We start from the raw sequence: 55,360 nt of genomic DNA on the forward strand, positions 1-55,360 counted from the left end.
TGTCCTTCGCGAAGGTCGAACCCGGTGCGCAGGCCGCTCTCAAGGAGACGAGACGGTCGCGGTTCGGGTGGCTGCCTTCACGCCGTACGCGCTAACTACAGAGCTGCAGGAGCGTTGAAAGCTGTGCCCAGCATCGTCCTGGCCGGTGGCGGTACCGCCGGCCACACCTCCCCCCTGATCGCCACCGCCGACGCGCTGCGCCGGATCGACCCGACCATCGAGATCCTCGCCCTCGGCACCGAGCGCGGGATCGAGACCCGGGTGGTGCCCGAGGCCGGTTACCGCCTGGAGCTGATCCCGCCGGTCCCGCTGCCGCGCAAGCCCACACCCGCCCTGCTCGCCGTCCCGGGGAAGATGCTGGCCTCGGTCGCGGCCGCCCGGAAGGCCCTCGACGAGGCCAAGGCCGACGTCCTGGTCGGTTTCGGCGGCTATGTCTCCACCCCGGCGTACGTCGCGGCCTGGCGCCGCAAGACGCCGATCGTGGTGCACGAGGGCAACGCCGTACCGGGGATCGCGAACAAGTTCGCCGCCAAGTACTGCACGCAGCACGTCATCACGTCGTTCCCCGGCTCCGAGCTGCCCCACGCCCAGTACGTCGGCCTGCCGATCCGCCGGGCGATCTCGACCCTCGACCGGGCCGCGGTTCGCGCCGAGGCGCAGGCGTTCTTCGGGTTGAACCCCGACCTGCCGACCCTGCTCGTGACCGGTGGTTCGCAGGGTGCGCAGCAGCTCAACAACGCATTCGCCGGGGCCGCTGCGGACCTTCAGACGGCCGGCGTGCAGGTTCTGCATGTGATCGGCCCGAAGAACTCGCTGGAGGTCGCGCAGACCGGCCCAGCGCCGTACCGGGTGCTTTCGTACGTCGACCGGATGGACCTGGCGTATGCCGCGGCCGACCTGGTCGTCTGCCGCTCGGGGGCCAACACGGTGACCGAGGTCTCCGGTGTCGGCCTGCCGGCCATCTACGTTCCGTTGCCGCACGGTAACGGTGAGCAGCGTCAGAACGCCAAGCCTGTCGTGGATGCGGGCGGTGGTCTGCTCGTCGACAACGCCGAGGTGACGTCCGACTGGGTGCGCGCGACAGTGCCGCAACTTCTGCACGACTCCGCGCGTCTGACAGCCATGTCCACAGCAGCGACGGGCGTTATCCGGACGGATGCCGATGACCGATTGGCGCAGATCATCCTCGATGTGGTGAGGTCTGCTTCGTGATCGTCACCGCTCCTGACACGCTGCTACCGGCTGAGAAGCTGGGCAGAGTGCATTTCGTGGGAATCGGCGGCGCCGGGATGTCCGGGATTGCCCGGATCATGGCGTCGCGAGGGATTGAGGTGTCCGGCTCGGATGCCAAGGACGGCAAGGTTCTGGCCGCCCTGCGTGCACTCGGCGCCACCTGCTGGGTCGGCCACGCCGCCGAGAACGTGGCGAACGTCGACACGGTCGTGGTCTCGACCGCGATTCGCGAGACCAACCCGGAGGTCGTCGCCGCTCGGGCTGCCGGGATCCCGATCCTGCCGCGGGCCGCTGCACTGGCGTCGGTGATGGTCGGCCGCCGGACGATCGCGGTCGCCGGCACGCACGGCAAGACGACCACTACGTCGATGCTGACCGTGGCATTGCAGCACTGCGCCGTCGATCCGTCGTACGCGATCGGTGGCAACCTGAACGAGTCGGGGTCGAACGCTCACGACGGGACCGGCGATCTGTTCGTCGCCGAGGCCGATGAGTCGGACAAGTCGTTCCTGACGTATGCGCCCGAGGTGTCGATCGTCACGTCGGTCGAGCCGGATCACCTGGACAACTACGGCGACGAAGCGACGTACCGGAAGGCCTTCGAGGACTTCACGGCTCGCGTGCTGCCCGGCGGATTCATGGTGATCTGCCACGACGATGCCGGCGCGCGCAAGCTCGCCGAGTACGCCCGCGAGAAGGGCATCGACGTCCGGACGTACGGCGAGTCTGCCGACGTCGATCTGCAGGTCACCGAGCTCACCGCGACCGGGGCGACGCAGTCGTTCGTGCCGGTGTACCGCGGGCGCAAGCTGCCGATGGTGCAGCTGCAGCAGGCGGGTAAGCACAACGCGCTCAACGCCTCGGCAGCGCTGACCGTCGGGCTCGGGCTCGGGTTCTCCGCGGCCGACCTGGCCGAAGGGCTCGCGTCCTTCACCGGGACGGGACGGCGGTTCGAGTTCAAGGGACTCGAGGACGGAGTGCGCGTCTTCGACTCCTACGCGCACCACCCGACCGAGCTGACCGCAGACCTGATCGCGGCCCGGCAGGTGGCGGGGGAGGGGCGCGTGATCGCGTGCTTCCAGCCGCATCTGTTCAGCCGGACGCGGATCTTCGCGGCCGAGTTCTCCGAGGCGCTGGCACTGGCCGACGAGGTCGTTGTGATGGACGTGTTCGCGGCCCGCGAGGACCCCGAGCCCGGCATCACCGGGGCGCTGCTGGCCAACCACGTGCCGCTGAAGCCGGAGCAAGTGCGGTTCGAGCCGTCGTGGTCCGCCGTACCGCAGCTGGTCGCGGACCTCGCCGTACCGGGTGACCTGGTGGTCACGCTGGGCGCGGGTGACGTGACGTTGATCGGCCCGGAAGTCGTTGGTTTGCTGGCCGAACGGGCTGCTCTCCGCGAGTCTGCGCCGGTCGCTCCCGCTCCTGTGATGAAGTAATCGGGTGGGGTTTGGTGAATGAGCCAGAGCGCTGATCTGGCTCGGGCTCAACAACGGTTCGCGCGCCGGCAACGGCTGGTGCGCTGGCGCAGCTGGCTGCCGTGGGCGATCGGCGGCAGCGTGGTTCTGCTCGGCGCATTGGTCGTCTGGTTGTTCTACTTCTCCTCCGCGTTCGCCGTCGACGGCGTCCGGGTGAGCGGCGCCGACACGGTGCCGGTGGCAACGATCGAGCAGACGGCCGCCGCACCGGTGGGCACACCGCTGGCGAAGGTCGACCTCGGCGCCATCGCGGACCGGGTGCGGTCGATCCCGGCGGTGGCGGACGCGCAGGTGACGCGAGCCTGGCCGAACAAGGTCGTGATCGTGATCACCGAACGCGTGCCGGTGGTGGTCGTCACGGACGGCACGCGGTACGAGTTGGTGGATGCGACCGGTACGTCGTTCAAGACCCTGACCGCCCGGCCTTCCGGGTTGCCGGAGGCCAAGGTGACCGGACCGCGGCGTGAACAAACGATTCGTTCGGTGGTGACGGTTTCGGCGGCTTTGCCGGACAGTCTGCGAGCTCAGGTGGGATCGATCTCGGCAGCGTCGCCGGACTCGATCACCTTGAATCTCGCGGGTGGTGTGAAGGTCGTTTGGGGCAGCTCCGATGACAGTGCGCGCAAGGCCGAAGTACTCAGTGTGCTGATGAAACGCAAAGCAGTCGTGTACGACGTGTCCGCCCCCGATCTCCCTGTCACCAAAGGGGAAAAGAGTGTTGTTCAGAGTGGGCGGTGAGCCGTCTCACCACGGCGAGGCGCGTGGACTTTGCTGTCAAGGGTCCCGTACCGTGCGGCGTAATCTAAAGTTGACATAAGTCTAAGTATTCAGTTGAGGTTCAGTCTTTTCGCTGGACAACGGGAACAGAACGAGGCGAGAGGCGCGGACTGTGGCGGCACCGCAGAACTACCTGGCACTCATCAAGGTCGTCGGTATCGGCGGAGGCGGCGTGAACGCCGTCAACCGGATGATCGAGCACGGTCTGAAGGGCGTTGAGTTCATCGCCATCAACACCGACGCGCAAGCGCTGTTGATGAGCGACGCGGACGTCAAGCTCGACATCGGCCGGGAGGAGACCCGCGGCCTCGGCGCCGGGGCGAACCCGGCGATCGGGCAGAAGGCCGCGGAGGACCACGCCGAGGAGATCGAGGAGGCGCTCAAGGGCGCCGACATGGTCTTCGTCACTGCCGGTGAGGGTGGTGGAACCGGCACCGGCGGCGCGCCCGTCGTGTCCCGGATCGCGCGCTCACTCGGTGCGCTGACGATCGGTGTGGTGACCCGGCCGTTCTCGTTCGAGGGCAAGCGCCGGGCGACCCAGGCCGAGGACGGGATCTCCGCCCTCCGCGAAGAGGTCGACACCCTGATCGTCATCCCGAACGACCGGCTGCTGACCATCTCCGACCGGGCCGTCTCCGTGCTGGACGCCTTCAAGCAGGCCGACCAGGTGCTGCTGCAAGGTGTCTCCGGTATCACCGACCTGATCACCACGCCCGGCCTGATCAACGTCGACTTCGCCGACGTCAAGGCCGTCATGTCGAACGCCGGCTCCGCGCTGATGGGCATCGGCTCGTCCCGCGGTGAGGACCGCGCGGTCGCGGCGGCCGAGGCGGCCATCTCGTCTCCGTTGCTTGAGGCAAGCATCGAGGGTGCGCACGGCGTGCTGCTGTCGATCGCGGGCGGCTCCGACCTGGGCCTGTTCGAGATCAACGAGGCGGCGCAACTGGTCTCGGAGTCGGCGCACACCGACGCCAACATCATCTTCGGTGCGGTCATCGACGACGCCCTCGGCGACGAGGTCCGGGTGACCGTGATCGCGGCCGGGTTCGACGGCGGGATGCCGAAGCGTCGCGAGCAGGCGACCAGCCAGGCCCGCCCGCCGGCCAGCCGTCCCGCGACTCCGCCGCCTGCTCAGACTCCGCCTGCGCCGCCGGTCCAGACTCCGCCTGCACAGCCGCAGCAGTCGTCGTACTCGGAGCAGATGTCCGCTCCGGCCACGCCGCCGCCTGCTGCTCAGCAGCCGCCGGTCCAGCAGTCCGCTCCGCAGTCGGCTCCGGCTCCGGTGAACCAGCCGGTTGCGTCGCCGTTCCCGACGTCGCCGACCGACGACACCGTCCCGGTCCCGACGCAGAACGACGGCCGCCCGGGCCAGGGCACCACGCACTCGGCGCGCCCGCAGACCGGTGACCCGGTCCGCACCGTGCAGCCGACCCAGGCGCCCACCCAGAGCAGCGGCTGGCCCACCAACGGCCCCAGTAACGGCTCCGGTCCCAGCACCTCTGGCAACGGCTCCGGACCGGCCACTCCGCCGGCCCAGTCCACGCCGCCGCGCCCGGTCCGCAAGCCCGAGCCGGCCGAGGACGACCTGGACATCCCCGACTTCCTCAAGTAGTCGTTCGCCAAACCCCGCAGGTGTGACGGACGTGGCTCGCGGTGAGCGACGTACGGCGGGGGTTGGCTGGGTAGCCTTTCGGTGTGTTCAGCTATGACGCGGTGCATGGGTCTGCCCGGTTCGCTGTGACCGACCGGTTCGGCGGGGTGAGTGAGGCGCCGTACGGCGAGCTGAACCTCGGCGGCGCGGGTGAGCTGGGGGAGGACCCCGCACGGATCGGCGAGAACTTCCGCCGGGTCGGTGCGGCCTTCGGCGTCGCTCCCGAGCACGTCATCCGCGTCAGCCAGGTGCACGGTCGCGACGTCCACGTGATCCACCCCGGCGATCCGATCCCACTCTCGCCGGCACCGCGGGTCGACGCACTCGTCACCACACGCACCGACATCGTGCTCTGCGTGCGCGCGGCGGACTGCCTGCCGGTCCTCCTGGTCGACAGCGAGAACGGGATCATCGGCGCCGCCCACTCCGGACGACCGGGCATGTACGTCGGTGTTGCGCCCGCGACCGTGGAAGCGATGCGCGCCCTCGGCGCCGACCGGATCACGGCCGTGCTCGGCCCCAATGCGTGCGGCAAGTGCTACGAAGTGCCGGCCGATATGCGGGCCGAGGTCGCCGAGCGAGTGCCCGCGTCGTACTCCGAGACCAGTTGGGGTACACCGGCCCTCGACGTCGCGGCCGGCGTGAAAGCACAGCTGACCGAGCTCGGCGTCGAGGTGCTCGAGGACGCGCGCGGCTGCACGATGGAATCGGACAGCCTCTACTCGTACCGCCGCGAAGGCAAGCAGAGCGGCCGCCTCGCCGGCCTGGTGAAACTCGTATGAGCCGCGAGCAAGAACTCCGGGACAATCTGCGACTGGCCCAGGAGCGGATCGAGAAGGCCTGTGGAGCGGCCGGGAGAGACCCGGACGAGGTCACCCTTGTCGCGATCACCAAAACCTTCCCAGTCAGCGACGTAGCGGCGCTGGGAGCCCTCGGGGTCGTGGACGTCGGCGAGAACCGTGAGCAGGAGCTCAAGGTGAAGGCACCGGAGTGCCCGGACCTCACCTGGCACTTCGTCGGCCAGTTGCAGTCGAAGAAGGCGCGCTCGGTGGTTCGGCACGCGTCGGTCGTGCATTCTGTCGACCGCGCCTCCCTGGTTACCGCGCTGTCGAAGGCGGCGGTGGCCGAGGAGAAGTCGCTGCGATGTCTCCTGCAGGTGAGCCTCGCGTCGTACGGGTCGGACAGTGCCGCGACCGGTGCGGAACGCGGTGGAGTCGCGCCGACCGACGTACTGGAGTTGGCTGCTGAGGTTGCGGCTGCGGATGGTCTGGAGTTGGGCGGAGTGATGGCGGTGGCGCCACTCGGATCGGATCCCGATCAAGCGTTCGCAGGCCTGCAAGAAGTCGCCGCCCGGCTACGCTCCGAACACGCCGGGGCCACCTGGATCTCGGCGGGGATGACCGGCGACCTCGAGGCCGCGATCCGGCGTGGTGCGACACATGTCCGCCTCGGGCGCGCCTTACTCGGTACGCGTCCTTCACTCGGTTAGTGTCGACATCGAGATGTTGTCGCCGAGACCGGATCGAGGGGCTGGAGGGCCATGAGCGGCGCACTGCGCAAGATGGGTGTGTACCTCGGCTTGGTCGAGGACGGGGAGCGCTACAACGCGCGGTACGACGACGAGTACGACGACTACGACGAGTACGAGGACGAAGCCGTCGACGGGGATTCCCAGGAGACCGAGCCGGTGCCCGCCGGCCGGGAGAGCCGCGAACGGCCGGAGTCGGCGCCGGGCGGCACGGTCAGCAAGTTCCCAGAACGACGTGGTGTCGCACCGTCCCCGGAGGTTACCGAGTTGGCCCGCATCACCACCGTGCACCCGCGCAGCTACAACGAGGCGCGCGTGATCGGTGAGCACTTCCGTGACGGCACGCCCGTCATCATGAACCTGACCGAGATGGACCACGCCGACGCCAAGCGGCTGGTCGACTTCGCCGCCGGCCTGATCTTCTGCTGCCGCGGTTCCATCGAGCGGATCACCACCAAGGTGTTCCTGGTCTGTCCGCCGAACGTGACGGTCGCCGCGGAGGAGAAGGAGAAGATCGCCGCGGACGGGTTCTACAACCAGAGCTGACCGCGGTTGCTTCCGCCGTCTTCTACACTCGTGGACAACATGGTTGCTCTAGTGATCGTCCTCCAAGTGATCAGCTTCGTACTGCTCGCCTTCTTCCTCGTGCTGGTGGCGCGTTTCGTACTGGGGCTGATCGTGATGTTCGCGCCGCAGTGGCACCCGAAGGGGCCGTTGCTGCTCCTCTTCGAGGCCATCTACTCCGCCACCGACCCGTTCCTGCGTCCGCTGCGGCGGATCCTGCCCCCGATCGGGGCCGGCGGGATCCGGATCGACCTGTCCATGCTGATGCTGTTCGTCATCGTCTCCGTGGCGATGTCGATCAACTCCACGGCACTGAATTCGCTGTGAGTCACCGGACACCGATTTCGGCGACTGGGAGCGCTGGGACGGGGTAGGTAGAGTCTCGAAGAAACCGAAGTCGTGGACCGTTGTCGCCCGCCCGGATTCCGTCACAACACAACGAAGCGATAACGTGATCTACTGAGTCGCCGAGGTGTAGGCCACGGGGACTCCGCCAAGACACAGACAAACGAGGTGAAAGATGCCGCTGACGCCGGATGACGTCCGCTCGAAGCAGTTCACGCCCGTCCGACTACGGGAGGGCTACGACGTCACAGAGGTCGACTCCTTCCTCGACGAGGTGGAGGCCGAGCTCGAGCGCCTCCTCGCCGAGAACGAGGAGCTGCGGGCCAAGCTCGCCGCTGCTCAGCGCGCGGGCGCAGGTCAGGAGCGGCCGGTCGACCAGACCGCCGCGCTGCCGCCCGTCGTGCAGCAGCCGAAGCCCCCGGTGGTGGTCGAGAAGCCGATCATCGAGGAGAAGCCGCCTGTCGTCGCGCCGGTGGTAGCGGCTGCGGGGGCTGCTGCGGCCGCCGGGACCGTCGGTGACGCGTCCAGCTCCGCGGTGCGGCTGCTGGAGATGGCCACCAAGCACTCCGACGACCTGGTCCAGGAGGCGAAGGACACCGCCGACAAGATCATCGGCGAGGCCCGCGCCAAGGCCGAGCGCCTGGAGAACGAGGCGCGCGGCAAGGCCGACCGGATGACCGGCGAGGCCCGTGCCCGCGCCGAGAAGCTGGACGGCGAGATCGCCGAGCGCCGCGCCCAGATGCTGGGCACCCTGGAGAAGCAGAAGGGTCAGCTCGAGCGCACGATCGACGACCTGCACGCCTACGAGCGCGAGTACCGCAGCCGGCTGAAGACGTACTTCACCGAGCAGCTCAAGGCACTGGGCAACGGCGACGACACGCTGAGCCCGCGGAACGGATTCCGCCCCGAGGCCCGTGCCCAGGCGCACGGCCACGGAGTCTGAGTAGTCAACGTCTGAACCTGTGAAGGGGCGGTGCTTTCCGGCAGCACCGCCTCTTCGGCGTGTCCGGGAACTTCTGACTGACAGTCGTTTGATTGTGACTGAGAGTCAGGGCCACGCAGGCGGTCGCTTGCGACCGGTGAGGGTCTCCACATCGAAGAGCCTCAGCCGGTACGGCGTCAGCCGCAGCAGCGAGGGTGATTCCCCAGCCGGTCCTTCGGGGAACACACTCCAGAAGTCGTAACCGAGCGGCGCCGGAGCAGCGGCGTACAGCTCCCAGACCCGTTGCCGGGTCACCACATCGTCGATCCACCCGGCCTGGCAGTCCGCGATCGCCACCTCGTGGCCAGGCTCCCAGTAGCTACAGCTCAAGTAGTTGCTGTACGCAAGATGCCGCACCTTCACCGGTGTCGCCCGGGTGACGATCCAGCCGGTCAGCTCCCCGTCCTCGCCGATCTCCCAGATCGGGTGCAGGATCCGGCTCCGCGGCCGCTTGTCCGGCCCCACTGTGGCCACTGTGCACCAGACGATCGCGTGCGCTCTCTCGATGAACTCCTTTTGCACAACCATGGTTGTAGATTACCTGGTACACAACCAAGGTTGTATATTCACGGTCATGGAGTTCGATCCGAGCACTGCCGACCTGTCCCTGGCCTCGCTGTTCACCGGCTGGGCCCTCGCCGACGAACTCCAGCGCCGGCTGTCCGCCGACGGTTTCACCGACTCGCGCTTCGCCGACGGCGTCGTGTTCCAGCATCTGGTCGCCGGCCCCGTGACGATCACCACCCTGGCCGAGCTCCTGGGCGTAACCCAGCAAGCCGCCTCGAAGACAGTCGCCGACCTCGAGTCCCGCGGCTACCTCACCCGCGAACCCGCCCCCACCGACGCCCGCGCCAAACAGGTCACCTTCACCCCACGCGGCAAGGCGGTCATCGCAGCAGCCCGCAACCACCGAGCCGCCCTCGACGCCGACCTCCGCAAGGCCCTAGGCAACAACCGAGTCGAAGAAGCCCGCCAGTTATTGGTGGACGCCTTGACACACCTCGGCGCGAGCCCGGCACTGCGGGCTCGCGCCGTACGACCGCCTCGTTAGGCCTTGGTTAGCCAGTAGGTGAGGTTGAGGTCGGGCTCGGTGCCGGTGGCAAGGGGTGCTGGGTCGGCGGGGGTGGAGTGGGTGAGCTCGATGGCTAGGACTTCCTTGGCGAGGTCTTCGCCGTGCTTGCCGAGGGCATCGGCCAGCTCCGCGTCGGTGGTGGTCAGCCAGACCTTGATGCGGTCGGAGACCTCGAGGCCGGCCGTCTTGCGGGCCTCCTGCAACGTCCGGACCACCTCGCGGGCGAGGCCGGCCTGCTTGAGTTCGGGGGTGATTTCGAGGTCGAGGGCAACGGTCTCGCCCTGCTCGTTCACCACCGACCAGCCTTCCTTCGGGCGCTCGGACAGCAGTACGTCGGCCTCGGTCACCTCGACATCCGCGCCGTCGACCACGACAACCGCCGTACCGGAGGCCTTGAGTGAAGCCGCCAGCTGAGCCGCGTCCGCCGCGGCGATCGCGGCCGCGACCACCGGGGTCTGCTTGGCGAACCGCTTGCCGAGCTCGCGGAAGTTGCCCTTCGCGGAGAATTCGACCAGGTCCGCACCCGCCGACGACAGCGGCTCGACCGAGCCGACGTTCAGCTCGTCCGCGATCTCCTGCAGCAGTTCCGGTGACAGGTCCGCGATCGCGGCCGACCCGACCAGCGCCCGGGACAGCGGCTGCCGCGTCCGGACCTTGGCCTCGGCCCGTGCCGACCGGCCGAGTTCGACGACTCGCTTGGCCATCGACACGTGCTGCGCCAGTACGTCGTCGATCAGCTCAGCGTCGTACGTCGGGAACTGCGACAAGTGCACGGACTCCGCCAGCGACGGCGTGACCGGCCGGAACACGTCCTGCCAGACCCGCTCGGTCACGAACGGCGTCAGTGGTGCCATCACCCGCGTCAGCACGTCCAGCGTCTCGTGCAGCGTCGCCAGCGCGCCGGAGTCACCGGCCCAGAACCGCCGCCGGGACCGCCGGACGTACCAGTTCGAGAGCGTGTCGACGAACGAGTTGATCAGCAGCCCGAGCTTCTGCGTGTCGTACGCAGCGTAGGCCTCGTCGGTGTCGCGGACCAGCCGGTGCGTCTCGCTCACCAGCCAGCGGTCCAGCACCGAGCGCTCCGCGACCGGGGGCACGTCGGACGGCGACCAGTCGGCCAGCCGTGCGTACAGCGAGTGGAACGCGGCCGTGTTCCAGTAGGTGAGCAGCACCTTCCGGACGATCTCGTTCAGCACGTTCGGCCCGATACCGCGCGCCTTCCACGGCGACCCGGAGGCGGCCATGAACCAACGCACCGCGTCCGCGCTGTGGTCGTCCATCAGCGGGATCGGTTCCAGGATGTTGCCGAGGTGCTTGGACATCTTCCGGCCGTCCTCGGCCATGATGTGCCCGAGGCAGACGACGTTGCGGTACGACGACTCGTCGAACACCAGCGTGCCGATCGCCATCAGCGTGTAGAACCAGCCGCGGGTCTGGTCGATCGCCTCGGAGATGAAGTCGGCCGGGTAGGCCTTCTCGAACTTCTCCTTCGACCCGTCCGCCCACGGGTAGCCCCACTGCGCGAACGGCATCGCGCCCGAGTCGTACCAGGCGTCGATCACCTCGGCGACCCGGCGCGACTCGCCGCCACAGGTCGGGCAGGCGAACGTGATGTCGTCGACGTACGGCCGGTGCGGATCGGTGGCACTCAGGTCCTTGCCGGCCAGCTCGCCGAGCTCGGCCAGCGAGCCGACGCACACCTGGTGGTCCTCCTCGCACCGCCAGATCGGCAGCGGCGTCCCCCAGTAGCGGGAACGGGAGACCGCCCAGTCGATGTTGTTGCGCAACCAGTCGCCGTACCGGCCCCACTGGACCGACTCCGGGTACCAGTTGGTCTTCTCGTTCTCGCGGAGCAGTGCGTCCTTCACCTGCGTGGTGCGGATATACCAGGAGGGGAGGGCGTAGTACATGACCGGCGTGTGGCAGCGCCAGCAGTGCGGGTACGGGTGCTCGTAGGGCACGTGCTTGAACAGCGCACCGCGGGCATCCAGGTCCTTGACCAGGTCCGCGTCGGCCTTCTTGAAGAACTGGCCACCCACCAGCGGGATGTCCGCAGAGAACGTGCCGTCGGCCTCGACCGGCTTCACCACCGGCAGACCGTACGCACGGCAGACGATGAGGTCGTCCGCACCGAACGCGGGGGACTGGTGCACCAGACCGGTGCCGTCCTCGGTGGTCACATACTCAGCCAGTACGACGTAGTGCGCCGGCTCGGGGAATTCCACCAGCTCGAACGGCCGCTGGTAGGTCCAGCGCTCCATGTCGCGGCCGACGTACTGGCCGGTCACCGTCCAGCCCTCGCCGAGGCGGTCGAGCAGCGGCTCGGCCACCACGAGTGACTCGGTTCCGTCGGTAGCGACGACGTACTGGACGTCGGGGTGCACGGCGACGGCGGTGTTGGACACCAGGGTCCAGGGAGTGGTCGTCCAGACGAGCAGCGACGCCGTACCGGCCAGGGGGCCCGAGGTGAGCGGGAAGCGGACGTAGACCGACGGGTCGACGACCGTCTCGTAGCCCTGGGCGAGCTCGTGGTCGGACAGGCCGGTGCCACAGCGGGGGCAGTACGGCGTGATGCGGTAGTCCTCGACCAGGAGGCCCTTGTCGTGGATCTGCTTGAGCGACCACCAGACCGACTGGACGTACTCCGGGTCCATCGTCCGGTACGGGTGTTCCATGTCCACCCAGTAGCCCATCCGGGTGGTCAGCTCCGCGAACGCGTCGACGTGCCGGAGCACGGACTCGCGGCACTTGGCGTTGAACTCGGCGATCCCGTAGGCCTCGATGTCGTTCTTGCCGTTGAAGCCGAGCTCCTTCTCGACCGCGACCTCGACCGGCAGGCCGTGGCAGTCCCAGCCGGCCTTGCGCTCGACCGAGAAACCCTTCATGGTCCGGTAGCGCGGGAAGACGTCCTTGAAGACGCGGGCCTCGATGTGGTGCGTGCCGGGCATCCCGTTCGCGGTCGGGGGACCCTCGAAGAACGTCCACGGCGTGCCGCCGGCGGACTGCTCGAGACTCTTGGCGAAGGTGTCGTGCTCGTCCCAGTGGGTCAGCACGTCGCGCTCCAGCGCGGGGAAGTCAACCTGTGCCGGGACCTGCCGCCAGCCGGTTCCGGGGTTCTCTGCCGCCATTGTTCCGTTCCTTCGTCGCCGTTGACTGCTCGACGAGGGACGGAATGCCCGGGGCCTTCCGGCCGGGCACCGCGCGGTACCACCCTCCTTGGCGACCCCCTCGATGGTTCAAGGGGTAGTCACCCACTTCCTTCGCGCGCCGCTGCCGGTTCTAATAGGTCGCCACGGACTGTTCTTCCGGCGGCTCCGGGGTGATGGCCCCATCACTGCCTTGCTGCTCGCGGTCCTCAGTGTACGGCGTCGTACCAGGCAACTACGAATCGTTAATGAGTGGCTGTTGAGGGGTACAGCCGTGAGAATGCTTCGTGATGTTCATGGAAATGTCACCGAGGGTGACGGCTGAGATCCGGCTGTGACGCGCGGAACATCGAGTGAACTTGAAGAAGCGACTACCGTATGTCCACGGTCTGCGCGTCGGACTGGCCAGGCTCGGCGAGCTGGCCTAGTGTCTGGCGACCAGTCCGCTTCAGTCTCCGACAAGAGGGGGTAGCTGCCCATGGCTACGGCTCCCAGGAAGTCCGCCCCCACACGCAAGACCGCGGCCAAGAAGAGTGCCTCGGGAACCAGCGAGTCAACGACGACGACCCGTAAGGCACCGGCGAAGAAGAGGGTGGCCATGAAGACGAACGAGAACCGGACACCGGCGACAGCGCCGGCCAAGACCCCGGTGCACAAGGCCGACACCCTCCCGGTGAAGGACGGCGAGACTCCGTGGACGGCGGCCGAGCTGGCCGAGCTCCGCGCCGAGCTGGAAGCCGACGTGGTGCACCTGCGCGACGAGATCAAGAGCGCCGAGCAGGAGATCGTCGGCCTGCTCCGCGACGGCGGCGACGGCGCCGGCAACGACCAGGCCGACGTCGGCTCCACGACCCTCGAGCGCGACCACGAGATGTCCCTGGCCAACAACGCCCGCGACATGCTCGACCAGGACGAGCGCGCCCTGTCCCGGATCGAGGACGGCACCTACGGCGTCTGTGAGTCCTGCGGCAAGGCCATCGGCAAGGGTCGGCTGCAAGCATTCCCGCGTGCGACACTGTGCGTCTCATGCAAAGAACGCGAAGAACGTCGCTGAACGACGAAGCCACCCCAGAACCGGCCGACCCCAAGTCGGCCGGTTCCGCGTCGTCCCCGGCCACCTCCACCTCGGGTGACGCGCCCGCCACCTCCTCCTCAGTGGGGGAGGAAGGCTCTGATTCCACTCCCGCTCTTTCCGGGGCCGAGGTCGCCGGAGGCGACGAGGCCGTCCGGTCGCGGAAGTGGATTGTGTTGTTCGCGGTTGCGGGGATTTTGGTGCTCGGGCTTGACCAGCTCACCAAAGCTTTGGCGTTGGCGCATTTGACGCCGGGGGAGCCGGTGGACGTGATCGGCAGCCTGCTGCGGTTCAACCTGATCCGGAACTCGGGTGCCGCGTTCAGCCTGGGTGCCGGGTACACGCCGGTGATCAGCGCGATCCAGATCGTGATCGCGATCGGCGTGGTCTACCTGTCCCGCCGGCTCGGTTCGGTCGGGTGGGCGGTTGCGTTCGGGCTGCTGTTCGGTGGCGCGGTCGGCAACATCACGGACCGGATCTTCCGCGCGCCTTCGCCGTTCCACGGACATGTGGTCGACTTCCTGCAGACGCCGCACTGGGCGATCTTCAACGTCGCGGACATGGCCGTCACCTCGGCGGCGATCCTGCTGGTGATCCAGACCTTGCGCGGCATCCGCCTCGACGGCACCAAGGAGCAGCGCAAGTGAGCTCCCGCACCCTGATGGTCCCGGACGGCCTGGCCGGTGAGCGGCTCGATGCCGCGCTGTCCCGCCTGTTCGGTGTTTCCCGCACCAAGGCCGCCGAGATGATCGAGGCCGGCCTGGTCCAGATGGACGGTTCGACCGCGCTCAAGTCCTCCCGCGTGACCGCCGGCGTGATGCTCGATGTCGAGCTCCCACCGCCGCCGGCCGAGGTGACCGTCGTACCGGAGACCGTCGACAACCTGCGGATCGTGTACGACGACGACGAGATCATCGTGGTCGACAAACCGGTCGGTGTCGCCGCGCACCCGTCCCCGGGCTGGACCGGTCCGACCGTGATCGGTCACCTGGCCGGCGCGGGTTTCAGCATCTCCACCAGCGGTGCCGCCGAGCGCAAGGGCATCGTGCACCGGCTCGACGTCGGCACCTCCGGCCTGATGGTCGTCGCCAAGACGGAGTACGCGTACACCGTCCTGAAGCGCGCCTTCAAGGAGCGGACGGTCAAGAAGATCTACCACGCGCTGGTCCAGGGTCACCCCGACCCGTTCACCGGCACCGTGGACGCCCCGATCGACCGGCATCCGCACCACGACTACAAGTTCGGTGTCATCGCGGGCGGCAAGCCCAGCGTCACGCACTACGAGACGCTCGAAGCCTTCCGGTACGCGACCCTCCTCGAGATCACCCTCGAGACCGGTCGCACGCACCAGATCCGCGTCCACATGTCCGCGATCGGTCACCCGTGCTGCGGCGACCTCACGTACGGCGCCGACCCGGTGCTGGCCGAGAAGTTGCAGCTCAGCCGGCAGTGGCTGCACGCCATGCGGCTCGGCTTCGACCACCCGGGCACCGGGCAGTACGTCGAGTTCACCTCGCAGTACCCCGAGGACCTGGACCAGGCCCTCGACAAACTCGCCGACTCACACTGACATCAACTCGTAGAACCCGACCGGGTCCTTCGAGCCATACAGCTTGTACCAGGAGTCGAGCACCGCGGGTTCGTACACCTCGAGCTTCGCCAGGATCTCCCTGGCGAACTCGACCGGCGCCTGCGCCTTCCCGGTGATCAGCGGACCATCCGTCACCGCGAGCTCATCGCGGTAGTACGCCGAGCCGCCGTACCCGAGGCTCTGCAGGAACTCGAGCGCGTTGCTGGTGTGCGCGCGGTCGTCGAGCAACCCCGCCATCGCCAGCCCACCAGTCGCCCCACAGATCGCAGCCACCGGTACGTCGGCCGCCAGGAACTCGCGGGCTTTCGCAATGAATGGCTCGTACGCCGGAGTCGGGAACAGGTCATTGCCCGGCAGGATCAGCATCGCGCTCTCGGCCGGTGTCAGCTCGTCGAGCGTCACGTCCGGCAGGACCCGCATGCCGCCGCTGGTCCGGATCGGATCGAGACTCGCGCCGACCGTGCGGACGACGTACCGGCCGGGCTTCCGCTGCCAGCTCGGCCCGTTGATGTGGGAGGTGGCGTAGCCGACTTCCCAGTCGGAGTAGGTGTCGTAGACGGCGACGTGGACGGTGGTGGCGCTGTTCTCGGTCATGACAACATCATGTCGTGTTGACAACATCATGTCAATAGTTCGATCTCACCGGTGATCCCACGGCAGATCGGTCAGGCGCCCGAGGATCCAGCCGTCGTTCAGCAACTCCGCGACCGGCGGGTATTCGTGCGGGCCGCGGCGCGGACGCAGCCTGAGCTTCGACGGTCGATGGTGATCCAGATGTCCGCAACCAGCATGATGACGAGAATCCCGAGCGCGAACTGTCTCAGCTTCATGAAGGCGTAGTAGACGAGGTTGGACCACCAGCACGGCCGGCAGCGGGGAACCGTGACCTCGACAACCTGCCCGGTCGTGACGGTCGCCACGATGAGCGGTAGCTCCTTCTCGTCGCGCTTGAGCGGCACGTAATGAACAACCGCGGGCACTGCCGGTCGGCGCCCGCAGTACCAACAGGTCAACTCGCTCATCCCGCAATTCTTCGGCCGCATTGACTGCCGCGGGTCTTCCTGGCCGGAAGCTGACGGGTCAGAGCGTCCAGCCTGCTGCTACTGACTGGTGTGCGCGGGTGTCGCCGGCTTGGGTGAAGAGGGCGGTCAGCATTGGTACGGCGTAGGCGAGGGCCTCGCGGGGAAGCGGACCGGTGACCGTGAGGGATGCCAGGCCGTGGCCGATGACCCAGGTCTGGGTGGCGAGGTCCAGGGGTTCGGTGTCGGCGGCGAAGCGGCCGTCGGCCTTTCCGCGGGCGACCGCTTCGACGAGGCGTTCCAGTGATGCGTCCGCCGCGGCGAGGTCTTCCAGGTCGGCTGAGGTGTCGAACATGACCCGGTAGAGATCGGGGTTGGCCTCCGCGTTCGCCACGTACGCCGATCCCAGGGCAGCGAGGTCTCGGACCGGGTCGGTCGTGGGGGTGAGCTCGGCGAGGGCGGCCGCGAGCCGGGTGAAGCCCTCCTGCCGCACGGCCTTCCAGAGGCCGTCGATGCCGTCGAAGTAGGTGTAGACGGCCATCGTCGACACTCCGGTGCCGTCGACCAGAGATCGCAGGGTGACGGGCTGCCGGGTGCGGAGCATCTGGGCTGCGCGCTCGATCAGCAGGGCCCGGACGGCTGGATCTTTACTCCTGACCATGGCGCGTACTATACATAACGCTGTTATGTTTTGAGTCCCGACCTGAGGAGCCCGTCATGGCCGTCACGCTGATCAACCCCGAATGCCTGCCCAAGCCCGACGTCTACCGGCAGTTGTCCATCGCGACCGGTTCGAGGCTGGTGTTCCTGGCGGGGCAGGTGGCCCGCGACAGTGAGGGTCGGCAGGTCGGTGCCGGCGACTTCGCCGCGCAGGTCGAGCAGGCGTACCTGAACATCGGCAACGCGCTGAAGGAGATCGGCGGCTCGTTCGACGACGTGGCGAAGCTGACCGTGTACGTCGTCGATTGGAGCCCGGAGAAGTTCCCGCTGCTGGGCGAGGGTGTTGCGCGCGCGGCGGCGATTCTCGGCGTCGATCCGGTCAAACCCATCACCCTGATCAGCGTCGCCGGCCTCGGTGAGCCGGACCTGATGGTCGAGGTCGAGGCGACCGCCGTACTCGACTGACTGGTGCGGAACTGGTGTCGTCCACGACCGGATACCGGGCAGGCGATTCCGCGGCCGGTGCGCCATTCGGAAACTGTCTGAGGGGCGAACTAGGCTGCTCCTCGTCCCGTTCACTCACGCCCTGGGAGGTCCGCGCCGATATGGGGTCCAGCGACAGTTTTGTGCATCTCCACGTGCACACCGAGTACTCGATGCTGGATGGCGCGGCAAGGATCGACGAGTTGTTCAAAACGGCCCAGGAGATGGGCCAGCCGGCGATCGCGACCACCGACCACGGTTTCGTCTTCGGGGCGTACGAGTTCTGGAAGACCGCGAAGAAGTACGACGTCAAGCCGATCATCGGCGTCGAGGCGTACCTGACGCCGCACACGCACCGGACCGAGCGCAAGCGGGTCAAGTGGGGTGACGCGAACTCGGGCCGCGACGACGTCTCGGGTTCGGGTGCGTACACGCACATGACGCTGCTGGCGAAGAACACGTCCGGCATGCACAACCTGTTCAAGATGAGCTCGCTGGCGAGTCTCGAGGGCTACTACTTCAAGCCCCGGATGGACCGCGAGCTGCTGAACACGTACGGCCAGGGCCTGATCGCGACCACCGGCTGCCCGTCGGGCGAGGTGCAGACGCGGCTCCGCCTGGGGCAGTACGACGAGGCCATCAAGGCGGCCTCGGAGTTCCGCGACATCTTCGGCAAGGAGAACTTCTACTGCGAGCTGATGGACCACGGTCTCGGCATCGAGCGGAACATCCAGGGCGACCTGCTGCGGCTGGCCAAGGAGCTCGGGCTGCCGCTGGTGGCCACCAACGACCTGCACTACACCAAGGCCGAGGACGCCACCTCGCACGCGGCGCTGCTGTGTGTGCAGTCCGGCTCGACGCTGTCGGACCCGAACCGGTTCAAGTTCGACGCGAACGAGTTCTACGTGAAGACCGCGGCCGAGATGCGCGAGGTCTGGAAGGACTTCCCCGAGGCGTGTGACAACACGCTGCTGATCGCCGAGCAGTGCGACGTCAGCTTCACCGAGGGGGAGGGCCGGTTCATGCCGCGCTTTCCCTGCCCGGAGGGGCACAACGAGGAGTCCTGGTTCGTCGCCGAGGTCGAGACCGGTCTGCACAAGCGCTACCCGGCCGGGGTCCCGGACCACGTCCGCAAGCAGGCGGAGTACGAGATCGAGGTCATCACCTCGAAGGGGTACGCGGGCTACTTCCTGGTCGTCGCCGACTTCATCAACTGGGCCAAGGAGAACGGCATCCGGGTCGGCCCGGGCCGTGGCTCCGGCGCCGGTTCGATGTGCGCGTACGTGATGCGGATCACCGACCTCGACCCACTGGTGCACGGTCTGATCTTCGAGCGGTTCCTGAACCCGGAGCGGATGTCGATGCCCGACTTCGACATCGACTTCGACGACCGCCGCCGCCCCGAGGTGATCCGCTACGTCACCGAGAAGTACGGCGACGACCGGGTCGCGATGATCGTCACCTACGGAACGATCAAGGCCAAGCAGGCGATCAAGGACGCCGGCCGGGTGCTCGACTACCCGTTCGCGATGGGCGACCGGATCACCAAGGCGATGCCGCCCGCGGTGATGGGCAAGGACATCCCGCTGTCCGGCATCTTCGACACCGGGCACAAGCGCTACTCCGAGGCCGGCGAGTTCCGCCAGCTGTACGAGCAGGACCAGGACGTCCGCAAGATCGTCGACACCGCCCGCGGCCTGGAGAACCTGAAGCGCCAGTGGGGTGTGCACGCGGCCGGTGTGATCATGTCCAGCGAGCCCCTGATCGACCTGATCCCGATCATGCGCCGCGACCAGGACGGCCAGGTCATCACCCAGTTCGACTACCCGAGCTGCGAGACGCTCGGCCTGGTCAAGATGGACTTCCTGGGCCTGCGCAACCTGACGATCATGGACGACGCGGTCAAGAACGTCGAGGCCAGCCGCGGCATCACGCTGGACCTGGACGCGCTCGGCCGCACCCCCGACGACAAACCGACCTTCGATCTGCTCGGCCGCGGCGACACCCTCGGTGTCTTCCAGTTCGACGGTGGCCCGATGCGGGCGCTGCTGCGGCTGATGAAGCCGGACCACTTCGAGGACATCTCCGCCGTCGGCGCGCTCTACCGGCCTGGCCCGATGGGCGCGAACAGCCACACCAACTACGCCCTGCGCAAGAACAAGCAGCAGGAGATCAGCTACCCGCACGACGAGCTCGCGGTCGCCCTCGAGCCGATCCTCGGTGTCACCTACGGCCTGATCGTCTATCAGGAGCAGGTGATGGAGATCGCCCAGCGCCTGGCCGGCTACTCGCTGGGCAAGGCGGACCTGCTCCGCCGGGCGATGGGCAAGAAGAAGCGCGAGGTGCTGGACGCGGAGTACGTCGGCTTCGCCGAGGGCATGAAGTCGAACGGCTTCTCCGAGCAGTCGGTCAAGGCACTGTGGGACGTCCTGCTCCCGTTCTCCGACTACGCGTTCAACAAGGCGCACTCCGCGGCGTACGGGCTGGTCTCGTACTGGACGGCGTACCTGAAGGCGAACTACCCGGCCGAGTACATGGCCGCCGTCCTGACGTCCGTGAAGGACGACAAGGACAAGATGGCCATCTACCTGAACGAGTGCCGCCGGATGGGCATCAAGGTGCTCCCGCCGGACGTGAACGAGTCCGACTCGAACTTCACGCCGGTCGGGACCGACGTCCGCTTCGGCCTGTCCGGGATCCGGAACGTCGGCGTCAACGTGGTGGCCGAGATCGTCGCGGCCCGCGAGGAGAAGGGCCGGTTCACCGACTTCGTCGACTTCATCGACAAGGTCTCGCTGCCGGTCTGCAACAAGCGGGTCATCGAGTCGCTGGCCAAGGCCGGTTCGTTCGACTCGATGAACCACGCCCGGCGCGCGGTCGTCGCGGTCCACGAGCAGGCGGTGGACGAAGCCATCGACCTCAAGCGGAACGAGGCGCACGGCCAGTTCGACCTGTTCTCGATGGGCGACGAGGAGCCCGCCGGTGCCGACGGCGAGGTGAACAGCCGGCTGTCGGTGCGGGTGCCCGAGATCGAGGAGTGGGACAAGGCCACCAAGCTCGCGCACGAGCGCGACATGCTCGGTCTGTACGTCTCCGACCACCCGCTGTTCGGCGTCGAGCACGTGCTCACCAACGGCACCGACTGCACGATCGGGCAGCTTCTCGGTGACGAGGACCGCCCCGACGGCACCCGGGTCACCATCGGCGGCCTGGTCACCGCGGTCCAGCGCAAGGTGAACAAGCGCGGCGACATCTACGCGATCGTCACCATCGAGGACCTCGAAGGTTCGATCGAGGTGATGATGTTCTCCTCGGCGTACCAGTTGCACGCGCACCTGCTCAGCAACGACGCGATCATCCTGATGAAGGGCCGGATCCGCCGTCGCGAGGACCGCGTCGAGCTGAGCGGCGACGAGGTCGTCGTCCCCGACCTCACCGAAGGCCCCAGTGGCCCGGTCGTCATCACGATGCCGGTCACCCGCTGCACCAAGCCCGTGGTCGACCAGCTCCGCGACGTCCTCCAGTCCCACCCCGGTATGACGGAGGTCCAGCTCCGCCTGGAAGCCCGCCAGAAGACCACCGTCATGCGGATCGGCGACCGCTTCCGCGTCACCCCCACGTCGTCCCTGATGGCAGACCTGAAGGCACTGCTCGGCCCCTCCTGCCTGGCTGGGTAGGGATCGAGGGGAGGGGATGGGAAATGGAGGAAAGGGGCTGGACATGCAAAGGCCCCGGGGGGTTTCCCTGGCCTAAGCCGGTACACCGTGATTCCCGGGGCTCTCGTGCAGAGCCAGCATATCAGCGCGGCTCGGTGTCCGAAAAGGTACAGATGTGATGAACAGCGAGTATCGATTGCAGCCTCAGACCCCGCGCAGGCTGCCCTGGACGCTCGAAAGTCTCCTGTCCGAGGCTCGACTCGGGCCATACCTGCTCGCCACCGACGGAAGCCTCACCGGCGCTCATCACCTCTATCACTGGAACGCTCAAGTCAGCGCTGCGTTCCAGGAGGTCCTGCATTACGTCGAGGTCGGGCTTCGGAATGCGATGGACGGACAGTTGGCGTCCTGGGCCACCGCGTTGGGAGCCGAACTGCCGTGGTACCGCGACCTTCGGGTACCGCTGACCCCACCAACTCGCCGCAAGGTAGAAGTGGCGCGGAGTAATGCGGCCCGAGGTGGACAGTCTGAGCTTCACGGCAAGGTGGTTGCCGAGCTCATGCTGGGCTTCTGGTGGTCGCTCCTCTCGGACGAGTACAACCGTCGCCTGTGGCAGCCGTGCCTTCAGCACGCATTCGACGGCCCAGTACGCCGAGCCCGCTTGCATTCCGAGCTGAATGAGCTTCGACGTCTGCGAAACCGGATCGCGCATCACGAGCCGATCCACGGCTGGGATCTGGCGGCAGAACATGCTCGCGTCCTCGACGTTGCCGGCCGTATTTCCCCACGACTCAGCGAGCGCATCGAGACGGTCAGCCGAGTGCCTGCCGTGCTCCTTGAGCGCCCGTGAGACGTCTGGTCCGCGGCTCGCTGGATGGGTGCTGGAGTGGGACGACCAGGCATACGGCACACTGTCGAGGTGAGTGACTCGTTGCCCCCGCGGCCTGTGTACGGACAGCCGGGGCCTTATATTGCGCCGCCGTCGATGAATCCGTTCGCGGCGCCGCCGGCGCCGGAGCCGGAGATGCCGTGGGCCAAGGCGATTCTGGTCACGGTGGTGGTGTTCCTGGTGGCCGGGGTGGTCGGCGGGTGGGCTTGGCAGCAGTTCTCGCCGCTCGCGCAGTACACGGTGGACGAGCAGGGTGGGGCGCTGGGGGAGGAGCAGATGACCCGGGTGTTCGGGCCGGACGGCACGTTCACCGCGATCGGGTTCGTGGCTGCCTTTCTGCTCGGCGGCGCGCTGTTCTGGTGGCTGCGGAACTACGGCCCGTGGTCGGTGGCGATCGTCGTACTGGGTGCTTGCCTGGGCTCCGGGGTGTCGTGGGGTGTGGGGATGCTGCTGGGGCACGACTCGTTGAACGATCGGCTGCAGGCGGCGAAGCCGGGTGACCTGGTTGCGGCACCTCTTGAGCTACACACGTGGACGCCTGCGGTGGCCTGGTTGGTGGGGGCGGCGCTTGCCGCTGCGGTGATTTCGGCCACGACTTGGCGCTCCGAACCAGATGCAACCGGTTCGAAACCTGTTGCGTCAGAAGGCCACCCGCCGGTGCACTAGGGTGTCCTGGTCCGGTGGGTGAGGCCACCGGTCCGTACGAGGGGGAAGTTGATGTCTGACCAGAACACTCCGCCCGGCCCGCAGTTCCCGGGTCAGGGTGGTGCGCAGTACCCGCCCCAGTATCAGGCACCCAATGCTCCCTATGAGCAGGTGCAGATGGGCGGCGGATGGCAGCCGGAGGCGCCGAAGCCCAAGCGGGGCAAGCTGATCCCGATCGTCGCGGCCCTGGCCATGGTGCTGGTCGTCGCCGGCGGCGGAATCTTTGCCTACGGCAAGCTCAACGGCGGCAAGCAGCCGGACACCGTGCTGCCCGGTACGGCGATCGGCTACCTGCGGGTGGATCTGAACCCGTCGGCCGGCCAGAAGCTCGCCGCGTTGCGGTTCCTGATGAAGTTCCCGTCCGCCAAGGACAAGCTGAAGCTGACCGGCGACAAGGACGACCTGCGGCAGAAGATCTTCGAGGCGATCAAGGCCGATGACGACGACCTGAAGGACGTCGACTACGCCAAGGACGTCGAGCCGTGGCTCGGCGACCGGATCGGTCTCGCGGCGCTGCCGCCCGCCGATGCCAAGAAGAAGGAGCCGAGTCTCGTCTTCGCGGTGCAGGTGAAGGACGAGAAGGCTGCCGCCAAGGCGATGGAGAAGGGCCCCAAGGAGGCCGACGATCCCGTCTACGCGTTCACCGACGGCTACATGGTGGTCGCCGAGACCAAGCCCGAGCTCGACTCGGCGATCGCGACCGCGAAGACCAGCCCGCTGGCGGACAACACGCAGTACAAGGCGGATCTGGAGAAGCTCGGCGAGCCGGGTTTCGCGACCCTGTGGGCGGACTTCGCCGGTCTGACCAAGGTGGTCGGCGAGATGGGACCGGCCAAGGTCAACCCGATCGGCAACGGCAGCATGGCTGCGGCACTGCGGTTCGACGCGCAGTACGTCGAGCTGAAGGGCTTCGTCCGCGCCGACCAGGAGATCGTGGCGAAGGCGTCCGACGCGAGCGAGCTCGTCACCAAGTTGCCGGACACGACCGCCGCGGCGATCAGCGTGTCGGGTGTCGACTCGTCGATCGACACGGTGTGGAAGAACCTCGAGAAGACCGGTGAGATCGGCGAGATCGTCCAGGGCTTCGCGGAGCAGACCGGCCTGAAGCTGCCGGACGACCTGAAGGCCCTGCTCGGCAAGAACCTGTCGCTCGTCGTCGACAAGGACGCCTCGGCCGGCCCGAAGATCGCCGCCCGCCTGGAGACCGACCCGGCCAAGGCCGAGCCGGTGATCGCGAAGCTGACCACGCTCCTGCGGCAGCAGTCGCCGGTGCAGGTCCCGATCGAGACCGCCAAGGACGGTGACACTCTGGTCGTCTCGACCGACAAGGAGTATGCCGCCAAGATTCTCGAGAACGGCAACCTCGGCAACTCGGAGAGCTTCAAACTGGCCCTCCCGGACGTGTCGGGCGCCACGGGTATCGCCTACGTCGACTTCGACGGACTGAACGGCGCCCTCGAGGCGATGGGCGAGAAGTCCAACGCCGACGTCCAGGCACTCCGTTCGGCCGGCATGGTCGCCCGCAACACCGGCAACTTCGAGGGCGAGTTCACCCTCCGAGTCGTCGCGAAGTAGCAGCTCCACCGAAGAAGACCCGGACGGCAGCACCACAACCGTCCGGGTCTTCTCGATGAATCGAGTGCCCGGTGCCCTCGAACACCACCTGCCCGGTGCCCGGCCGCCGTCGTACCATCTCGTCCGCCTGCGCCGCGGACAACAGGAAGCTGTTGGTTGCCCGTAGCAACAACACCGGACAGCCCACTGCCTGCCAAACGCCCCACCAGACACCGCGGTTGCGTTTGCAGTCGTTCGGTGAGGGCGGCGAAGGTTTGTCCACGACCGAAGGCGCCATGCAGGGCTAGGACTGGCTGCCCGTGGCCGCAGGTGTCCTCGTAGTGGAATCGGCCGTTGGGGAGGACGACGGTAGGCATTGCTTCCTTCCGAGGAGTGCGGGCGCGACGATCACGATCGCGGACAGGATCATGCTGACCCGGAAGCCGAGTGGAGCCAGTACGACGGGGGCCGCGGCGCTGCCGAGTTGGCGGATCGCGTTGAGGAGGCCGGCGCCGAAGCCGCTGTGGGTTGGCGGTAGGCCGCTGAGCATCAGCGAGGTGGTGGTCGGCGCGATCAGGCCGCCGCCGATGCCGAGCGGGAGGAGCCAGAGGGCGAACGCCCAGACCGGGCCACCGAGGAGTAGGCCGGCCAGTCCGATGGCCATCAGGAACTGACCGAGTAGGAAGGTCCGCCGGATCCCGAATCGGGCGGCCAGGCGGCCGGTCAGCAGGTTCGCGGGGATGATGAGTAGCGTCATCGGGATGAATACCAGGCCGCTCAGCCACGCGGACTGACCGCGGTCCTGCTGCAGGAACAGCGTCACAACGAAGATCGTCCCGTACGTCGCGAAGTTCAGCGCGAACCCGGTTGCCGAGCTCAGCACGACCGCCGGCGCGGTGACCAGCTCCCGGTACGACGTCCGCCGTACCGGCCGTGGTCGCGGCGCAGCCGGGACGCCGAGGGCGACGGCCAGGGCGAGCAGGGTGGGCGGGATGTTCATCCAGAACGTGCCCTGCCAGCCGATCGCCGAGGTGATCGCTCCACCGAGCGGCGAGCCGATGACCAGGGCGATTGCGCCGGCCGCGCTCCAGCGGCCGATTGCCTTCCCGCGCTCCGACGGTTCGGGATGGGTCGCGTTGAGCATCGACAGACCCGACGGCAGGATGACGGCGGCCGCGATACCTTGGACTGCGCGTGCCGCGAGCAGGATCGTGAGGTCGGTGGCGAGGGCACAGACCGCAGAGGTCGCGGCGAACAAGGTCAGCCCGGCCACGAATGCTCGCCGGGCACCGATCCGATCAGCCCACGCCCCGGCCGGCAGCAGCGCGAGGGCGAAGACGAGCGAGTAGCCGGTGAGTACCCAGGCCAGTCCCGCGTGCGCGTTGAGGTCGCGTCCGATCACCGGCAACGCCGTGGTGACCGTCGAGGCGTTGAGCGTGATCAGGAAGAAGGACAAGGCAGCTGCGGTCGTCGCGGAACGTCGAAGAGGCACAACTACTACCGTGGACCCGCGGATCAGGTTGCCCAAGGTTGCTGGGGGGACCTGACAGGGACACCCAGGTTGGAGGACGAGGTGCGATCGGCGAGGCGGCGGGAGCTGGGCGAGTTCTTGCGGGAGCGCCGTGGGCGCCTGACGCCTCCGGCCGCCGACGAGCCACGCCGGACGCCCGGTCTGCGGCGCGCGGAGCTGGCTGACCTGGCTGGCGTGAGCGTTGGGTACTACACGCGGCTCGAGCAGGGCCGCGCTCCGCACCCATCGGACAGCGTGCTCGACGCGCTGATCCGCGCGCTCGGGTTGACCGCTGACGAGTCCGATCACCTCAAGGCCCTGGCCGCCGATGCGGACACACCGGCAATCGAGCAGCAGACCGTCTCGGAGTCGGCGCTCCGCACGATGAACTTCCTCGTCGTCCCGACCGCGGCGGTGGTACTCGGCCGGATCGGCGAAGTGCTGGCCTGGAACGACGCGGCCGCCTTCCTGTTCCCCGGGCGCTTCTCGGCGGGGCCGCGACCGCACAATGCGCGCTACGCCTTCGGTACCGCAGCCCGCGAGCTCTACCTGGACTGGGACGAGGTCGCGGACGACGTCGTCGCCCACCTCCGCGCCGCCGCCGGACATCTCGTCGACGACCCGGAGTACGCCGTACTGGTCGAGGAACTGCTCGCGATACCGGAGTTCGCCGAGCGGTGGCCGCGGCGGGATGTGAAGCGGCACGTGTCCGGGGTACGGCGGCTCAACCACCCGGTGCTCGGGATTCTCACGGTTCGGCACGAGGTGCTCGCCGTACTGGACACGCCGGATCAGTACCTCGTCCTGTACGGGCTCGAAAATCCCTTGCCCGCCGATGTCGAAATCTCGGGAGCGGTCTCTACCTCCTGAGTGAAAGCACTTTTCACCCTGAGGAGAGACCATGACCCACTTCACGAGCGTCCACACCGTCGGCGTCCCGGTCACCGACCAGGACCGAGCCCTGGAGTTCTACACCAAGACCCTCGGCTTCACCCTGGTCGCCGACACCCCGCTGCCCCAACTAGGCGGCCGCTGGATCGTCGTCGCCGCCCCCAGCGGCGCCAACCTCGCCCTCACCCCGGCCACCGAGACCGGCCTCGACACCGGCATCCGCCTCGGCACCCCCGACGCCGCCGCCACCCACCAACACCTCACCGACCACAAGGTCACCGTCGGCGACCTCCTCTCCTGGCCCGGCATCCCGCCCATGTTCACCTTCCAGGACCCCGACAACAACACCCTCTACACCGTCCAGGACTAAGCAATCCCCCCAGCCGCCCAGCCCGTCGCGCCCCTCCCCAAACCGCTTCGGCGAGGATCCGCGCCCAGGCGCACCCGGCTCGCCGTACGAGGTGGGTATCCGTCGAACGGCAATGGCCACCCCGCCGAATCACCTTGGGCACCCGTCAACCACGTTCCGTCCGCGCGGGCGACTGATCGGTGCTCAAGGTGCGTGCACCGAGTCACCTTGGGCGCCTGTCGACCGCGTTGTGTCCGCGTGGGTGGTTGGTTGGTGCTCAAGGTGGGTGCGGCGAGTCGCCTTGGGCGCCGGTTGACCGGGTTGGGTGGGGGCGGGTGGTCGAGTCGTGCTCAAGGGGGGCGGAGGTTTGGGCGCGGGGCGGGGGACTGGTTCGTGCTTGAGGTGGTTCGGGTCAGACGAGGACGTTGCCGCCGCCGACGGTGACGATGGAGCCGGTGGCGTAGGGCTGGTTCATCAGGAAGACGTAGGCCTGGGCGATGTCTTCGGGTTCGCCGATGCGGCCGACCGGGAGGGAGTCGGCGGCGGCGTCGTAGTCGAAACCGTCGGGCCACAAGGGGGTTCGGACGACGCCGGGTTTGACGGCGTTGACCCGGATCGGCGCGAGTTCGACGGCGAGGGCGCGGACGAGGGAGTCGGCGGCGCCACAGATGCTGGCCGCGACGGACCAGCCGGGTAGGGGACGGTCGGCCGCGGTGCCGCTGGTGAGGACGACGGAACCGCCGGGGCGGATCTTCGGTACGGCGGCGTGGATCGCGCCGAGGGCGCCGAAGTACCGGAGTTCGAAGGCCTGCCGTGCGCGGACCAGGTCGAGCGACCGGACCTCGAGCAGGCTGAGCGCTTCACCGGCCGTGTAAACGAGGTGGTCGAACGGATCGAGCCCGGCGAAGAACGCTTCGACAGCCGCCGGGTCGGTCAGGTCGACGGCTGAGCCGACGGCCGATGCGGGGAGCTCGGCCAAGGCCCGCTGGACCGAGGTTGGGTTGCTGGAGGCAACAATCACGGTCGCGCCCTGGTCGGCGGCGAGCCGGGCGGTGGCCAGCCCGATTCCCGACGTACCGCCGAGGAGGACGACGCGCTGGTCGTGCAGGGTCATGAGGATTCGCCTTTCCTGGTGTGGATTCCCTGCCACGATGCGCCCGCGAGGTCGTCGCGGTCCAAGACCTGTTTCGTGCTCTGTAATACCCTGAAGGTATTATGGATGTCGATCTCCGCAAGCTCCGGTACTTCGTCGCGGTCGCCGACGAGCTGCATTTCGGGCGCGCGGCGGAGCGCCTGCACATCGCGCAGCCGGTGCTGTCCCGGCAGATCCGCGCCCTCGAACACGAGCTCGGCGCCCAGCTCTTCGCCCGCACCAAGCGTTCCACCGAGCTGACCGCGGCAGGCCGGCAACTGCTCGACGACGCCCGTCCACTGCTCAGCTCGGCCGAGGCGCTCCAGCGGCGGGTCGCCCAAGCCGCGCGCGGTCCGCGGACCTTCACGATCGGCTTCATGCCGGGGATCACCGTGACTCCGGCCGTGCGGGCGTTCGAGGCGCTCCGCCCGGACCTCGAGGTCGAGGTACTCCGGACGACGACGTTCGACCAGGTGCAGGTCCTGTACGACGGCCGCGCCGACGTGAGCGTGGTGCGCCTGCCGGTCGAGCAGCGGGGGTTGAGTATCCGGCCGCTGTTCGAGGAACCGCGCCTCGCCATGCTGCCCGCCGACCACCGACTGGCGGGCAAGCCGTCGCTCGACATCGGCGATCTCGCCGACGAGCACCTCATGCAGCACCCCGACCAGGTCCCGGAGTGGCGCGACATCGCCGTCGAGCTGCGCTCAAGCCGGTCGCGCCGCTTCTCCGAAATGACCAGTGTGGAGGAGAAGCTGGAACACGTTGCGAGCGGTCGTGGCGTCTCGATCCTGCCGCTGTCGGTGGCGAGGTTCTATCAGCGCGCGGACGTGAGCGCCGTACCGGTGAACGACATCGCCCTCAACAAGGTCTGCCTGGCCTGGCTCGCCTCCCGCCGCTCCCGGTCGATCCAGGAGTTCGCTGCCCTGGCGGGCACTGTCGACTGGACCATGACCCGTTGAATGGGATCATCGGACGATGAGGCTCTGGGGGACGATCGCAGTTCTGCTGGTGGCGGTGACCGCTTGCGCGGGGGACGGAGAGCCGGGGGCGGGGGAAACGACCGGGGACTGGGAGTTTCCGGAGGCCGCGACGGCTACCCTCGCGCCGGACAAGGCGGCGAAACTGCAGGCTGCTCTCGACAAGATCGTGGCCGACCAGGCCCTCGAGTCGGGTGCGCGCGGCGTGACGGCCGCAGTGGTCGGCCATCAGTGGAGGTGGTCGGGCGCGGCCGGAAAGGACGCCGTCGGTACGCCGCTCCGCCCGACGACCGCGATGGGCGTCGCGAGTATCACGAAGACGTTCGTGGCCGCCGAGATCATGCTGCTGGTCAAGGCCGGCAAGGTCGACCTCGATGCGCCGCTCTCGGCGTACGTGAAACACAAGCTGACCGCGAACGGCGCGACGGTTCGACAACACCTGTCGATGACATCCGGCGTACCGAATTATCTGCCCGACGACTACAGCCGGATGGACCAGGTGATCAAGGCGGGGCCGGCCAAGCACTGGACACCGCAGCAGGCGCTCGCCTACGACTCCGCGCCCGTCGGCGCCCCCGGCACCTTCAACTACAGCAACCCCAGCTTCCAGTTGCTCGGCCTGCTGATCGAGAAGGTCACCGGGAAACCGCTCGCGACTGTCCTGCGCCGCGACCTCGCCACCCCCGCCGGCCTGAAGCACGCGGCCTTCCAGGACGGCGAGAAGCCGAAACCGCCGGTGGCCGAGGACACCAATCCGGTCTGCGGTCCGCCGGACGGCTACCTCCCGTGCCGGGCCGTCGCCAGCCTGTCCGCCGCGAACGCCGGGCTAGCCGCCGACGCTCCGACCGTCGCTCTCTGGGGATACCAGCTGTACTACGGCCACGTCATACCGCAGGAGTTGGTCGACCAGATGACGCCCAACATGGGCCAGTACGGTCTCGGCACGATGCTCTTCGAGCACCAGTTCCCACCGCTTCTCCCGTCCTACGGTCATCGCGGTCAAATGCCCGACCACACCAGCCTGCTGGTCGTCGGCAGCAATGTCTCCGTCGCCATACTGCTTGCCGACGGCAACAAGAATGTCGACGCCACGATGACGCAGTTCCTCACCGCCGTGAAGCCGCTACTCACCTGACCACGCGATACCGCACGTGGGTCGCGGCCGGCGTGTCGATCACCCGCACCACCTCCAGTTCGACCCGCTCAGGCAGTACATCGAACAGCCGCCGACCCGCCCCGAGCAACACCGGCACCTGATCGATCTGCAACTCATCGAGTACGCCGGCCTCCAACGCGGCCCGCGCCGCCTCGGCCCCGTGCACCAACACATCCCGATCGCCGGCCGCAGCCTTCGCCGCCGCCATGCCTTCCGCGACATCACTCACGAAGTGCACCTGCGGGAACAGCGGATCCGGCTCACGACGCGTGAGCACGAACAGCGGTACGCCGTGATGCGTGCCGCCGTAGTAATCCACCTGCTCCGCCGTACGACGTCCAACGAACACCGCGCCCGTGTCGTGCATCTCGTCCCAAACCGCGCCCGCCGGTCCATCCGGCCGACCGAACGACCCATCCGCCCGCTGGTACCAGTCGTGCAACCGCATGAACCCGTCACCACCAGGGTTCCCCGGCACATCGTTCGGACCCGCAATGAACCCGTCAACCGACACAGACATCAACAACACCGATGAAGACATGTGCGTGCTCCCTTCCGAGCGTTCGTCTACGCGTCGAACGGCGGCACGCAGATTCGACATCAGCCGCCGGCAAGCGCCTCCAGGACGCCCTCGCCGTACTTGGCGAGTTTGTTTTCGCCGATGCCGCTGATGGTGCCGAGGGCGGCCAGGGTGGTGGGCAGGTCGACGGCGATCTGGCGGAGGGTGGCGTCGTGGAAGATGACGTAAGCGGGGACGCCTTGTTCCTTGGCGACGGCGGCTCGCCAGGTGCGGAGGCGCTCGAAGACCGGGGCGGCCTCGGCGGGGAGGTCGACGGCGGCCTTCTTGCCGCTGCTGGAGCGGGACTTGGGCTTGGTGCGCTCGGGTTCGCGGCGCATCATCACGTCGCGGCGGCGGCCGAGGACCTCGGCGCTGTCCTCGGTGAGGACGAGAGTGCCGTAGTCGCCTTCGACGGTGAGCAGGCGGAGGGCGAGGAGCTGGCGGATGACGCCGCGCCACTGGGTGTCATTGAGCTCGGTGCCGATGCCGAAGACGGACAGTTGTTCGTGGCGGAACTGTTTGACCTTCTCGGTCTCCTTGCCGAGCAGGATGTCGATCAGCTGGCCGGCGCCGAACTTCTGGCCGCGCTCGTGTTGCAGGCGGTAGACGGTCGAGAGCAGCTTCTGCGCGGGGATCGTGCCGTCCCACGCCTCCGGGGGTGTGTTGCAGGTGTCGCAGTTGCCGCAGGCGTCGCCGTGCTGACCGAAGTAGGCGAGCAGCTGGGAACGCCGACACTGCACGGTTTCGCACAGCGCGAGCATCGCGTCGAGATGTGCGCTGAGGCGGCGGCGGTGCGCGAGGTCGCCCTCGGAGGTGTCGATCATCTTGCGCTGCTGGACGACGTCCTGCAGACCGTAGGCCAGCCAAGCGGTCGACGGCAGACCGTCACGCCCCGCGCGGCCGGTCTCCTGGTAGTAGCCTTCGACCGACTTCGGCAGATCGAGGTGGGCCACGAACCGGACGTCCGGCTTGTCGATTCCCATCCCGAAGGCGATGGTCGCGACCACGACCAGACCGTCCTCGCGCAGGAACCGCGCCTGATTGCGCGAACGGACCCGGCTGTCGAGACCGGCGTGGTACGGAACGGCCTCGATCCCGTTCTGGGTCAGGAAGGCGGCGGTCTTCTCGACGCTGTTGCGGGACAGGCAGTAGACGATGCCCGCGTCGCCGGGGTGCTCGGTGCGGAGCAGGTCGAGCAGTTGCCGCTGCGGGTTGTCCTTCGGCACGATCCGGTAGTGGATGTTCGGCCGGTCGAAGCTCGCGACGAAGTGCTTCGCGTCGTCCAGCTTCAGCCGGGTGGCGATCTCCTGATGGGTCGCCTCGGTCGCGGTGGCGGTCAGCGCGATCCGCGGTACGTCGGGCCAGCGCTCGTGCAGCTCCGACAGCATCAGGTAGTCGGGCCGGAAGTCGTGGCCCCACTGCGAGACACAGTGTGCCTCGTCGATCGCGAACAGCGCGATCTTGCCCTGGTCGAGCAAGCGCACGGTCGCCTCGACCCGCAACCGCTCCGGTGCGAGGTAGAGCAGATCCAGCTCACCGGCCAGGAACGCCTGCTCGACCTCACGCCGCTGCTCGAAGTCCTGCGTCGAGTTCAGGAAGCCGGCCCGGACGCCGAGCGCGGTCAACGCATCGACCTGGTCCTGCATCAGCGCGATCAGCGGTGAGATCACCACCCCGACACCCGAGCGGACCAGCGAAGGAATCTGGTAGCACAGCGACTTGCCGCCACCGGTCGGCATCAGCACCAGCGCGTCCCCGCCGCCGATCACGGTGTCGATGATGTCGCCTTGCTCGCCACGAAAAGCGTCGTACCCGAAGACACGGCGCAGGACGTCCAAGGCTTCACTGGGCAGCGCAGCTGTTTCCGTCACCCCGCGATTCTAGGCAGCTCGCCGAGCCCGAATCGCCGGAAATCCCTTACTCGCCCGCATAAGTTCCGATACTCCACAGATTCCCCTCCGGATCGCGGACAGTGAAGCCCCGGGATCCATAGTCACTGTCCTGCAATCCCCGTACGACGACCGCTCCGGCCCCGATCGCTCGTCCGATCAACGCGTCCGGATCGTGGTGCACGAGGTACACGGACTGAGCCTGGTCTGCGAGCAGGGTGAATTCGTTCGGCTCGGACTGTGCGTCTGTCGAACTCACCATCACACCGCCACCGGCCGGCCAGGTCAGCTCGGCATGCGCGACCGAACCGTCGGCCGTGCCCGGGTACGACGCGACCAGTTCGAAGCCGAGGCCGTTGGTCAGGAACTGCAGCGCAGCCTGACCGTTCAGGTACACCAGTGTCGGCCAGACGCCGACTGTCTTCGTCAATGAGGTCATACCCCTGACTGTGCGACCTCCAGGCTCGAGGGGTCTTGAACGTTTGGGAGCTCCTCCGCGATCCACTGCCGCGGCGAGCAGCCCGCGATCGCCTGCCACTCCCGGGTCAGATGCGCCTGATCGGCGTACCCGACCTCAGCGGCCAGGTCGGCCAACCTCGCAGTGGGCTGCTGCCGCAACCGCGCGACCGCCTGCTCGAAGCGCAGCACCCGCCCCGCCACCTTCGGCGCAAGCCCGAACTCAGTCGTGAACCGCTCAGTCAGATGCCGCCGGCTCCACCCGACCTCGGCCGCCAGCTCCTGCACCCCGACCGTGCCGCCCGTCTCCCGCAACCGCCGCCACGCCCAACCCACCTCAGCCCGTACGGCGAGGGCCGGGGGAGCGGCCCATCGCCGCAGCAACGCGTTCTCCAGCAGGTCGAACCGCGACGCCCAGCTCACGCCCTCGCGCATCTGCTCCACCAAACGGTGTGCCGACGGTCCGAGGAACTCGTCGAGCTCGACCACCCGCCAGGCCAGCTCACCCGGTGGCAACCCGAACAGTGCGCGCGACCCCGCCGGAGTGAGCGCCACCTGGACACCCGCTCGACTGGGCGACCCGCCGACGTGGACTGCGCGTGAGTGCAGCCCGCCGACACCCGCGTCGTACTTGCCGGTCGGCTCGCCCGGCCAGGTGATGCCGAGCGGCTCATCCATGGTGATGACGAGCGTCAGGTACTGCGAGGGCAGGCCGCGATGCAGGTCCGGCGGATCACCGTCGTAGGCGTAGCCACTCAGGTCACCGACAAATGGGCGCAGGGCAGAGTGCACTTCACGATGAACGTGTGTGAACCCGACCATGCCCCCAGGCTAGAGCGGCCTACCGACAAGAACCATTCGACCGAAGTCCGTCTGCGCGATCCGGATCAGTTCGAACCCGACCGCCACCGCCTCCTCGGTCAGTTCCTCGGCGGTGCGGCCGAACGGCACACCCCAGCCTTGCGCGACCAACTTGCGGAGCGCGTACGACGGACGCCCGGCCTCGTCGGGGACCGGCTCCATCTCCTGCACGAACAGGATGCCGCCGGGGCGCAGCGCCCGCAGGATCATCTCGAGCGTTGCCTGCCGAGTCTCCGCCGGAAAGAACGGCTGTGCCCAGAAGGCCGAGCCGAATGCATCCTTCTCGTCGAAGTCCCGCGCGTCCATCACCTTGAGGTCGACCCGGTCGCCCACGCCCAGTGCGTCGATGCGGCGCTGCGTCTCGGCTGCGACTGTCGGGATGAGCTCGAGCGCCGTACCGCGCAGGTCCGGGAACAGTCCGGCCAGTGTCGTGGTCGCACCGGCGACACCACAGCCGACATCGAGGAAGCGGTCGGTGTGGATGAGCTCGGCCAGCTCTGGGATCTGCGGGAGGAAGAGCTTGTCGTACAGCGCACGGGTGACCGGGCTGGCCTTTCCGCCGGTGGCGCGCGCCGTAACGAGGGCGTCCGACGCGGATAGCGGCAGCGGCCCGGGATCCTCGGCCGCGGTCCGCACCATCCGAGTCAGCAGCTCGGACTGGTCCAGCGCGTCGTCCAGACCGATGTACGCGTCGTCAGCCACGAGTGCCGCGAACGACTCGGTCAGCTGGACCGTCTCGTCGTACGTGACCACGCCGTTCGCCTCGAGCGCGCCGACGAGGTCAGCGACGCGCTCCGGCGGCAGTCCGGAGAAGGCGGTCAGCGCGTCGAGCGTGCGCGGTTCGGTCAGGTACGTCGTCCAGCCCTTGTCGCGGAGCGCCGTCACCAGGGAGAGGACCTGAGCGCCGTCGACCCAGGCCTTGACCACGTCGCGGGCCTGCCCGGCCAGAGCGAATCGTGCGAGTTGATCGTCTTGGTTACTCACGCTGACAGGATGCAAGAGCGGAGCCGAAGTTCACTGGAGCGACAGTGACCTGAGTCACGCCGGGATGGCCTGCGCGTTCCGCGGAGGGTGGAAGAACCGGAGCCGGCTGGTTCGCCCGCCCAGCAGGTGCTGGATCCAGACCACGCCCGGCGGACAGTGGAACGGGTTCTCGGCTGGATTGATCAGCTCGATCTCGCAGACCGCGATCTCCCGGCCGGCGATCACGTTCGTCACGCGCCCCCGGACACCGTCCTCGATGTCCTGGTACATCCCGCGCAGGAACCAGTCGGCGCCACCGCCCCCGCCCGACCAGCTGAACTGGGCATCCGGCCGCCAGTACGTCGCCAGTACCTCAGCCAGCGTGCCCCGCTCGGCCGCAACCATCGTGTCCTCGATCTCGCGCCGACGTACGGCGGTCTGCGCGGCCACGTCGCCGTACTGGTCGTCCGCGGTCGCCAGCAGGCTTGCGGTCAGTTGACCGCGTCCTTTGGCCAGCCGGCTGCGGACGGTACCGACTGGGATGCCGCAGGCCTCAGCGATGTCCTGGTACGCCGTCACGCCGCTGAAGTGCCGCAGCATCATCACGAGCCGCAGTGGCGGCGACAGGTCTTCCAGCGCACGCCAGACCCAGTCCCTCGTGGCGTGGCGCTCCAAGAGTTCAGCCGGGTCGGGCTCGGCAGACGGCAGTACGGCGTGCAGTTGGTCGTCGAGGGGGAGTGGTCGCCGGGCACGCAGTTGCGTGCGGCAAGCATTCCGGACGACTTGGCGGAGCCATGGGCCGACTGCGTTTGGATCCCGTACGTCGCCGATCCGCGCCAGCGCGACGGTCATCGCCTCCTGGACGGCGTCGTCCGCATCCGGTCCCGCGCCAAGGACCGAGACCGCGACTGCCGTCATACCGGCCCGATGCGCAGCCAGCAATGTGCCCAAGGCGCCGATGTCGCCGCCCTGAGCAGCCCGCACCAACTCCGAGTCGCCAACCGCGGACGGGTTCATGACTCCACGATACGCACGGCTTTCGACCGCAGTAGCCGCCACCCCAACCGCACGGCAGAGCGTAAGGAATCCGTCATGCGGGACCGGCGTTTCGGCATTCGGGACGCGAGTGGCACCATGGACGGCGTCGTCCCCGGCTCGAGTTTTGGAGATCGTCGTGCCTGATCTGAGGTCCCGTACCGTCACCCACGGCCGCAACATGGCGGGCGCCCGCGCCCTCATGATGGCCTCCGGCGTCGACCGCGGAGACTTCGGGAAGCCGATCATCGCGGTCGCGAACAGCTTCACCGAGTTCGTCCCCGGGCACACGCACCTCGCGCCGGTCGGGCGGATCGTGTCGGAGGCGATCAAGCAGGCCGGCGGGATCGCGCGCGAGTTCAACACGATCGCCGTCGACGACGGGATCGCGATGGGGCACGGTGGCATGCTGTACAGCCTCCCGTCGCGGGACCTGATCGCGGACTCCGTCGAGTACATGGTCGAGGCGCACTGCGCGGACGCGCTGGTCTGCATCTCGAACTGCGACAAGATCACCCCGGGCATGCTGATGGCCGCGCTGCGGCTGAACATCCCGACCGTGTTCGTCTCCGGCGGTCCGATGGAGGCCGGCCGGGCGACCCTGGTCGACGGGACCGTGCGCAAGCTGGACCTGATCGACGCGATGTCCGAAGCGGTCAACGAGAACGTCTCCGACGCCGACATCCTGCGGATCGAGGAGAACGCCTGCCCGACCTGCGGTTCGTGTTCGGGCATGTTCACCGCGAACTCGATGAACTGCCTGACCGAGGCGATCGGCCTGTCGCTGCCCGGCAACGGTTCGGTCCTGGCCACCCACACCGCCCGCAGGGCCCTGTACGAGAACGCCGGCCGCACGGTCGTCGAGATCACCAAGCGGTACTACGAAACTGACGACGAGACCGTGTTGCCGCGGACCGTCGCGTCGCGGGCCGCGTTCGAGAACGCGATGGCGCTCGACATCGCGATGGGCGGTTCGACGAACACGATCCTGCACCTGCTCGCCGCCGCCCAGGAGGCCGAGGTCGACTTCGACCTGGACGACATCAACGCGGTCTCGCGCCGGGTCCCGTGCCTGGCCAAGGTCGCGCCGAACGTCGCACCCGGCGGCACGTACTACATGGAGGACGTCCACCGCGCCGGTGGAATCCCGGCCATCCTCGGCGAGCTGTACCGAGCAGGCCTGCTGAACGAGGACATCCACACCGTGCACAGCGCCTCGATCGGCGACTGGCTGAAGAACTGGGACGTGCGCAGTGGATCCCCGTCCGCCGAGGCCGTCGAGCTGTGGCACGCGGCGCCGGGCTGCAAGCGGTCGGCGACCGCGTTCTCGCAGTCGGAGCGCTGGGACACGCTAGACACCGACGCGGCCGGCGGCTGCATCCGCGATCTCGAGCACGCCTACTCGGCCGATGGCGGCCTCGCCGTATTGAAGGGCAACCTGGCCGTCGACGGCTGCGTCGTGAAGACGGCCGGCGTCGACGAGTCGATCTGGACCTTCCAGGGACCCGCGGTGGTTTGCGAGTCGCAGGAGGAAGCGGTCGACAAGATCCTGGCCAAGCAGATCCAGCCAGGCGACGTCGTGGTGATCCGCTACGAAGGCCCGAAGGGCGGGCCCGGGATGCAGGAGATGCTCTACCCGACCTCGTTCCTGAAGGGCCGCGGCCTGGGCAAGGTCTGCGCCCTGGTGACCGACGGCCGCTTCTCCGGCGGTACGTCGGGCCTGTCGATCGGCCACGCGTCTCCGGAAGCCGCCTCGGGTGGCACGATCGCCCTCGTCCAGGACGGCGACCAGATCCGCATCGACATCCCGAACCGCTCGATCGAGCTCCTGGTCGACGACGCCGAACTGGACACCCGCCGTACCGCACTAGGTGGTGTCTACGCCCCGCGCTCCCGCGAACGCAAGGTGTCCCAGGCGTTGCGCGCCTACGCCGCCATGGCCACCAGCGCCGACAAGGGCGCCGTACGGGATGTCACCAAGCTCGGCTGATTGTTAGATCTCGAGGTCGAAGGCGAGACTGATGGCCTCGGCCAGGGCCGGTTCCTGGTCGGGGTGCAGGTAGCCGATCAGGCGGCCGAGGTGTGCCTTCGGGATCGTTTGGATGTTGTCGAGTGAGATCGCGCTCGCGTGGTCGAGCCCGTTCTGCGGGCCGACAAGCACCTCGGTGGAGAGCCCACGAATGGTGCTGGTGATCGGCGCGACGGTGACGTTCGTCAACCGCGGCCGGATCAGCTCGCGAGTCAGCACGACAACAGGCCGCGGCTTGTCCAGCCGGGCGATGTGCAGCGGCCGCATCTCAGTCCAGATCGCTCAACGCAGTCCCGGAAGCGGCCGACGCCAACCCCTCGAACTCCGGATAATCGCCGTACTCGGCCAGAATCGCCAGATCGCGCGCAGCCAACTCCCGCCGCCGCTCACGCTCCATCGCCCGAGCCACCACCGAGGCCCGGCTAGTCGCCTTGTCAGTCGCCACCAACTGGTCCATGAAGTCGACCAGTTCATCCGGCAACCGCACTGTGATCTGCTTACTCATACCAAAACCATACCGCACCGGGATTCATAGTGGTTGTGATTCGTGGGGGAGGTGGTTTACCCACCCGTAGATGTGGTTCGTGGGGGATGCGATTTCCCCGCCCGTCGGTGTGGTTCGTGGGTTGCGGTCCGCCCGGCCGGCCTGGGTGTCGGCTGGGGGAGATACCCCGCGGCCGCGTGCGTGCGTCTGCGGACCGATCCGAGCGCGCGCCGACCTCGGCCCTGTGCGTGAAGCCGCTCAGAGCTGTTCGCGTGCCTCGTCATGACCCGGCTCATCGCGCTCGCCGTTGTTCGCGTCCTTGGGATGCCCTCGACCGTCGCCGGGACGCACGTTCACGCAGTTCCGCCGCACGGTGCGGACCGCCCCCACTCACTAACCTTGGTGGCGGTCGGGCTGCCACGCTCAAGTGGCGGTCGGCGAGCGCGGTCGGAGGGGGTTGGTGAGTGGCACAGGTCCGCTATAACGGCGTACGCGGTCCGCGGCGGTTCACGAAGCGTCCGCCGTACGCGAGCGGGTCCGCGACCACCCACGAACCACATCCGTGCGCGGTCAGCCCATCCGCCACGAATCACGCCGACGGGTGGGCGAACCGCCATGCGCCCCGAACCTCGTCCACGGGTGGGGGAAGTGCATCCGCACGAACCACAGCCACGGGTGGGTGAACCGGCTCGCCCCCACGAACCACGTCCGCGGGCAGAATCAGTTCGGGGACATCGAGGACCAGCTGAGCTCGGTGGCCGGAAGTGAAGGAAGTGCGGTGATGGCCGACAGTTCGGCGTCCAGGAGGCCGACAAGCTGAGTGAGGCGGTCGGTGACGTCCGTGGCCTCGAGGAGTTTCTGGCGGTCTGGCGTCAGCAGCGTCATGGCGGCCGACATCAGGTACGACAGGGTGCTGGGGTCGTCGGGCAGTTCGCCGAGATGCAGCCCAGGCCGGCTGATTGCCGACACCGCCTCGGCGTACCGCCGGAAGCGACCGACCGCGACAGTCGCGGCACCCAGGGGGTCCTCACCGAGCTCCTCGTCGAGCCATTCGACATCCGCGACCAAGTAGTCGCCGCCACCGTCGAGCTCGGCGACCTTGAACCGATGGCTGCCCGTGAGGGTGATCTCGACCGGTCCGTCGTCGTCCGCGTCCAGGCGGATCTCGGAGATGGTTGCGGAGCAGCCGGTGCCGTACAGCGATCGGAAGACGCGCTCGCCCAGTTCGTACCCATCACGAACCGCGAGCGCCCCGCACATCATTTCGCCACCGTTTTCGACCAGGTCGCGGATCACCGCGCGGCCCTGGACGTCGGTGACCGGGATCGGAAGCACCAGCCCAGGGAAGATCACCGTGTCGACAGTGAGCAACGGCAGGCGGGAGTCCATACAAGGAGCGTAGTGGACAAGTCATCTCATCACGTGGCGTGACAGCGCGTGACGCTCGATCCCTGGATATGCGGTCGGAGGCACGGCGTGTCACCACTAGACTGAGGCCATGATTCGCCGCGTCGACCTGCGGGGCCGAGTGGCGGCCGGTGAGGTGTCCGACCTCCAAGCCGAAGTGAACGCCCTCGTCCCCCGAGCCGTGTTCGACGTCGAGAAGGCTCTCGACGTCGTCCGACCCATCTGTCTGGACGTCCGTCATCGCGGACTGGCAGCCATTCAGGAGTACGGCGAGAAGTTCGATCATGTGCACGTGGATGACGTGCGGGTCCCCGAGGCAGCGCTGAAGTCGGCGCTGGAGGAGCTGGACCCGACCGTTCGGGCCGCCTTCGAGGAGTCGATTCGCCGCGTCCGCGAGGTCAGTGAGGACGAGAAGACCGCCGATATCGCGTCCGAGCCCGCGCCGGGTGGCCGGGTCACCCAGCGTTTCGTGCCGGTGCAGCGCGTCGGCCTCTATGTCCCGGGCGGCCGTGCGCCGCTGGCGTCGAGTGTCGTGATGAACGTCGTACCGGCGCAGGTTGCCGGTGTGCCGTCACTCGCGGTGGCTTCGCCACCGCAGAAGGAGTTCGGCGGCCTGCCGCACCCGACGGTGCTCGCGGTCTGCGCGATGCTCGGGATCACCGAGGTCTATGCGATGGGTGGCGCGCAGGCGATCGCCGGCTTCGCCTACGGCTTCGAGGGTTGCCGCAAGGTCAATCTGATCACCGGCCCCGGCAACATCTACGTCGTTGCCGCGAAGCGGTTCCTCCAAAGTGAGGTCGGTATCGACTCCGAGGCCGGCCCGACCGAGATCGCGATCCTGGCCGACGACTCCGCCAACGCCGAGCACGTCGCCGCCGACCTGATCAGCCAGGCTGAGCACGACCCGATGGCGGCCAGCGTCCTGGTCACGCCGAGCGAAACCCTCGCCGCGGCTGTTGAGGCCGAGCTGCCGATCCAGGTCGCCAAGACCAAGCACCAGGACCGCGTGACCGAGGCGCTCAACGGTCAGCAGTCGGCCGTCGTACTGGTTGATGATCTTGAGCAGGGCACTGCGGTGGTCGATGCGTACGCCGCCGAGCACCTCGAGATCCAGACTGTCGATGCCGAGGAGCGGGCGGCCCGGATCACCAACGCCGGCGCGATCTTCGTCGGTGGCTGGTCGCCGGTTTCGCTCGGCGACTACTGCGCCGGGTCGAACCACGTCCTGCCGACCGCGGGCTGTGCGTGCCACTCGTCCGGCCTGTCCGTGCGCAGCTTCCTGAAGGCCGTGCACGTCATCAACTACTCGCGCGACGCGCTCGAAGAGGTCGCGGGGCACGTCGTTGCCTTGGCCGACGCCGAGGACCTGCCGGCCCACGGCGCTGCGGTGTCGGTGAGGTTCCCCGGATGAATCGCTTCGATGGACTACCGATCCGCGACGAGCTGAAGAGCTTCGAGCCGTACGGCGCGCCGCAGCTCGACGTACCGATCCTGCTCAACGTCAACGAGAACCCGTATCCGCCGAGCGAGGAGACGGTCGCCGATATCGCAGCGTCGGTGACGGCGGCGGCTCGTGGTCTGAACCGCTACCCCGACCGCGAGTTCCTCGACCTGCGGGCGGACCTGGCGGCGTACCTCGGTCGTGAGTCCGGTGCCTACCTGACGCCCGAGCAGATCTGGGCGGCCAACGGCTCCAACGAGGTCATGCTGCACCTGCTGCAGGCCTTCGGCGGTCCGGGCCGTACGGCGCTCTCGTTCGCGCCGACGTACTCGATGTACCCGGAGTACGCGCGCGACACCAACACCGCCTGGGTCACCGGCCGCCGCTCCGAGGACTTCACGCTCGACCAGAGCAAGGCCCTCGCCGCGATCTCGCGCCACCGCCCGTCGGTGGTGCTGCTCGCCTCACCGAACAACCCGACCGGTACGGCGCTCCCGATCCAGGTCGTCGAGGCTTTGGCCGCTCGTACGGCGGCAATCGGCGCGGTGCTGGTCGTCGACGAGGCGTACGGCGAGTTCCGCCGTACCGGGACTCCGAGCGCGCTCTCGCTGCTTCCGTCGTACCCGAATCTCGCGGTCGCGCGGACGATGTCGAAGGCGTTCGCGCTGGCCGGTGGCCGGGTCGGATACCTTGCCGCGAGCAACCAACTGGTCGACGCGCTGCGGATCGTGCGGTTGCCGTACCACCTGTCCGCGGTGACGCAGGCGGTCGCGCGGGCCGCGCTGCGGCACTCCGACGAGTTGCTCGGCCGGGTCGAGCAGTTGCGCACCGAGCGGGACGAGACGGTCCTTTGGCTGCGCGCGCAAGGCCTGCGCGCGGTCGACTCGGACGCGAACTTCGTCCTGTTCGGTACCTTCGCCGACCGGCACGCGGTCTGGCAGGCGCTGCTCGACGACGGCATCCTGATCCGCGAAACCGGCCCGGACGGCTGGCTGCGGGTCTCGATCGGTACCGGCGAGGAGATGGCCGCGTTCCGCGCTTCACTGGAGCGCATCCTCAAGACAGACACGGGAAGGTTGTCATGACCCGCAGCGCACGAATCGACCGCGAGACGAGCGAGTCCAAGGTCCTGGTCGAGCTCGACCTCGACGGGACCGGCCGGGCGGACATCTCGACCGGGGTCGGCTTCTACGACCACATGCTCAACGCGCTGGCCAAGCACGCGCTGCTCGACCTGCACGTGAACACGGTCGGCGACCTCGAGATCGACGCGCACCACACGGTCGAGGACACCGCGATCGGCATCGGCCAGGCTTTGAAAGAGGCCCTGGGCGACAAGCGTGGCATCCGCCGCTTCGGCGACGCGACCGTGCCGCTGGACGAGGCGCTCGTGCACTGCACGGTCGACCTGTCCGGCCGTCCGTACTGCGTGCACACCGGTGAGCCCGACGGTCAGGTCTACGCGATCATCGGCGGCGACTACGCCGGTTCGCTGACCCAGCACGTCTTCGAGACGCTCGCGTTCAACGCCGCGATCTGCATCCACATCCGGGTGCTGTCCGGTCGCGACCCGCACCACATCGTCGAGGCGCAGTTCAAGGCCTTCGCCCGTGCGCTGCGGGACGCCGCCGAGCTCGACCCGCGGCAGCCCGGGATCCCGTCCACCAAGGGCGCCCTGTGAGCAAGAAGGTCGTCCTCCTCGACTACGGATCGGGCAACATCCGCTCCGGCGAACGCGCCCTGCAGCGAGTCGGCGCCGACGTCACCGTCACCTCGGACTTCGACGAAGCGCTGAACGCCGACGGTCTCCTGGTCCCCGGCGTCGGCGCGTTCGCCGCCTGCATGGCCGGCCTGAAGGCGGTCCGCGGTGACGCCATCGTCGACCGCCGCCTGACCGGCAGCCGCCCGGTCCTCGGCATCTGCGTCGGGATGCAGATCCTCTTCGCCCGCGGGATCGAGCACGGCGTCGAGACCGACGGGTGCGAGCAATGGCCCGGCACGGTCGAACGCCTCCAGCCCACCGAAGGACAGCCGGTTCCGCACATGGGGTGGAACACGATCGACGTACCGGCCGGCACGTCGTTGTTCGACGGCGTCGACAAGGAACGCTTCTACTTCGTCCACTCGTACGGCGTTCGTTCGTGGGAGCTCAACGACGCCCGCGAGTCGGTCGCGCCGCTGGTCACCTGGACGACGTACGGCGGTGATGCGTTCGTGGCCGCGGTCGAGAACGGTCCGCTGACCGCCACCCAGTTCCACCCCGAGAAGTCCGGCGACGCCGGCGCGACCGTCCTGGAGAACTGGGTCCGCTCGCTGTAGTACCAGTTGTCTAACTGGTTTTACCCCTGACCGGTCGGTCACGGTTTGGGGGGAGTGTCCGATTTTCGGGCTGCCAGCCCTTTTCAGTGTCCGAAGGCGATGTCACACTCACTCGCCAAGGTCATTGGAACCATCGGGGATCCGGGAGGCCGGGTGCTGGCAGCGAAGAACCTCGAGGTCGTCTACGACGATGTGATGCTGGTGCTGCGGGGCGTCGGCCTCGAGGTCCCGCAAGGCCGCATCGTGGCTCTGCTCGGTGCCAACGGCGCCGGCAAGTCGACGCTCCTGCGCGCGTTGTCCGGCCTGCTCGACGTCCACGACGGCGCGGTACGGCGCGGCTCGATCACCCTCGACGGTGAGCCGATCCACACGTACGGCGCCAGCCGGATCGCTGCCCTGGGCATCAAACAGGTCATGGAGGGCCGGCGGATCCTCGCCGACCTCACTGTCGAGGAGAACCTGCGGATCGGCGGTCACGTCAGCCCGCGCTCGATCCGGACGAATCTCGACCGGACCTACGAACTGTTCCCGGTGCTGGCCGGTCGGCGGAATCGGACCGCCGGGTACCTGTCCGGCGGGGAGCAGCAGATGCTCGCGATCGGGCGGGCGCTGATGTCCGATCCGACGTACTTGCTGCTGGACGAGCCGAGTCTCGGGCTGGCGCCGATGATCGTGCAGCAGATCCGGGACGTGATCGTCCAGATCAACAGCCAGGGCACGACTGTGCTGCTGGTCGAGCAGAACGCGGCGATGGCGCTCTCGATCGCGGAACACGGCTACGTGCTGGAGAACGGCACGATCGTGATGGACAAACCGGCCGCCGAACTCCTCGCGGACGGCGATGTGCGGGAGTTCTACCTCGGACTCGGCGCAGAGGGCTCGGCGAAGTCCTTCCGAGACGTGAAACATTACCGTCGCCGGAAGCGGTGGTTGTCATGACCGCCGTACTGACGTTCGACGACGTCGAGCTCAGCTTCGACGGCGTGCGGGCGCTCGACGGCGTGAGCTTCAGCGTGGATCCGGGCGAGCTGTTCGCGGTGATCGGGCCCAATGGCGCCGGGAAGACCTCGATCTTCAACGTGCTGTCGGGCGTGTATCGGCCGCAGCGTGGCGCCGTCCGGTTCGGCGACGAGGACCTGCTGGGCCGACGGCCGCACCAGATCGCGCGGCTCGGTATCGCGCGCACCTTCCAGAACATCGAGCTGTTCGCCAACCTCACCGTGCTCGACAACCTGATGCTGGGGCGGCACCACCATCACCCGTACGGCGTCCTCGCGGCGTTCGGGTGGATCGGCAAGGCCCGCCGCAACGAGCTGGCGAATCGGCACGCGGTCGAGGAGATCGTCGACTTCCTCGAACTGGCGCAGTGGCGGCGACTCCCGGTCGGGCTGCTCCCGTACGGCGTTCAGAAGCGAGTCGAGCTCGGTCGTGCACTCGCCGCCGAGCCGAAGCTGTTGCTGCTGGACGAGCCGGTCGCCGGGATGAACCTGGAGGAGACCGAGGACATGGCCCGGTTCATCCTCGACATCCGCGACGACCTCGGGCTGCCGATGGTGATGGTCGAGCACGACATGGGCCTGGTGATGGATCTGGCCGACCGGATCATGGTGATCGACTTCGGCCGGCCGATCCGGACCGGTACGCCGAAAGAGGTGGCGACCGACCCAGACGTCGTACGCGCGTATTTGGGCGAGGAACACCGGGTGCAGTCATGAGGACGATCGCGACTCGAGTCCAGGAGCGGGCCGCCACCACGCCGGCCGTGATCGCCTTGCGGGAAAAGGATCTGGGCATCTGGCAGCAGGTAGACTGGGCCGGGTACTGGGACTTCGCCGAGCTGGTCGGGCACGCCTTGATTGCCCTCGGCATCGAACCGGGCGACCGGGTCGCGATCCACTCCGAGAACCGGCGCGAGTGGCTGTACGCGGATGTCGGCACGGTCGCCGTACGGGCGTCCACCGTCGGTCTCTACCCGACGAACCCGGTCGCCGAGGTCGGCTACCTGCTGCGCCACTGCGGCGCGAAGGTGCTGATCGCGGAGGACCAGGAACAGGTCGACAAAGCGCTCGCGATCGAGGACCTGCCCGACCTCACCCACATCGTGTACGTCGAACCGCGTGGGATCCGGAACCGGTACGACGATCCGCGGCTGCTCGCCTGGCCCGACTTCCTTGCCCTGGGCAAGCAGCACCGGGTCGAACATCCGGACGCGGTGACGCAGCGGATGGGCACCGCCACCCCGGACGACGTGGTGACGCTCGTCTACACGTCCGGCACGACCGGCCCGCCGAAGGGCGCGATGCTCACGGCGGCGAACGTCGACTTCGCGATCCAGGAACTGGTCGAGCGCGGCGGGTTCACCGCGCCGCCGCCGTCACCCCGCGACAGCGTGCTGTCCTACCTGCCGTTGTGCCATGTCGCCGAGCGGATCTTCAGTTGCTGGTTCGGCGCCGGGGCCGGGGTCTGCGTGCACTTCGCCGAATCGATCGAGACCGTGGCGGTCAACCTGCACGAGGTTCAGCCGACGGTTCTGTTCGGCGTACCGCGGATCTGGGAGAAGATCGCGGCCGGCGTCCAGATCCGGATCGAGTCCGCGGACCCGATCAAGCGCCGGATCGGCGGTTTCTGGCTCCGCCGCGCGGACTGGATCGGCGACGTACTGACTGCCAACGGTGGTCGGTATACTCCGGCGTCGCGGGCGGTCTATGCCGTCGGCTGGTTGTTCTGCTACCGCGCACTGAAGGATCGCGTCGGGCTGCGCAAGGTCCGGTACGCCGCCTCGGGTGCCGCGCCGATCGCACCCGAGGTACTGCGGTTCTTCATGGGGCTCGGGCTGCCGATGCACGAGGTGTACGGCATGACCGAGAACACCGCGGTGGCGACCGCGAACCGCCCGGGCCGGGTCAAGGTCGGCACGGTCGGTGAGCCGCACGCCGGGGTCGAGGTGCGGGTCGACGAGGTGACCGGCGAGATCCTCACCCGGCACCCGGGGACGTTCGCCGGCTACTGGCGGGACCCGGCCGCGACCGCCGCGGTGCTCGAACCAACCGGTTGGTTACATACGGGCGACGTGGGGGAGTGGGTCGACGGCACGCATCTGCGGATCACCGACCGGATGAAGGACATCATCATCACCGCGGGTGGCAAGAACATCGCCCCGTCGGAGATCGAGAACGCGCTGAAGGCCTCGCCGTACATCAAGGAAGTCCTGGTGGTCGGCGACCGGCGCCGATTCCTCGCCGCGCTGATCGGCATCGAGCCGGACACGGTCGGCCACTGGGCGCAACAACGGCGGCTGGCCTATTCGACGTACGCCGATCTGTCCGCGAAGCCCGAGGTGATCGCGCTCGTGCAAACCCTGGTGGACGAGGTCAACGGCCGGCTCGCCACGGTCGAACAGGTGCGGTCGTTCCGGCTGCTGCCGAAGCTGCTGGACCACGAGGACGGCGAACTGACCGCGACCCAGAAGCTGAAACGCAACGCGGTGATGCGGTCGTTCGAGGAGCTGGTCGAGTCCATGTACGCCGGGGGTGCCAGGTGAACGAGTTCGTCGCCACAGTGGTCCGTGGGCTCGGCAACGGATCGATTTATGCCTTACTGGCCTTGGGTTTCGTGATCGTGTACAAGTCCATGCGGGTGATCAGCTTCGCCCAGCCGGCATTCATGATGGCCGGCGCGTTGCTGGTCAGCTACCTCGTCGTCTCTCTCAACTTCTTCCTCGCTGTGATCGTTGCGCTGCTGCTGACCGCGCTACTCGGGGCAGGCGTGGAGCGGCTGGCCCTGCGGCCGATGATCGGCAAGCCGGTGTTCGTGATCGCGATCATCACGCTCGGCGTCGACATCGTGATCCGCACGGTCGTGAACTCGTTCATCGGCCTGGACATCCGGCAGATGGGCGACCCGTGGGGGCTGGGGCAGGTCGGCGTACTGGGTGTGAAGATCGACCAGCGGCACTTGGCCACGCTCGTGACGACACTGGTCGTGGTGGGCGCGCTGTTCGCGTTCTATCGCTGGTCGCGGACCGGTCTGGCGATGCGGGCGGCGTCGTCGGATCAGGAGGTCGCGCTGGCCCAAGGCGTCTTGGTCGGGCGGGTGTTCTCGCTGTCCTGGGCTCTCGCGGCGGCTCTGGCCGGTCTCGCCGGGGTGTTCTTGTCGACCGGGATCGGGCTGGAGCAGAACCTCTGGTTGACCGCTCTGAAGGCACTGCCGGTGATCATCCTCGGCGGACTGGATTCGCTGGGTGGGGCCGTGGTCGCCGGGCTCTCGATCGGCGTCGTCGAGGCGCTGGTCGGCAGCTACGGCGGTGCCCTGCATCCGGTGTTCGGCGGGGACTTCTTCCTGGTCGTGCCCTACCTGCTCATGCTGGTCGTCCTGCTCGTCAGACCGTACGGCCTGTTCGGCACCAGGGAGGTGGAGCGGATATGAGTCGACCGCTGCTTTACCTGTCCTACAAGCAGGACATGGCCTTGCTCAACACGCCCGCCAAGCGCGGCTGGACGATCGCGCTGGCGGTCGGCGCGGTCTTGTTGCCATTCGTGCTGACGGACGACCTGCTCGTCGTACTGGCGACGGCTTGTGTTGCCGCGATCGGCGCGATCGGCCTGAACATCGTCACCGGGTACGGCGGTCAGGTGTCGCTCGGGCACGCGTTCTTCCTGGCGATCGGTGCCTACACCGCGGCGGCGATTTCGGGTGATCCGGACAGCACGCGGTTGATCGGGTTCGGGATCACGTCGCTGCCCGTCTGGTTGCTGGCGGCCGGTCTGGTCGCTGGGTTGGCTGGACTGATCGTGGCGCCGTTGGCAGCGCGGTTGCGCGGGTTGTACCTGGCCGTCGTGACACTCGGGCTGGTGTTCATCGGCGAGCACATCTTCAAGCACTGGCGCGAGCTCACCGGCGGAGTCGGCGTGGGGCGGCCGGCCGCCGTACCGGAGTTGTTCGGGTTCCAGTTCGCGGTCGACGGCGCGATGTTCACGAAGGCACAGAAGCTCTATCTGCTGATGCTCGTGCTGCTGGTGATCTTCGGCGTACTGGCCCGCAATCTCGTCCGGTCGCGGACCGGCCGCGCGCTGGCCGCCGTACGGGATCGGGATCTGGCCGCCGAGGTGATCGGCGTCGACGTGACCCGGTACAAGATGATCGCGTTCGCGGTGTCGTCGTTCTATGCGGGCGTCGCGGGCGCCTTGCTGTACGTGATGATCGGCTTCGTCGAACCGGGGTCGTTCAACCTCGGGATGTCGGTGCAGTACATCGCGATGATCCTGATCGGCGGTGTCGGCACCATCTCGGGATCGGTGCTCGGCGCGCTGTTCATCACGCTGCTGCCGCGGATCACCCGCGAGCTCCCGGCCGTGCTGCCGTTCATCAGCAGCAGTTCCGGGTCCGGCGGTATCACGGTCTTCCAGGTCGAGACGATCCTCTACGGCCTGCTGATCATCGGGTTCCTGATCTTCGAACCGCGCGGGCTGTTCGGGATCTGGATCCGGCTCCGCACCTACTGGAAATCCTGGCCGTTCTCGCACTAAGGAGTTTCGATGAGCATTCGGAAGGGATTCACCGTCGCGCTGGTCGCGGCGCTGACCTTGCTGGTGGGGTGCCGCAACGACGCCCCGCAGACACAGGAGGGTGGTTCGGGCGTCAAGTTCGACGTCGGGGTCACCAAGGAGCCCTGCCCGGCCGCGATCGACAAGGCCAAGGGCTGTATCTACCTCGGCTCGATCTCGGACCTGACCGAGGGCCCGTTCAAGGCACTCGGGGTGCCGATCACCGAGAGCCAGAAGGCGTTCTGGAAGCGCGTCAACGAGTCCGGCGGGATCGGGGCCTTCGAGGTCGACGCGACCAAGTACGTCAAGGACAACAAGTACAACCCGCAGATCCACAACGAGGTGTACGCCGAGATCAAACCCGACGTACTGGGCCTGGCGCAGACCCTCGGTTCGCCGACCACCGCGGCCATCCTCGGCGATCTCAAGTCCAGCAACGTGATCGGCGTACCGGCGTCGTGGACGTCAGCCTGGGCGTTCGAGGACGTGATCCTGGAGTCGGGCACGAACTACTGCTTCGAGTCGATGAACTCGGTCGACTTCGCGGCCGAGACGCTGAAGTCGAAGACCGTCGCGGCAGTGCACTTCCCGGGTGACTACGGAGACGACGCGGCGGCCGGCACGAAGATCGCGGCAGCGGCGAACGGGATGACGTTCACCGATATCCCGACCGCGCCGGGCCAGGAGAACCAGGGGGCGGCGATCCAGAAGCTGCTCGCGGCCAAGCCTGACCTGGTCATCCTGAGCACCGGCCCGACCGAGGCCGCAACCATCGTCGGTGGCGCTGCTCAGAACGGGTTCAAGGGGCAGTTCATCGGCACCAGCCCGACCTGGAACCCGGCGCTCCTCAAGAGCCCGGCCGCGCCCGCACTGACCGCGCTATACCGGCAGTCGGGCCCTTGGGCGCCGTACGGGACCGACACGGCCGGGCACAAGGCCCTCGCCGGCGCGATCGACCAGGCGACGTTCAAGGCGGCGCCGAACGACGGCTACACGGCCGGATGGGTCTGGTCCTACCCGATGAAGGCAGCCCTGCAGAAGGCCGTCGACGCCAAGGACATCACCCGGGCCGGGCTGCTGGCCGCGGTAAAATCGCTGGAGACGGTGGACTACGAAGGGATGCTCCCGGCGGCGGCCGGCAAGTTCAGCGGCACGCCGAGCGAACGCGTGTTCCGGCAGAGCATCATCTCCAAGGTGGACCCGTCGGCCCCGACCGGAGTGAAGGTCGAGAAGGACTTCTTCACCGGGAAGACAGCCGAGAAGCACGAGTTCACCAAACCCTGCTACCAGTAACCGGTGCACGCGCCCCGAGGAGCGTTTGACGATGCGAGAACTCGTCTACCTGTCGGAGGCCAAACTCCAGCAGTTCCGCAAGCCCGCGAGCAAGCGCGCCGGCCTCGGCGGCACCTTCAAGATCTCGACGGCGGGGCTCGGCCTGCCCGCCGTCGAGGCCGGACTCGCGTACGACGCCGCCCGGACAGCCGCCGCTACGATGGCCACCCTCGACCAGGCCGAGAAGCACATCCGGTCGAAGTGGCGGGTCCGCTGGTGGGCCGCGGAGCCGAAGCCGCAGCCGGGGGAGTGGATCCGGTTCGAGACGCGCCTGGCGTTCGCCGTACGGAGTGATGAGTGGTTCGTCCCGGGGGAGCCGGTGCTGTTCTTCTGGGGACGCGAGGACCCCCACGACGAGCGGTCGGCGCAGCTACTGCTGCACGGCTCGCCGGAGCACCTGATTCGACGTACCGCCAGCGGGCCTTCGGAGGGCAGGAGGCCGTCGATGTCGGCCGGCAGTTCCAAATACCCCAGCGCCGTCGACGACGGCGCTGGACGCGGATCGACGGCCCGCCAGTACCTGCGGTTGATCCAGGAGCTCCGCCGGACAGCACCCGATGACAGCGCCGCCTGGCTGAGCGGGATGGCCCGGACGACCTATGCCGCAGACCTGCGAGGCCGGCGTTTCGTGGTGGCGAGCCCGCTCTCCGTCGAGTACCTACCGACGCCTCGGTGACACGCGTTCTCTTGTGGTTTGTCCTGTGTTTACCGTACGTTCACTGGCGACCACAGCTTGTCCCTCGAGTTCGCGGAGGCCGCCCTCATGTCTCAGTTGTCCAGGCGTCAGTTCGTCGGTACGGCCGCAGCGGCGGGAGCCGCCGTCACAGTGGCCGGCTCGGTGGAGGCGCTCTATACGGCGGCTCCGGCGCTCGGGACGTCCGGGCCGAAGATCGGGTACGGGCCGCTGATCCCGGACCCGGACGGGATGCTCGACCTGCCGCACGGTTTCCGGTACGACATCCTGTCGCGGGAAGGCACCATCCGTTCGGACGGGTTGGCTGTGCCGAGTCGCTTCGACGGAATGGGGACGTTCGCCGCGCGCGACGGCGGCGCGCACCTGGTCCGCAACCACGAGTGCAGCCCGACCTCGAAGATCAAGGTCGTCGCACCGCCGGAGCGCACCTACGACCCGGGCGGCGCAGGTGGTACCAGCACGCTGGTCGTGAACCGGCACCACCGCACGCTGAAGGAATACGTGAGCCTCGGCGGTACGGCGATCAACTGTTCCGGCGGGATCACCCCGTGGCGGACGTGGTTGACCTGTGAGGAGACCGAGCTCAAGGCCGGTCAGAGCGGTTACACCAAGGACCACGGCTTCATCTTCGAGGTCGACCCGTACGACGGCCGCCGCAACAACAACCCGTTCCCGCTCAAGGAGATGGGCCGCTTCCAGCACGAGGCCGTCGCGATCGACCCGGCGACCGGCATCGTCTACGAAACCGAGGACGCGTTCGTCGCGCCACTCGGCGGTTTCTACCGCTTCCTCCCGAACCGCCCCCGCGGCGGCTGGGGCTCCCTGCGCGCCGGCGGCGAACTGCAGGCGATGCACATCCCAGGCCTGCTGGACATGTCCACCGTCCAGGAAGCCGGCGCGATCTTCCATGGTGTCCAATGGGTCAAGGTCCCGGACCCCCTGGCGACCACCGAGTCGGTCCGCGCCCAGGCCTACTCCAAGCCCATCACCGGCGGCTACAAACTCGAAGGCTGCTGGTGGGGAACCCGAGACCGCTGCGTCTACTTCGTCTCCTCCTTCGCCCGCACCGAACTAGGCCCCAAGATCGACCACGACGGCCAGGTCTGGCGCTACGACCCCCGCAAACACACCCTCCGCCTCGAAGTCATCTTCAAACGCGACAAGCCCGGCTCCGACAACCCCGAGTTCGATGCCCCCGACAACATCACCATGTCGCCGTACGGCGGCCTGATGATGTGCGAGGACGGCATCGGCGACCAACACATCCTCGGCACCACCGAAGACGGCAAAGTCTTCAAATTCGCCAAGAACACGGTGAACATCGGCACCCCCGAAGAACCCGAGTACGGCGAACTGACCGGCGCCGGCTTCTCCGCCGACGGCCGCACCATGTTCTTCAACGTCTACAACCCCGGCATCACCTACGCCATCACCGGCCCCTGGCGCCGCCGCCGCTAGCCAGCTGAACGCGGTCGACCCCACCCGTGCATGCAAGTCGTGGCGCGGGTGGTGTTGCCCGCCCGTGCTCAGCAGTGGTGGCCCGACGCGTGCATCTGACCGGCCGCAGGAGCTCGGGTGGGTGACCGGTGCACTCATCTGACCGTCGGCGGGACGAGTGGGTAGTCCGGTGATCTCGTGGGCTGCTGCGGGTACTGCAGTGGAACACTAGTGCGGCGCTGGCTGGTTCGGTTCGGACGATGGCGCTGCGGGCAGGAGTTGAGGCGTGAGTCGTGTTCTGCAGCTGATTGTTTGCGGCGCTGGTCCGGCGGACCGGGTTGCGGACATGATCGATTTGGCGCGACAGGATGGCTGGGATACGTACTCCATCGTGACCGCGGCTGCGGCTGAGCACTTCGTTGATCTTGACGAGCTCCGGAAGGTCTCTGGGCATCAGGTGCGTACTACTTATCGTGTTGAGGGTGACGAGCCGGTGCCGCCTGCGGACGCGGTGATCGTGGCACCGGCTACCTACAACACGATCAACAAGTGGGCGGCAGGTGCGGCAGACAACTATGCGTTGACTCAGCTTGCCGAGTTGACGGGAGCCGGCGCACGCGTCGTCGCTGTTCCTTTTGTTAATCAGGCATTGGCGGCGAATGCAGTGTTCCTTCGGAGTGTCGAGAGTCTGCGAGCGGCTGGAGTTCGCGTCCTGTTCGGGCCGGGGGAGCTTGAGCCGCATCCGCCTCGGACTGGTGACTCTGCACTGGCGTCCTTCCCGTGGAGCATGGCGCTGCAGGCTGTCTCCTTAGCCGAGGGATGAGCTGGCGGCTCGGAGTTCGGCCAGGGCGGCTAGGGCGTGGGGGGCGAAGGGGTCGGTGGGGCGGTCGGATTCGGACCAGGTGACGAAGCCGCGTTTGAAGGCTAGGGCGCCTAGTTCGGCGGCCAGGGCTGCGACGGGGTCGGCGATGCCGCGGGCGGTCAGGGCTTCGGCCATGGCGGCGGTGAGGCCGACTGTTTTGAGGGCGTCGCGTTCTTGGAGTTCGGTGCTGGCGGCGATGGCTGCTTTCAGGCGGGGGGCCAGCTCGCGGTTCATCGGGCCCATCACGGTTGCGGCTCGCTCGAGGCCGTTCGCGACTGCTTCGAGGGGGGTCGCGGTGGCGGGGGCTTCGGCGATGCCTTCGGTGAGGAGCCGGCTCATGGCTTCCTGGCCGGCGGCGAGCAGTTCGCGCTTGTCCGGGAAGTGCCGGAAGAACGTGCTCTTGGTGACGCCGGCGCGGTCGGCGATCTGGGCCACGGTCGTGGCGTCGTAGCCCTGTTCGGTGAACAGGTCGACCGCGGCTACGACGAGGCGTTCGCGCGCACCCGGCTCCCAGCGACTCATGGCACGATCATAGTGACGGGACTCTTGTCCCATCACAGTGCTACTGTGATGGGACAAAGGTCCCATCACTTTCTGGAGAACATCATGCACGTCTTCCTCACCGGCGGCACCGGCCTGGTCGGCTCCGCAGTCGTCGGCGAACTGCTCGCCAACGAGCACACCGTCCTCGCGCTGGCCCGGTCCGACGCCTCCGCCCAGGCCGCCGTACAGGCTGGTGCCGAGGTCATTCGTGGGTCGCTCTCCGACCTGGACGTCCTCCGGGCAGGCGCCGCCAAGGCCGACGGAGTCATCCACCTTGCCTTCGGCCACGACTTCAGTACGGCGGCGGCCGTGGCGGCGTCCGTCGCCGAGGAGACCGCGGCGCTCGAAGCCATCGGCGAAGCGCTGGCCGGTACCGGCAAACCGTTCGTCACTGTCTCCGGTACGCCGGCCACGCCCGGCCGTCTGTCCACGGAGGCGGACGAGTTGTCGAGCGAGGGTCTGGTCGGCGGCCGTAGTCGCGCGGTCGCAGCCGTCGTGGCCCTCGCCGAGCGCGGTGTCCGGAGCTCAGCCGTCCGCCTCCCGCGAACTGTGCACAACAACGGCGACGGTGGATTCGCCGGTTTGCTGACCACCATCGCCCGGGGTTCCGGAGTCGTCACCTATCCCGGCGACGGCACCCAGCGCTGGCCCGCTGTTCACGCCCTCGACGCAGCCGTCCTCTTCCGCCTCGCCCTCGAGAAGGCCGAGCCCGGCACGTACTGGCATGCCGTAGCCGACGAAGGCGACCGAGTCACCGACATCGTCGACGTCATCGCCCGCCGCCTCAACCTCCCCGTCAAAGCCGATTCCATCGAAGACTTCGGCCCGCTAGGTCAGATCTTCGCCGCCGACCAGCCCTCGTCGAGCGACCACACTCGCCGAAACCTCGGCTGGGAACCCAAACACCCTGGACTCCTCGCCGACCTGGAGAACCTCCAGCCTGCCTGACGATCTGCGGAACGACAGGAGGTGTCGGTCGGTTCCACGCCTCTGCCGGTCGCGCTGAGCGTGCGGGTGCTGGGTAGTAGGTCTATACGTCCTGTCGGTGGGCAGATGCGACCTGGATGCTGGGGGAGCGCTTCAGTTGTG

56 protein-coding genes (1 of these 56 running past the window's edge) are annotated in these 55,360 nt (G+C 67.8%); 38 read left to right on the forward strand and 18 right to left on the reverse strand.

From position 1 onward, the window contains the following. The 10 genes from ftsW to ACFTSF_RS28855 all read left to right on the forward strand — a co-directional run. Positions 1-95: the final stretch of a putative lipid II flippase FtsW gene (ftsW, locus tag ACFTSF_RS28810; protein ID WP_344150837.1), read on the forward strand. The gene continues 1,153 nt to the left of window position 1, outside the view; only the last 95 of its 1,248 coding nucleotides appear in the window; the start codon falls outside the window, past its left edge; it ends in the stop codon at positions 93-95. Positions 96-123: 28 nt separating this feature from the next. Next, positions 124-1,212 carry an undecaprenyldiphospho-muramoylpentapeptide beta-N-acetylglucosaminyltransferase gene (gene murG / locus ACFTSF_RS28815; protein ID WP_344150840.1) on the forward strand — a complete coding sequence of 363 codons (1,089 nt, stop codon included), beginning with the start codon at positions 124-126 and terminating at the stop codon, positions 1,210-1,212. Beyond that, entirely contained in the window at positions 1,209-2,669 is a 1,461-nt protein-coding gene (murC, locus tag ACFTSF_RS28820; RefSeq protein WP_380157181.1) for a UDP-N-acetylmuramate--L-alanine ligase, read from the forward strand. The genes murG and murC overlap by 4 nt, the downstream gene beginning before the upstream one ends. A gap of 18 nt (positions 2,670-2,687) precedes the next feature. After that, positions 2,688-3,446 (forward strand): cell division protein FtsQ/DivIB, encoded by a 759-nt coding sequence (locus ACFTSF_RS28825; RefSeq protein ID WP_380157182.1) that lies wholly within the window; start codon positions 2,688-2,690, stop codon positions 3,444-3,446. 151 nt (positions 3,447-3,597) lie between these two features. Continuing rightward, positions 3,598-5,097, forward strand: coding sequence for a cell division protein FtsZ (ftsZ, locus tag ACFTSF_RS28830; RefSeq protein WP_380157184.1), 1,500 nt, complete (start codon positions 3,598-3,600; stop codon positions 5,095-5,097). Positions 5,098-5,180: 83 nt separating this feature from the next. Beyond that, the gene (locus tag ACFTSF_RS28835; protein ID WP_380157186.1) at positions 5,181-5,918 is read left to right on the forward strand and encodes a polyphenol oxidase family protein; all 738 of its coding nucleotides are present in this window, start codon (positions 5,181-5,183) and stop codon (positions 5,916-5,918) included. Further along, entirely contained in the window at positions 5,915-6,625 is a 711-nt protein-coding gene (locus ACFTSF_RS28840; protein ID WP_380157187.1) for a YggS family pyridoxal phosphate-dependent enzyme, read from the forward strand. Before ACFTSF_RS28835 ends, ACFTSF_RS28840 begins: the two co-directional genes overlap by 4 nt. Positions 6,626-6,676: 51 nt before the next feature. After that, positions 6,677-7,210 carry a cell division protein SepF gene (locus tag ACFTSF_RS28845; protein WP_344150855.1) on the forward strand — a complete coding sequence of 178 codons (534 nt, stop codon included), beginning with the start codon at positions 6,677-6,679 and terminating at the stop codon, positions 7,208-7,210. A 39-nt stretch (positions 7,211-7,249) separates the two neighbouring features. Next, the gene (locus ACFTSF_RS28850; RefSeq protein WP_344150858.1) at positions 7,250-7,555 is read left to right on the forward strand and encodes a YggT family protein; all 306 of its coding nucleotides are present in this window, start codon (positions 7,250-7,252) and stop codon (positions 7,553-7,555) included. A 193-nt stretch (positions 7,556-7,748) separates the two neighbouring features. Further along, positions 7,749-8,516: a DivIVA domain-containing protein gene (locus ACFTSF_RS28855; protein ID WP_344150861.1), complete on the forward strand. Its 768-nt coding sequence runs from the start codon at positions 7,749-7,751 to the stop codon at positions 8,514-8,516. Between the two features lie 105 nt (positions 8,517-8,621). On the opposite strand, the gene ACFTSF_RS28860 is transcribed toward ACFTSF_RS28855, so the two are convergent. After that, on the reverse strand, positions 8,622-9,083 hold the full coding sequence (locus tag ACFTSF_RS28860) for a pyridoxamine 5'-phosphate oxidase family protein (RefSeq protein WP_380157189.1): 462 nt from the start codon (positions 9,081-9,083) through the stop codon (positions 8,622-8,624). A gap of 46 nt (positions 9,084-9,129) precedes the next feature. Here ACFTSF_RS28860 and ACFTSF_RS28865 point away from each other — a divergent pair, with 46 nt between their 5' ends. Then, on the forward strand, positions 9,130-9,606 hold the full coding sequence (locus ACFTSF_RS28865; protein WP_380157191.1) for a MarR family winged helix-turn-helix transcriptional regulator: 477 nt from the start codon (positions 9,130-9,132) through the stop codon (positions 9,604-9,606). On the opposite strand, the gene ileS is transcribed toward ACFTSF_RS28865, so the two are convergent. Beyond that, positions 9,603-12,755: an isoleucine--tRNA ligase gene (ileS, locus tag ACFTSF_RS28870; RefSeq protein ID WP_380157192.1), complete on the reverse strand. Its 3,153-nt coding sequence runs from the start codon at positions 12,753-12,755 to the stop codon at positions 9,603-9,605. The two genes, ACFTSF_RS28865 and ileS, sit on opposite strands and share 4 nt — an antisense overlap. Positions 12,756-13,371: 616 nt before the next feature. Between ileS and ACFTSF_RS28875 the strand changes: the two genes are divergently transcribed. Genes ACFTSF_RS28875 through ACFTSF_RS28885 form a run of 3 tightly spaced genes read left to right on the forward strand, consistent with a single transcriptional unit; the run spans position 13,372 to position 15,415 of the window. Next, the gene (locus tag ACFTSF_RS28875; RefSeq protein ID WP_344150873.1) at positions 13,372-13,827 is read left to right on the forward strand and encodes a TraR/DksA C4-type zinc finger protein; all 456 of its coding nucleotides are present in this window, start codon (positions 13,372-13,374) and stop codon (positions 13,825-13,827) included. Next, a complete protein-coding gene (gene lspA / locus ACFTSF_RS28880; protein WP_380157195.1) occupies positions 13,800-14,492 on the forward strand; it encodes a signal peptidase II in 693 nt (230 codons plus the stop codon). The genes ACFTSF_RS28875 and lspA overlap by 28 nt, the downstream gene beginning before the upstream one ends. Positions 14,493-14,506: 14 nt before the next feature. Continuing rightward, positions 14,507-15,415, forward strand: coding sequence for an RluA family pseudouridine synthase (locus ACFTSF_RS28885; protein WP_344151230.1), 909 nt, complete (start codon positions 14,507-14,509; stop codon positions 15,413-15,415). On the opposite strand, the gene ACFTSF_RS28890 is transcribed toward ACFTSF_RS28885, so the two are convergent. From ACFTSF_RS28890 to ACFTSF_RS28900, 3 genes are all read right to left on the reverse strand, one after another. Next, on the reverse strand, positions 15,407-16,030 hold the full coding sequence (locus ACFTSF_RS28890) for a type 1 glutamine amidotransferase family protein (RefSeq protein WP_380157196.1): 624 nt from the start codon (positions 16,028-16,030) through the stop codon (positions 15,407-15,409). The genes ACFTSF_RS28885 and ACFTSF_RS28890 overlap by 9 nt on opposite strands. Before the next feature lie 98 nt (positions 16,031-16,128). Continuing rightward, on the reverse strand, positions 16,129-16,458 hold the full coding sequence (locus ACFTSF_RS28895) for a hypothetical protein (protein ID WP_380157198.1): 330 nt from the start codon (positions 16,456-16,458) through the stop codon (positions 16,129-16,131). A 58-nt stretch (positions 16,459-16,516) separates the two neighbouring features. Beyond that, the gene (locus tag ACFTSF_RS28900) at positions 16,517-17,116 is read right to left on the reverse strand and encodes a TetR/AcrR family transcriptional regulator (RefSeq protein WP_380157200.1); all 600 of its coding nucleotides are present in this window, start codon (positions 17,114-17,116) and stop codon (positions 16,517-16,519) included. A 56-nt stretch (positions 17,117-17,172) separates the two neighbouring features. Here ACFTSF_RS28900 and ACFTSF_RS28905 point away from each other — a divergent pair, with 56 nt between their 5' ends. The 5 genes from ACFTSF_RS28905 to ACFTSF_RS28925 all read left to right on the forward strand — a co-directional run bounded on the left by ACFTSF_RS28905 (position 17,173) and on the right by ACFTSF_RS28925 (position 24,423). Further along, a complete protein-coding gene (locus ACFTSF_RS28905; RefSeq protein ID WP_380157201.1) occupies positions 17,173-17,580 on the forward strand; it encodes a RidA family protein in 408 nt (135 codons plus the stop codon). A gap of 140 nt (positions 17,581-17,720) precedes the next feature. Beyond that, the gene (gene dnaE / locus ACFTSF_RS28910) at positions 17,721-21,275 is read left to right on the forward strand and encodes a DNA polymerase III subunit alpha (RefSeq protein ID WP_380157203.1); all 3,555 of its coding nucleotides are present in this window, start codon (positions 17,721-17,723) and stop codon (positions 21,273-21,275) included. A 157-nt stretch (positions 21,276-21,432) separates the two neighbouring features. Next, positions 21,433-22,104 (forward strand): hypothetical protein, encoded by a 672-nt coding sequence (locus ACFTSF_RS28915; protein WP_380157204.1) that lies wholly within the window; start codon positions 21,433-21,435, stop codon positions 22,102-22,104. Positions 22,105-22,173: 69 nt separating this feature from the next. Continuing rightward, a complete protein-coding gene (locus ACFTSF_RS28920; protein ID WP_344150897.1) occupies positions 22,174-22,809 on the forward strand; it encodes a hypothetical protein in 636 nt (211 codons plus the stop codon). A gap of 51 nt (positions 22,810-22,860) precedes the next feature. Then, a complete protein-coding gene (locus tag ACFTSF_RS28925; RefSeq protein WP_380157206.1) occupies positions 22,861-24,423 on the forward strand; it encodes a DUF3352 domain-containing protein in 1,563 nt (520 codons plus the stop codon). Between the two features lie 283 nt (positions 24,424-24,706). On the opposite strand, the gene ACFTSF_RS28930 is transcribed toward ACFTSF_RS28925, so the two are convergent. Then, entirely contained in the window at positions 24,707-25,894 is a 1,188-nt protein-coding gene (locus tag ACFTSF_RS28930) for an MFS transporter (protein ID WP_380157208.1), read from the reverse strand. 81 nt (positions 25,895-25,975) lie between these two features. On the opposite strand from ACFTSF_RS28930, the gene ACFTSF_RS28935 reads away from it, so the two are divergent. Beyond that, on the forward strand, positions 25,976-26,782 hold the full coding sequence (locus ACFTSF_RS28935; protein ID WP_380157210.1) for a helix-turn-helix transcriptional regulator: 807 nt from the start codon (positions 25,976-25,978) through the stop codon (positions 26,780-26,782). A 31-nt stretch (positions 26,783-26,813) separates the two neighbouring features. After that, the gene (locus tag ACFTSF_RS28940) at positions 26,814-27,173 is read left to right on the forward strand and encodes a VOC family protein (RefSeq protein ID WP_380157212.1); all 360 of its coding nucleotides are present in this window, start codon (positions 26,814-26,816) and stop codon (positions 27,171-27,173) included. 391 nt (positions 27,174-27,564) lie between these two features. Here the strand turns inward: ACFTSF_RS28940 and ACFTSF_RS28945 are convergent, their stop codons facing one another. Further along, entirely contained in the window at positions 27,565-28,266 is a 702-nt protein-coding gene (locus ACFTSF_RS28945; protein WP_380157214.1) for an SDR family oxidoreductase, read from the reverse strand. A gap of 101 nt (positions 28,267-28,367) precedes the next feature. Between ACFTSF_RS28945 and ACFTSF_RS28950 the strand changes: the two genes are divergently transcribed. Together ACFTSF_RS28950 and ACFTSF_RS28955 are read left to right on the forward strand one after the other, a co-directional pair. Beyond that, positions 28,368-29,243, forward strand: coding sequence for a LysR family transcriptional regulator (locus ACFTSF_RS28950; protein ID WP_380157215.1), 876 nt, complete (start codon positions 28,368-28,370; stop codon positions 29,241-29,243). 16 nt (positions 29,244-29,259) lie between these two features. Next, the gene (locus tag ACFTSF_RS28955; RefSeq protein WP_380157217.1) at positions 29,260-30,396 is read left to right on the forward strand and encodes a serine hydrolase domain-containing protein; all 1,137 of its coding nucleotides are present in this window, start codon (positions 29,260-29,262) and stop codon (positions 30,394-30,396) included. Here ACFTSF_RS28955 and ACFTSF_RS28960 read toward each other — a convergent pair. From ACFTSF_RS28960 to ACFTSF_RS28985, 6 genes are all read right to left on the reverse strand, one after another. Further along, the gene (locus ACFTSF_RS28960) at positions 30,389-30,937 is read right to left on the reverse strand and encodes a dihydrofolate reductase family protein (RefSeq protein WP_380157219.1); all 549 of its coding nucleotides are present in this window, start codon (positions 30,935-30,937) and stop codon (positions 30,389-30,391) included. The two genes, ACFTSF_RS28955 and ACFTSF_RS28960, sit on opposite strands and share 8 nt — an antisense overlap. An 80-nt stretch (positions 30,938-31,017) precedes the next feature. Beyond that, the gene (recQ, locus tag ACFTSF_RS28965; RefSeq protein WP_380157220.1) at positions 31,018-32,847 is read right to left on the reverse strand and encodes a DNA helicase RecQ; all 1,830 of its coding nucleotides are present in this window, start codon (positions 32,845-32,847) and stop codon (positions 31,018-31,020) included. Between the two features lie 46 nt (positions 32,848-32,893). Further along, positions 32,894-33,304: a VOC family protein gene (locus ACFTSF_RS28970; RefSeq protein ID WP_380157221.1), complete on the reverse strand. Its 411-nt coding sequence runs from the start codon at positions 33,302-33,304 to the stop codon at positions 32,894-32,896. After that, entirely contained in the window at positions 33,301-34,143 is an 843-nt protein-coding gene (locus tag ACFTSF_RS28975) for a helix-turn-helix domain-containing protein (RefSeq protein WP_380157223.1), read from the reverse strand. The genes ACFTSF_RS28970 and ACFTSF_RS28975 overlap by 4 nt, the downstream gene beginning before the upstream one ends. 9 nt (positions 34,144-34,152) lie before the next feature. Next, complete coding sequence (locus tag ACFTSF_RS28980; RefSeq protein WP_380157225.1) at positions 34,153-35,166, reverse strand: SAM-dependent methyltransferase; 1,014 nt, start codon at positions 35,164-35,166, stop codon at positions 34,153-34,155. Positions 35,167-35,220: 54 nt separating this feature from the next. Continuing rightward, entirely contained in the window at positions 35,221-36,162 is a 942-nt protein-coding gene (locus tag ACFTSF_RS28985) for an RNA polymerase sigma factor (RefSeq protein ID WP_380157227.1), read from the reverse strand. 157 nt (positions 36,163-36,319) lie between these two features. On the opposite strand from ACFTSF_RS28985, the gene ilvD reads away from it, so the two are divergent. Further along, positions 36,320-38,170, forward strand: a complete 1,851-nt coding sequence (ilvD, locus tag ACFTSF_RS28990) for a dihydroxy-acid dehydratase (RefSeq protein WP_380157229.1) — start codon at positions 36,320-36,322, stop codon at positions 38,168-38,170. 3 nt (positions 38,171-38,173) lie between these two features. Here ilvD and ACFTSF_RS28995 read toward each other — a convergent pair whose 3' ends face one another. The 4 genes from ACFTSF_RS28995 to ACFTSF_RS29010 all read right to left on the reverse strand — a co-directional run bounded on the left by ACFTSF_RS28995 (position 38,174) and on the right by ACFTSF_RS29010 (position 40,082). Further along, positions 38,174-38,476 carry a type II toxin-antitoxin system PemK/MazF family toxin gene (locus ACFTSF_RS28995; protein ID WP_344150942.1) on the reverse strand — a complete coding sequence of 101 codons (303 nt, stop codon included), beginning with the start codon at positions 38,474-38,476 and terminating at the stop codon, positions 38,174-38,176. Position 38,477: 1 nt separating this feature from the next. Beyond that, positions 38,478-38,714, reverse strand: a complete 237-nt coding sequence (locus ACFTSF_RS29000; protein WP_344150945.1) for a YlcI/YnfO family protein — start codon at positions 38,712-38,714, stop codon at positions 38,478-38,480. Positions 38,715-38,951: 237 nt separating this feature from the next. Then, entirely contained in the window at positions 38,952-39,083 is a 132-nt protein-coding gene (locus ACFTSF_RS29005) for a hypothetical protein (RefSeq protein ID WP_380157231.1), read from the reverse strand. 330 nt (positions 39,084-39,413) lie between these two features. Continuing rightward, positions 39,414-40,082 carry an LON peptidase substrate-binding domain-containing protein gene (locus tag ACFTSF_RS29010; RefSeq protein ID WP_380157233.1) on the reverse strand — a complete coding sequence of 223 codons (669 nt, stop codon included), beginning with the start codon at positions 40,080-40,082 and terminating at the stop codon, positions 39,414-39,416. Positions 40,083-40,191: 109 nt separating this feature from the next. Between ACFTSF_RS29010 and hisD the strand changes: the two genes are divergently transcribed. The 13 genes from hisD (at position 40,192) to ACFTSF_RS29075 (ending at position 53,689) form a co-directional block, all read left to right on the forward strand. Next, the gene (gene hisD / locus ACFTSF_RS29015) at positions 40,192-41,511 is read left to right on the forward strand and encodes a histidinol dehydrogenase (RefSeq protein ID WP_380157234.1); all 1,320 of its coding nucleotides are present in this window, start codon (positions 40,192-40,194) and stop codon (positions 41,509-41,511) included. Beyond that, positions 41,508-42,626 (forward strand): histidinol-phosphate transaminase, encoded by a 1,119-nt coding sequence (locus ACFTSF_RS29020; protein WP_380157236.1) that lies wholly within the window; start codon positions 41,508-41,510, stop codon positions 42,624-42,626. The genes hisD and ACFTSF_RS29020 overlap by 4 nt, the downstream gene beginning before the upstream one ends. After that, positions 42,623-43,222 (forward strand): imidazoleglycerol-phosphate dehydratase HisB, encoded by a 600-nt coding sequence (gene hisB / locus ACFTSF_RS29025; protein WP_344150957.1) that lies wholly within the window; start codon positions 42,623-42,625, stop codon positions 43,220-43,222. The genes ACFTSF_RS29020 and hisB overlap by 4 nt, the downstream gene beginning before the upstream one ends. After that, complete coding sequence (hisH, locus tag ACFTSF_RS29030; RefSeq protein WP_380157238.1) at positions 43,219-43,860, forward strand: imidazole glycerol phosphate synthase subunit HisH; 642 nt, start codon at positions 43,219-43,221, stop codon at positions 43,858-43,860. Before hisB ends, hisH begins: the two co-directional genes overlap by 4 nt. Positions 43,861-44,013: 153 nt before the next feature. Then, a complete protein-coding gene (locus ACFTSF_RS29035; protein ID WP_344150963.1) occupies positions 44,014-44,799 on the forward strand; it encodes an ABC transporter ATP-binding protein in 786 nt (261 codons plus the stop codon). Further along, on the forward strand, positions 44,796-45,575 hold the full coding sequence (locus ACFTSF_RS29040) for an ABC transporter ATP-binding protein (RefSeq protein ID WP_380157240.1): 780 nt from the start codon (positions 44,796-44,798) through the stop codon (positions 45,573-45,575). The genes ACFTSF_RS29035 and ACFTSF_RS29040 overlap by 4 nt, the downstream gene beginning before the upstream one ends. Continuing rightward, positions 45,572-47,401 carry an AMP-dependent synthetase/ligase gene (locus ACFTSF_RS29045; protein WP_380157242.1) on the forward strand — a complete coding sequence of 610 codons (1,830 nt, stop codon included), beginning with the start codon at positions 45,572-45,574 and terminating at the stop codon, positions 47,399-47,401. Before ACFTSF_RS29040 ends, ACFTSF_RS29045 begins: the two co-directional genes overlap by 4 nt. Beyond that, a complete protein-coding gene (locus ACFTSF_RS29050) occupies positions 47,398-48,285 on the forward strand; it encodes a branched-chain amino acid ABC transporter permease (RefSeq protein WP_380157243.1) in 888 nt (295 codons plus the stop codon). The genes ACFTSF_RS29045 and ACFTSF_RS29050 overlap by 4 nt, the downstream gene beginning before the upstream one ends. Then, a complete protein-coding gene (locus ACFTSF_RS29055; protein WP_344150972.1) occupies positions 48,282-49,385 on the forward strand; it encodes a branched-chain amino acid ABC transporter permease in 1,104 nt (367 codons plus the stop codon). Before ACFTSF_RS29050 ends, ACFTSF_RS29055 begins: the two co-directional genes overlap by 4 nt. A 9-nt stretch (positions 49,386-49,394) precedes the next feature. Further along, on the forward strand, positions 49,395-50,696 hold the full coding sequence (locus tag ACFTSF_RS29060; protein WP_344150974.1) for an ABC transporter substrate-binding protein: 1,302 nt from the start codon (positions 49,395-49,397) through the stop codon (positions 50,694-50,696). Between the two features lie 31 nt (positions 50,697-50,727). After that, positions 50,728-51,411, forward strand: a complete 684-nt coding sequence (locus ACFTSF_RS29065; protein WP_380157246.1) for an SAVMC3_10250 family protein — start codon at positions 50,728-50,730, stop codon at positions 51,409-51,411. 87 nt (positions 51,412-51,498) lie between these two features. Further along, on the forward strand, positions 51,499-52,887 hold the full coding sequence (locus tag ACFTSF_RS29070; protein WP_380157248.1) for an alkaline phosphatase PhoX: 1,389 nt from the start codon (positions 51,499-51,501) through the stop codon (positions 52,885-52,887). A 265-nt stretch (positions 52,888-53,152) separates the two neighbouring features. Next, on the forward strand, positions 53,153-53,689 hold the full coding sequence (locus ACFTSF_RS29075) for a flavoprotein (RefSeq protein WP_380157250.1): 537 nt from the start codon (positions 53,153-53,155) through the stop codon (positions 53,687-53,689). Here ACFTSF_RS29075 and ACFTSF_RS29080 read toward each other — a convergent pair. Then, positions 53,675-54,250: a TetR/AcrR family transcriptional regulator gene (locus ACFTSF_RS29080; RefSeq protein ID WP_380157252.1), complete on the reverse strand. Its 576-nt coding sequence runs from the start codon at positions 54,248-54,250 to the stop codon at positions 53,675-53,677. The genes ACFTSF_RS29075 and ACFTSF_RS29080 overlap by 15 nt on opposite strands. A gap of 84 nt (positions 54,251-54,334) precedes the next feature. On the opposite strand from ACFTSF_RS29080, the gene ACFTSF_RS29085 reads away from it, so the two are divergent. Next, positions 54,335-55,219: an SDR family oxidoreductase gene (locus ACFTSF_RS29085; RefSeq protein WP_380157254.1), complete on the forward strand. Its 885-nt coding sequence runs from the start codon at positions 54,335-54,337 to the stop codon at positions 55,217-55,219. Positions 55,220-55,360 lie beyond the last annotated feature (141 nt).

This window comes from Kribbella sp. NPDC056951 (genome assembly GCF_042674205.1).
Taxonomy (GTDB): Bacteria; Actinomycetota; Actinomycetes; order Propionibacteriales; family Kribbellaceae; genus Kribbella; species Kribbella yunnanensis.

Excerpts from the sequence above, each read along its gene's own strand:
- ACFTSF_RS29045 (WP_380157242.1), top strand. The coding sequence starts at position 45,572 with ATGAGGACGATCGCGACTCGAGTCCAGGAGCGGGCCGCCACCACGCCG.
- ACFTSF_RS29085 (WP_380157254.1), top strand. The coding sequence starts at position 54,335 with ATGCACGTCTTCCTCACCGGCGGCACCGGCCTGGTCGGCTCCGCAGTC.
- ACFTSF_RS28925 (WP_380157206.1), top strand. The coding sequence starts at position 22,861 with ATGTCTGACCAGAACACTCCGCCCGGCCCGCAGTTCCCGGGTCAGGGT.
- ACFTSF_RS28875 (WP_344150873.1), top strand. The coding sequence starts at position 13,372 with ATGAAGACGAACGAGAACCGGACACCGGCGACAGCGCCGGCCAAGACC.
- ACFTSF_RS29055 (WP_344150972.1), top strand. The coding sequence starts at position 48,282 with ATGAGTCGACCGCTGCTTTACCTGTCCTACAAGCAGGACATGGCCTTG.
- ACFTSF_RS29065 (WP_380157246.1), top strand. The coding sequence starts at position 50,728 with ATGCGAGAACTCGTCTACCTGTCGGAGGCCAAACTCCAGCAGTTCCGC.
- ACFTSF_RS28895 (WP_380157198.1), bottom strand. The coding sequence starts at position 16,458 with ATGAGCGAGTTGACCTGTTGGTACTGCGGGCGCCGACCGGCAGTGCCC.
- ACFTSF_RS29020 (WP_380157236.1), top strand. The coding sequence starts at position 41,508 with ATGAATCGCTTCGATGGACTACCGATCCGCGACGAGCTGAAGAGCTTC.
- ACFTSF_RS28840 (WP_380157187.1), top strand. The coding sequence starts at position 5,915 with ATGAGCCGCGAGCAAGAACTCCGGGACAATCTGCGACTGGCCCAGGAG.
- dnaE (WP_380157203.1), top strand. The coding sequence starts at position 17,721 with ATGGGGTCCAGCGACAGTTTTGTGCATCTCCACGTGCACACCGAGTAC.
- ACFTSF_RS28845 (WP_344150855.1), top strand. The coding sequence starts at position 6,677 with ATGAGCGGCGCACTGCGCAAGATGGGTGTGTACCTCGGCTTGGTCGAG.
- ACFTSF_RS28995 (WP_344150942.1), bottom strand. The coding sequence starts at position 38,476 with ATGCGGCCGCTGCACATCGCCCGGCTGGACAAGCCGCGGCCTGTTGTC.
- ACFTSF_RS28960 (WP_380157219.1), bottom strand. The coding sequence starts at position 30,937 with ATGTCTGTGTCGGTTGACGGGTTCATTGCGGGTCCGAACGATGTGCCG.
- ACFTSF_RS28905 (WP_380157201.1), top strand. The coding sequence starts at position 17,173 with ATGGCCGTCACGCTGATCAACCCCGAATGCCTGCCCAAGCCCGACGTC.
- hisD (WP_380157234.1), top strand. The coding sequence starts at position 40,192 with ATGATTCGCCGCGTCGACCTGCGGGGCCGAGTGGCGGCCGGTGAGGTG.
- ACFTSF_RS28975 (WP_380157223.1), bottom strand. The coding sequence starts at position 34,143 with ATGGTCGGGTTCACACACGTTCATCGTGAAGTGCACTCTGCCCTGCGC.
- hisB (WP_344150957.1), top strand. The coding sequence starts at position 42,623 with ATGACCCGCAGCGCACGAATCGACCGCGAGACGAGCGAGTCCAAGGTC.
- ACFTSF_RS28955 (WP_380157217.1), top strand. The coding sequence starts at position 29,260 with ATGAGGCTCTGGGGGACGATCGCAGTTCTGCTGGTGGCGGTGACCGCT.
- ACFTSF_RS29070 (WP_380157248.1), top strand. The coding sequence starts at position 51,499 with ATGTCTCAGTTGTCCAGGCGTCAGTTCGTCGGTACGGCCGCAGCGGCG.
- ACFTSF_RS28855 (WP_344150861.1), top strand. The coding sequence starts at position 7,749 with ATGCCGCTGACGCCGGATGACGTCCGCTCGAAGCAGTTCACGCCCGTC.
- ACFTSF_RS28850 (WP_344150858.1), top strand. The coding sequence starts at position 7,250 with ATGGTTGCTCTAGTGATCGTCCTCCAAGTGATCAGCTTCGTACTGCTC.
- ACFTSF_RS28900 (WP_380157200.1), bottom strand. The coding sequence starts at position 17,116 with ATGGTCAGGAGTAAAGATCCAGCCGTCCGGGCCCTGCTGATCGAGCGC.
- ACFTSF_RS28940 (WP_380157212.1), top strand. The coding sequence starts at position 26,814 with ATGACCCACTTCACGAGCGTCCACACCGTCGGCGTCCCGGTCACCGAC.
- ACFTSF_RS28985 (WP_380157227.1), bottom strand. The coding sequence starts at position 36,162 with ATGAACCCGTCCGCGGTTGGCGACTCGGAGTTGGTGCGGGCTGCTCAG.
- ACFTSF_RS28825 (WP_380157182.1), top strand. The coding sequence starts at position 2,688 with ATGAGCCAGAGCGCTGATCTGGCTCGGGCTCAACAACGGTTCGCGCGC.
- ACFTSF_RS28970 (WP_380157221.1), bottom strand. The coding sequence starts at position 33,304 with ATGACCTCATTGACGAAGACAGTCGGCGTCTGGCCGACACTGGTGTAC.
- lspA (WP_380157195.1), top strand. The coding sequence starts at position 13,800 with ATGCAAAGAACGCGAAGAACGTCGCTGAACGACGAAGCCACCCCAGAA.
- ileS (WP_380157192.1), bottom strand. The coding sequence starts at position 12,755 with ATGGCGGCAGAGAACCCCGGAACCGGCTGGCGGCAGGTCCCGGCACAG.
- ACFTSF_RS28950 (WP_380157215.1), top strand. The coding sequence starts at position 28,368 with ATGGATGTCGATCTCCGCAAGCTCCGGTACTTCGTCGCGGTCGCCGAC.
- ACFTSF_RS28945 (WP_380157214.1), bottom strand. The coding sequence starts at position 28,266 with ATGACCCTGCACGACCAGCGCGTCGTCCTCCTCGGCGGTACGTCGGGA.
- ACFTSF_RS29010 (WP_380157233.1), bottom strand. The coding sequence starts at position 40,082 with ATGGACTCCCGCCTGCCGTTGCTCACTGTCGACACGGTGATCTTCCCT.
- ACFTSF_RS29060 (WP_344150974.1), top strand. The coding sequence starts at position 49,395 with ATGAGCATTCGGAAGGGATTCACCGTCGCGCTGGTCGCGGCGCTGACC.
- ACFTSF_RS28885 (WP_344151230.1), top strand. The coding sequence starts at position 14,507 with ATGGTCCCGGACGGCCTGGCCGGTGAGCGGCTCGATGCCGCGCTGTCC.
- ACFTSF_RS29000 (WP_344150945.1), bottom strand. The coding sequence starts at position 38,714 with ATGAGTAAGCAGATCACAGTGCGGTTGCCGGATGAACTGGTCGACTTC.
- ACFTSF_RS28860 (WP_380157189.1), bottom strand. The coding sequence starts at position 9,083 with ATGGTTGTGCAAAAGGAGTTCATCGAGAGAGCGCACGCGATCGTCTGG.
- ACFTSF_RS28865 (WP_380157191.1), top strand. The coding sequence starts at position 9,130 with ATGGAGTTCGATCCGAGCACTGCCGACCTGTCCCTGGCCTCGCTGTTC.
- ACFTSF_RS29040 (WP_380157240.1), top strand. The coding sequence starts at position 44,796 with ATGACCGCCGTACTGACGTTCGACGACGTCGAGCTCAGCTTCGACGGC.
- ACFTSF_RS29080 (WP_380157252.1), bottom strand. The coding sequence starts at position 54,250 with ATGAGTCGCTGGGAGCCGGGTGCGCGCGAACGCCTCGTCGTAGCCGCG.
- ACFTSF_RS28915 (WP_380157204.1), top strand. The coding sequence starts at position 21,433 with ATGAACAGCGAGTATCGATTGCAGCCTCAGACCCCGCGCAGGCTGCCC.
- ACFTSF_RS28890 (WP_380157196.1), bottom strand. The coding sequence starts at position 16,030 with ATGACCGAGAACAGCGCCACCACCGTCCACGTCGCCGTCTACGACACC.